Origin of the sequence: Moorena producens 3L (genome assembly GCF_000211815.1) — a bacterium.
In the GTDB taxonomy this organism is placed as follows: domain Bacteria; phylum Cyanobacteriota; class Cyanobacteriia; order Cyanobacteriales; family Coleofasciculaceae; genus Moorena; species Moorena producens.
This window is the reverse complement of record NZ_GL890950.1, coordinates 1-47066: the sequence shown is the minus strand read 5'-3', so window position 1 is coordinate 47066 and position 47066 is coordinate 1. Positions and strand designations below refer to the sequence as shown.

Below are 47066 nucleotides of genomic sequence, written 5' to 3'. Positions count from 1 at the left end.
ATCCCAACCTTAAAAAAATAAGCCGCAGAAATACTATCCACGGCTAGGAATGTTACCTTATGTCATTCAGTTTTATAACCTATCCAGACGTGCTCCTATGTTATTGGACCGGATGGTTTGGCCAGGGGGAAAACCCCCCAGCAATGTCTTGATGCAGTCGCTCATGGGGGAAACCCCCAAGACCGTAATGGTGCGTTTTCCGTAGGCGAATTAAATTCGCCACGGGTCGCACCTCTGCATCGCTTTAACGTTTTAACGGAGCCTGAAGTACTTGGTCATAATTGTTATGAATTCTCCGGGAACATCCGTCCGCTGCAGAGGACTCCACTCGGATATTTGGGCGTAGCCCATTGCATACAGGGCATGCATGGTATTAGTTACTGCCTTGCGGTCGCCCTTTAAAATGTGCTGAACACGGATTTTTTTGTTGGAAGAATCCTCTGGATTGTTGTCTGGATTATTAGTTGGAAATTCTGATGGCATAAGGGTAACCTTTTGCTTTTTGTTTACATATATAATCGTAATGATTATAATTTAATTTGTCAAGGGTTTTTATAATTTTTTTTTTGAGGGAGAATGTAAAGAAATGCGATCGTAAGCGATCAGCGATCAGTTATCAGCTATCAGCTATCAGCTATAGCAAAGGGAACAGGGAACAGGGAACAGGGAACAGGGAACAAGAATTTTTACAATTCCTACACGGATTGCTATATCAGCTATCAGCTATCAGCTAATGAGCGTAGCCCATAGTCTGATAGCTGAATGCTTACGGAAACGTGCCTCAACCCAACCTACGTTTATAATTGGGTACGGATTTTATAAAAATTCAACACGATCAATCATATCTTCAGGAGTATAAACCTCATACATTAACACCAAAGTTTCAATAATTTGACCAAGAGAACGCTTAGTTTGATGACAATAAGCAATGCCTGAATGATTTGGATTTATAACTGCTAGTTTAAGAAAATCATCATCATGAGTTACTAATACTCTCCCTTCTCGACTTGCAAAAGCTAATTGAGACTCATCACTTTTAGTTCTCAACTGTACCTCAACTGTAGTTGTTACATCAATTCCACGATGGCGTAATTCCCGGGCAATTACCGATTTAATATGCTCATCCAAATGATAACGAATCCTTTTACTCACCCTTTAAATTCCTAAGTTTTTCCTGTAATAAAGAAGGGTTATTTTTAGCAAAATCCTGAGCAAATGCTTCACCTTCTGCCCTACGAATTTCCAGTTCTTCTCGATGATCGTAATAATAGGCCATTGCCGCATGAACCGAAGCTAGAGATAAATTATAATCTTTAGCAATATCTTCAAGAGATTCTGACAGGTTTAGATAGCAATTGACAATATCAATAACAGCTATCCTTGTTCCCGTAATGCAAGGTTTACCGAAGCGAATTTCGGGATTAATACTAATATGTTCTGTACTTACTTGTGTCCTACTCATTTTTTGATTAGATATCCTTTTAATTCAATTATAGCAGTTTTCAATTAGGTGTTGTACAAAGTGCGATCGCTTTTGTAGGGTGGGCAAATGGACATAATTCCTAATCAAATTGTCAAACTCTCAGAATTTGCCCACCCTACCACTAATAGGTGGGCAAATGGACATGATTCTTTATCAAATTGTCAAACTCTCAGAATTTGCCCAACCTACCACTAATAGGGTACGCCCTACGCAACAGCAAATTCCGTATCTTTCCTGCGTTCAGGTGACTTAAAACCCAAAACAATTTGCTCTTTTGGGACACCAGCTTCAACGAATTCGTTAGCCACTCCAACTTCTGTGCCATCTCGTTGAATCCAGATTTTTCCATCGATAATATCAACATGGATTAAACAACCATGCTCATAGTGCTTATTCTGACGGCCTAAAATCATCAGCAGGTAGCGATCGGATTCCGGATCAAAGACCGTCTCAAACTTAATATCTCCATGCTTATAGGGCACTTTTGTATGATTTGTGATAATTTCTCGAATTAGTTTGCGGTAATTAGTTAATCTATCCATCGGATAATAACCTCCCGATTGGGGTCAAAGACAATATAGCAATTCTTATTTGGGTGAGGTACAAATTCTTGAGTTTTAGGGAGCAGGGAGCAGGGAGCAGGGAGCAGGGAGCAGGGAGCAGGGAATTTCGGATCAGCTCTTGTAGGGTGGGCAAATGGACATGATTCGTAATCAAATTGTCAAACTATCATTATTTGCCCACCCTACCCCACTGAGTTATGGAAAGCTGACGGCACCTCAAGTAGCGTGAGCTTTTAGCTCACCGCTGACGGCTGAATGCTTATTTAGCAGGAGAACTATATTTTGAAATTAAACCAACAGGAGGATATGAACCATGAACTCTATCAACTATGATACTCTCAGCTTAGAAGAACTAAGACAATATGTCTTGACCCATCGAGAAGATACCACCGCTTTTTATGCTTATATTGACCGTTCAAAAGCAGATGGACGAATGATTACTGTAGATTTAGAAGATAATAATTGGTAAGAAAATATCACCAAACAAATACAAAACGGTAACTGAATTAAAACACTAGTTATCGGAAAAACGGCGACCATTATTGTAGGGTGGGCAAATTAGCCATGATTTCTCATCAAACCGACAACCGCTTGAATTTTGCCCACCCTACCTATTCTTGTCGGGTGGGCAAATAGCTTTTTAAAGTAAGCATATGCGCTACGCGCACGCTGCGCGAACAGCTAAAGGCCGTTGGCCACGCTTTCGGCAAAGCCGACGCTTCGCGAACGCGAACAGCCGTCAGCCGTCAGCTTTTATTCAAAAGCTGATAGCACCTCAAGTAGCGTGGCCTACGGCCAATGGCTGATAGCTGATCGCTGATAACTGTTCGCGTAGCGTGCGCGTAGCGCATTAGCTGACGGCTGATAACTAAATGCTTACACCAAATTTTATTTTGGTTCATATGAATATTTATTACTTTATTTGAGATTGGCTTGTTAATAAAGTTTACATCCGCCCTCCTGATCAATGATATAGAATTTAGTTATGAATACAAACAAGAAAATTATACATCATATTTTTCGTGATGGCGTTAGTCAGCGCGGACGCTTGCTAAGGGAACTCGAACCAGATTATGTTTCCGTAGATGAGCGCGATGTTTCTGATTTACTCACCTTCGTACAAGAGTATGCCACAAAACTAAACTATTACGATGAGTCCAATCGGATAAATGGGGATTGGTCGAGTTTCTTTGGGGGAGATGTTGAGCAAATGCTTGCTTACATTAAGAACCCGGAAAGTTTTGCCGACGATCCATCGACACAAAGGCAATTAGCTCAACCTCATCTAGTTTTGTTGTTCACGTTTTTACAATTATTACGCTATCCTCAGCAACAGTTCAAGGCACTGACCCAAAGATATCTCGATTTTTATTATAAAGAGGTACTGCAGTTAAGGACAAAAGAGGAAGTTCCAGACAAAGTTAATGTAATTTTTGAGCTGGGGCAAGGAGAAGAAGCCCATCTTATTAACAAGGGTACTTTGCTCAGTGCTGGACAAGATAGTCAAGGGGTTAATATTAACTATGCCACCGATGAAGATATAGTTGTTAATCAAGCTCAAGTAGCCAGCATCAAAACGTTATTTATAGAAAAAAATTCTATTGGTTTAGAAGAAATTCATAATCAAGATAATAAGAGCGATCAAAGTTTTGAAAATATGCTGCGCTGGGCAGTTGGCAGACCCAACCAAGGAGACCAACTTCCTGATTTTGGTGAAGAAACTGTTGATATTGATTATCTCAAAGACAATATTTATCAAGCGATTCAAGATAATCAACCAACAGATGATAACATAACCTCTTATATTACAGAACAATTATTTTTCCTCAATACGGAAGATTTTAAGTATTGCTTTGATATCCATGATAGGCAAATAAATAAGGCCCAAGCAGATAAAGAAGAACCTACAGAATTAGAATGGAACGAAGTTTATAAAATACTAGAAAAAGCTTACAGAAAAAAATTACCATGGGGAGGCGTAATGCCTTAAAAGAAAAGCGAGAACAAGAAGAGCGAGAACAATTGGCTTTCAAGAGCATGATGGAATTGGCTCTTGGGTCACCTAATCCTGGCGATCCTTTGCCGAAAATGCCTAATGGTTATACAACTCTCCAAGAGATATTTGCTCATCTTGACCAAGAGCTAGTTATTAGATATGTCAAAAAAGAACTTTATCTGAGTGTGGCAGATTTCCGGAAGATTATGGAAATCCAAGCTACTACAGAAAATCCTGATTGGGAAGAAGTCTATCGCCTCGTTGAGAAAGCCCAAACCAAGAAAAGAAACTTTACTTACCCTCCTATTGGAAAAACCGAAATTAAAAATATCCATGGAAGTTCACTAGTTGACGCCGAAGAGGTACAAGCAACTAAAGCACAACGTTTTAATACTTTTGGCAACATTACTCAAACCTCACAAAATTCCATCGGTTTTGCCGTTACTTCTCCCGTCTTGTTGTTACAAGAAGGAACATGTAATATTACCCTTACCTTCACCGGTGAAGAAAGGACTTTGAATCGGGATAAGTTCCAGGCAATACTAAGTAGTGAAAATGGCCCTTTTGAAATTTACTTGAGTAGTGAAGCGCAATGGATACAACCGGAATCCTTTGAATATGAAATTGGCGTTTTTATTGTAGAAGATCCACTAGTATCTTATAGCAGTACAGAACTATCTCTGAGTTCCACTGCTTCGGACAACGATAACTTTACAAGTGTTTATTTTATTGAAGGCTCTGAACATACCTTTTCTGCTAGCAACGTGAAGCAACTTCTGGTTTGGAATGACGGTAAGATATTCCAGATTACAGGATTAGTTAATAATAATGAAGCTAATATACAGCAAATTGGTATCGGTAATTTCCCTCAAGATGCTGTTAGTACTGACAAGATTAACCTCTATCGTTCTTCTGCTATTTACCTTAACAGTTTACAGTTTCAGTTAAAACTCGATTCTACCCTACCAGCTATCTTGCCACCAAAACCAGATGAGTCAACTTTTTTCATCGCAACTTCCTATCCGATTGTAAAAATTCTGTTGAAAGAAATATCACCATCAGAAAATACCCAGGAAACACTTATCTATTACGATCAATTCAAATCAGTATCCTTAGAAAAAGTCAATATACAAGTTAAAGTAGAAAATATTCAAGATGTCCAACTGCGGAACGATAACTTAGTACTAAATCCCAAAACTCCTTTTAAACCCTTTGGCAATAATCCTAAAGTAGGTTCGGGTTTTTACTTCGCCAATCGAGAAATTAGCACCAAAAAGTTAGATAGTATTGCCATCAAGATGGAATGGATGGGACTTCCTCAAGACTTTGCTACCCATTATCAGGCATACAATAGCACCAAGATAATTCCGGAGGCAATTACTAATAACAGCTTTCAAGCCAGTTTGAAACTTCTCAATAACAGAAGCTGGGTGGATATTGAAGGTCCCAAATCCATCTTTACCCAAGAAGACAATACTTTAAGTAATCCAATTCACCTCAATTATCAAATTCCAGGCTATTCTTTGGATACTTATTCCTATGAAACCGATACAGACGATCCTTTTGAACAAAACAGGTATTTTCAACTGGAATTAGAAAGCCCAGATTTTGCCCATGATTTACATCCAGTAGTATCAACTAAGGTGGCTTTGTCAACGGATACAGACTTTGTTAAAGATAACGAAGGAAATGATACATCAACAAAAATCAAATCCCTGCCAGTTTATCTCCCTTACACCCCGGAAGTGAAAGCCATCTCCCTCGACTATACCGCCTCAGTAGAGATTGACTTGCAAGCCTCCCAAAGCGAGCAGGAACCTAGTAAAATATTCCAACTTAATCCCTTTGGCTATGCCGATATCCAAACTCTCAATCAAGACAACCAATATTATCTCCTACCGAACTATCAAGAAGAAGGCACTTTATACATCGGTATCCGCAATCTGCAACCACCCCAAAACATTTCCATCCTCTTCCAAATGATACCGGGCAGTGGTAATGGGGAACTAACTCCACCACAGATTCACTGGAGTTACTTGAGTGGTAATGCTTGGCGAGAATTTAAAGACACAGAGATGCTTTCCGATAGTACCAACGGGTTAGTCGATTCGGGGATTATCCGCTTGAGTATCCCTGAGGGAGCCACCAGTCAGCATAACTTGTTACCCAGTGGTTTACATTGGCTACGAGCTACCGTCACCGAAAATGCTGCTGCAATTCCTGATACTCTCGACATCAAAACCCAAGCAGTCAGGGCGACCTTTGTGAATCAGGGGAATGCAGCCGACCATTTAAGTAAACCCCTCGCAGCTAATTCTATTCAAGGATTTGTCACACGAGAACCCGCCATCAACACAGTACAACAGCCCTATAGTTCCTTTGGAGGTAAACCAAAAGAAGACAATCGCGCCTTCACCATGCGGGTGAGTGAAAGACTGCGCCATAAACAGAGGGCTATAACCGCCTGGGATTACGAACGCCTGGTACTGGAACATTTCCCCCAAATCTATAAGGTGAAATGTATCACCTCTGCTGCTGGCAACCACAATCCTGGTGATGCCAAGGTGACAGTGGTGGTAATTCCCGACATCTCTAATACTGCGCCTTTCTTTCCCCTGGAACCCAAAGCACCTTCCTACTTACTAAAGGAAATCCAGGCATACCTGCAAAACTATACCTCACCATTTGTGCAAATCGTGGTGAAAAATCCCCGCTACAAACCCATTCAATACAAAGTGGGTATCCGTTTTCTCGCTGGATATGACCAGGGGGACTATCTGAATCAACTCAATGAAGATATTAAATGCTTTTTGTCCCCGTGGGCTTATGAAGAACAAGCAGATATTACCTTTGGTAGTTCAATCCATAATTCCTCAGTGATCCATTTTATTGAGAAAAGACATTATGTAGATGATGTTGGCTATCTCAAATTAATTGAGCAAGTCCCCATCAAAGCTGGTTCTCAAGGTAAGTCAGATACCGATTATCCGGTGAATCCGTATAATCTCGCCCAAGTGCAACACCCGGATTCAATTTTGGTTTCTGCCCCTCAACATATTATCTGCCTGATGGGCACAGAAAATTCTTATGATGAAGAGGATTTTGAGGGGATTGATTATATGAGTATTGTTAATGATTTTGAAGTTAGTTAAAAGGAGTTAAAGAGCATGGCTCAAAAGAAGAGAAGTCAACTAAAAGAATTATTCAAGACAGGTAAAAAGCCTTCTCAACAGGATTTTGCCGACTTTATTGATTCCACCCTCAATATAAAAGATGATGGCATAGAAAACCCGGCTGGGGCAGATACTCCCCTCAAGATTACCGCCCCCATCAAGATTACCGCCCAAGGTACGGATGAGAAACTGTTGGATTTTTATGCGGGTGACACGAACACTTGGAGTATTAATCAAAAATTAGGAAATAAGCCAGCTTTAAATATCTCTAATTCTTCTGGAGATAGTAAGCTTTTTATTGACAGCAGTAACGGGAATGTGGGACTGAGTATCGATGATCCGCCGAAGGCGAAACTCCATATTCGCCAGACGTGTCATGAAGATGCTTTACGGATTGATGATGAGTTAAAGAATACGATTTTTCTGATTAATAAAAATGGCAATGTGGGGATTGGGACGGATAGTCCAGATGCAAAGCTGGAAATTAAAGGAGATGAACCTGTCCTGAAGATTTGGGGTCAAAATAATGCAACCATTCAATTGCGAGAATCGACCGCAGCAAACGGGGGTTTTGACCTTAAGTACATTGGCAGTTCAGAAAAAAAATTATATATAGAAAGCTATAGCGAATGCGTTTCAAAAGAACAACATTTAACCATTGTAAGTGAATCAGGCAATGTGGGGATTGGGACGACCTGTCCAGATGCCAAACTAGAAGTTAACGGAAATTTAAAGCTAGAGTACGGAGTAGCGGTGAATGCATTTTCTTGTGATGGTACTCTCGAAGATAATAGCGATTGTGCAATACCAACGGAGAAAGCAATTAAAACCTATGCCGATACTAAAGCACTTCTCAATGGTTCTCCGAGTGAGGATTTTTCAGCAAACAACCTAACTGTAAATGGAGTAATAAAACCAAGTGCGGGTAATAGAGAAAACAAGGGTATTTTCTTTACTAAAGAACCGGGTTATGGTAGTAAAGATGCTGCCTGGATCAGGTATTACCGTTGTGGAAATTCAGGAGAAAATACGACACTGGAGATTGGAACATCTAATGATTGTGACGATCATATTGCCTTAATGCCTCGAAAGGGCAATGTGGGGATTGGGACGACAAATCCAAGGGCTAAACTCTCTATAAATGGCGGTTTGCACGTTGGTGGTGATTCCGATCCAGGGGATAAAAACCTACGGGTAGATGGCTGTACAACCACAAATGAATTATCTGTCTCAGGAAGTCTTAGCTTTGATACACCCACAAGACAGATAATTAACATGTGTAATAATAATTACGGGATAGGGATACAGGATGGCACTCAATATTTCCGCACTGACAATAATTTTGCTTGGTACAAAGGTGGTACTCATGATAACAATGAACTGAACCCTGGTACTGACGGAATAGCACAGATGGTTATCAAAGATTGCCATGTGGGGATTGGGACGATAGATCCAGGGGCAAAACTAGAAGTGAAGGGCAATCTCAAGCTACAACAGGGAGTAGCGGTGAATGAATTTTCTTGTGATTGTACTCTCGAAGATAATAGCGATTGTGCAATACCAACGGAGAAAGCAATTAAAACCTATGCCGATACTAAAGCGCTTCTCCATGGTTCTGTGAGTCAGAATTTTTCAGCAAAAAACCTAACTGTAAATGGAGCGATCCAACTAAGTTGTGGTGATGCTGCCTGGATCAGATATTACCGTAGAGGAGGTGAACCAGAAGCAAGGACACTGGAGATTGGAACATCTAATCATTGTCACGATCATATTGTTTTAATGCCTGGAAAAGGCAATGTGGGGATTGGGACGAGCAATCCAACTCACAAGTTTCATGTCCTAGGATCAGATGCAGTAGGCTTATTTCAATCTTGCACTAACCTAGCCGTCTTAGAACTTTCCACCAACGAAGGATTGAATAATCGGGTAGAAATTGCCAATAAACCTGGTGGGCGATTGAGCTTTTCTACAGCAGAAGCGTGTGATGTATTCAACCTCACCAAAGATGGTAATGTGGGGATTGGGAGGACAAATCCAGGGGCAAAACTAGAAGTGAACGGCAATCTCAAGCTACTACAGGGAGTAGCGGTGAATGAATTTTCTTGTGATGGTACTCTCGAAGGTAATAGCGATTGTGTAATACCAACGGAGAAAGCAATTAAAACCTATGTAGACACAAAAACACGTTTTTCTGGTTCTCAGAGTCAGGAGCTTTCAGTAAAAAACCTAACTGTAACTGGAGCGATACAACTAAGTTGTGGTGATGCTGCCTGGATCAGATATTACCGTCGAGGATGCGAACCAGAGGCAAGGACACTGGAGATTGGAACATCTAATCATTGTGACGATCATATTGCCTTAATGCCTGGAAAGGGCAATGTGGGGATTGGTACGGATAGTCCAGAGGCAAAGCTGGATGTGTCAGGACAAATTAAAGGTGGCGGGGTTTTGGCTGGAATATGGGCAGCCCAACCAAATACTGATGTTTCTATCACATGCGCGGGGTGGGAAGATGTTTCCGATACATCAGTTCCTTTCAAGCTAGATAGAAAAGCAATAATTTTTTGTACCTATTCCATTAATGTCCAACCAAATGGGAATTGTAAAGGTCGTAATCTCATTGCAACAAGGCTAGTCGTGGACGGTAATGGCTGTCCCCAATCTGGTTCGCACTTTCAAGCCCATAGCCCTAATCATCCTAATGTGAATTTGAATGGCAATCTCGTCTTGCCGCTTGAGACAGGTGAGCATACCGTTAAGCTCCAGTGGAAGAAAGTTGGCGACAATGTGGCAAGGTGGAATAGCAACCCATCATGCCTAGATGGCTTCGGTGGCGGAAGAACACTTGTGGTCATGGCATTTTACTTACCAATAATAGGTGTTTAGGAAATCATTAGTCATTTGACAACCAAACCCGCTCTAATCCCTCTTGTGTCACTCTCCGAGGATTAAAATAAAGACATAAATGCATACAATGTCTAGAAAGTGCGATCGCCGATCTTGTAGGGTGCGTTAGCGGTAGCGTAACGCACCATCTACAAATTCCAAAAGAGCCATCTTTAATTAGTGTATAAAAATGATTACCTTAGCTAAATGGTCAATTGAAGACTATCATCACATGATTGCAGCAGGTATCCTCAGTGAGCGTCATGTGGAATTACTAGAGGGAAAAATTATTGAAATGTCACCAGAGGGACCATTGCATCGGAAAATCAACGATTCTATGGCAGACTATTTACGGGAAAAGCTCCGAGGTTGCGCCAAAATCTACGAAGCACATCCAGTTACCCTTCCTGATTCTGAACCCGAACCAGATATTGCTGTTGTTAAATTGCCAGTTTCCTTGTATGACCATCGTCACCCTTCTGCCGAGGAAATTTACTTATTGATAGAAATATCTGACACTACCTTGGTAAAAGACTTGGAACAGAAGCGAATCGCCTATGCTCATGCTGGCATTTTAGAATATTGGGTTGTAGATTTGAAAGCTCAACAACTGATCGTGTTTCAGCAACCATCAGGGGATAGTTATCAAATCAAACAAACCTATAGCCAAGGAAGTCTCTCCCTTGTTGCCTTTCCCCATGTTGAAGTGTCAGTGGAAAAGTTAATATCAAAAACTATCTGAGATATAGCAATTATCATAGCTATGAGGTATACAATTTATGGATTGTAGGGAACAGAGAACAGGGAACAGCTTGTAGGGTGGGCATTGCCGACAAATAAGGAAATAGGTTGAATATTATCCTATGCAATGCCCACCAACACCTTAAAGTGCGATCGCATTAAACAACTTATCCCTAGAAGTGCGTACGCTCATGCTATAATCAAAACACCTAATAGTAAACGAGGAAGATTGTAATGAAAAATAAAGTCATAGATGTGACAGATCTAAGTCCGAAACAGATTGCTATGCTTGAAGAAATTATTGCTGCTTTTAAGGCGGTTTCTCAACAGAATATTTTTTCACAAGATATAAGTGAAAAAGAAGACAAAGAGAAAGAAGACTTGAAGCAACTTCATCAAGAGTTTGATTGGTTGGTTGCTGACCTTGGTGTAAAAGAACCACTTACTAGAAGTAATGTCTATGGCATCGAATAATAAAATAAAACGGTATTTAGACACTAAAATTCTGGTATATTCAATTGATTTAAGTAAGGATAATAGGCAAAAACATCGGGCAGCTTTAGAAATTTTAAGACCTAGTCAAATAGAAGTTATCTGTCTGTCTTCTCAGGTGATTGCCGAGTTTTATGCTGTTGTTACCAGTTCCAAATCTGTAGCCAATCCTCTGACTACTCAAGAGACAATAATGCGGATTGAAAGATTTCTGCAAATGCCCAATATAGAACTTCTCTCCATGTCAGATAATATCTTTAAGCAATGGTTTGAATTGCTCAAAACACACCCTGTAAAGGGTGCTAGAGTATTTGATTTAATGCACCTGGCAATTATGATATCCCATGGAGTAACCAGTATTTATACGTTTAATGAAGATGATTTTAATTGGCATCCTGAAATTGAGGTGATTGTGCCAAGTTATTAACTAATAATACTCCCCATCCAAGGAGCAATTCAGGTATTAGAATAAGAACTTGCCAAAACAGATAGATAAGACAACACAGAAGCTCCGGCAACATCATTTTTATGTTCCCTGTCACCCGTTGCCAAATAATCTAAAAAAGACCTATGATTCAAGCCCAAGCCGAACCCAAACTATACAGCTTTGATGAATTTATAAGCTGGTATCCCGAAAACTCCCAAGTCCGGTACGAACTCCATGATGGAGTAATTATCGAAATGCCCAAGCCAAAGGGAAAACATTCAAATCTAACCGGTGCCCTGATCGAGCAACTATTAATAATTATCAGGCAGATGGGCAAAGGCGGCATTTGGACTATTCCTAGAGAATCGATTGTCAAACCCAAACGCCAACAATCAGGTTATGAGCCGGACATCATCGTTTTGAACCAAGAAGTTCTTGGGGCAGAACCGCGATGGGAAAGCGAATCGATTATCCAAAATCCTGATTCGGTCAAATTAATCGTCGAGGTTGTTTCAACTAATTGGCGTGACGATTACTACAATAAACTTCAGGTGCGACCCGTGGCGAATTAAATTCGCCAAGGTCAAGCGCACCTAAGAGATTATGAGGAGATGGGTATTGAAGAATATTGGATTGTCGATTACGCAGCATTGGGGGCGAGAAAGTTTATCGGTAACCCTAAGCAACCCACACTGTTTGTTTGTACTTTGGTAGATGGAGAATATCAGATGAATCCATTTACGGAAAAAACGACCATTGTTTCCCCGACCTTTCCCCAGTTCAACTTATCTGCACAGCAGATTTTCGCTCTGGCTTTGTAGTGCAAACGCCGCTCTTGTAGGGTGCGTTAGGGCTTATAATGTAAGCATTCAGCGGTCAGCGGTCAGCGGTCAGCCGTGAGCTTTCCGTAACAGAGATTAAACGAATGTTTACCTGTTGTCTTGATGCAATAGCGAGTGGGGGAAACCACGGCAATAGCGAGTGGGGGAAACCCCCAAGACCGCGCTGCCTCCCCAAGACCGTAATGGTGCGTTTTCCGTAGGCGAATTAAATTCGCCACGGGTCGCACCTCTGCATCGCTTATTCAAAAGCTGTTCCCGTAGCGTGCCCATAGCCCATAAGCTGTTCGCGTAGCGTGCGCGTAGCGCATTAGCTGATAGCTGATAGCTGATAGCTGACCTTATAATATACTAAGTTCAGGTTTTGTATCCCAACCCAAATTGACTCAGAAGCAGAAATATCGGATATCCTACCAGAAATTCGCACTGAAACAAGTCGGTAACACCATCCCTATTAGTAACATTATTTTATTACCATCCACCATGATTCAATTATCACCAAAACTACTAACCTTTGATGAATTTCTTGAATGGCTGCCAGAGACTAGGCGCTACGAATTACATGATGGAAAGATCGTAGAGATGCAACCCACAGGAAAGCATGAAGATATTACAGGATTTCTTACCCAAGAATTGACCCTGGAATACACAAAAATGCAGCTACCCTATCGCATTCCTCAAAAAGCATTGGTCAAACCAAAGGACAAGGAGACTGGCTATAATCCAGACTTGCTACTCATTGATCGTTCCCATCTGGCATCTGAGCCTTTATGGCAGAAAAAATCAACGGTGATTCATGGAGAATCCATCCCTCTAATTATCGAGGTTGTCAGCACCAATTGGCGCGACGATTATGGCTACAAGCTCATTGACTACGAAGCGATGGGCATTCGTGAATATTGGATTGTGGATTATCTAGGTGTGGGTGGAGTGCGCTTTATTGGTCATCCCAAACAACCGACTCTCTCTCTCTATCAGCTTGTGGATGGGGAATACCAAGTACAGCAGTTGAGGGGAAGCGAGGTGATTGAGTCACCTACATTCCCAGAACTCAAGTTAACTGCCGAACAGATTTTTCAGGCTCAAAGGTGAGGATTAACTAGTGCGTACTAAGATCAGGTTTTGTATCCGAACCCAAACCCAAACACGCACCCTAATAAAATCTTGATTTTATTCCCAATTACCGCCGAGTTAAACAACCTTTTCTTACTAATGTAACCCATCATATTCAACAAGAAACATGAAAGAACAACTCGAACAACGCCTAACCCAACTCAAAGCCGAATTTGAATCAGGACAAAAAGTCCTCGCCGATTTAGAAGCCAAACAAGCAAATGTCCGTGAAACCTTACTCCGCATCCAAGTAGAATGAACCCATGAATATTGTCTATCAACGACAAGGCGTTGAATTTGAGTGGGATAGCAATAAAGCCCAGAGTAACCTGGAAAAACATGGTATTAGCTTTGAGGAAGCGACAGAAGCTTTTTTTGATCCCTTTTACCAAGAGGGAGAAGCAACTCCCAATAATATAGCCAATGGTGAGCAACGTGAGTTTATTCTGGGCTATTCTTTAGAACAACGCCTTTTGTTAGTTGTCTATGTGGAAAGAGGAAGGCGAAACCGGATAATTTCCGCTCGTCAAGCTACTCGAAATGAAAGGAAACTCTATGAACAAGCCTGAAGAAGAATTTACCATTAAACTGCACCCCCGTCCTCAAGAAAAAGTATCCCTGGATATTCCAACGGATACCTTAGCATCCCTCAAAAAAGTAGCTGCTAGTCGAGATATGTCTTGTGAGGCATTACTAAAACTGTATATTGGACAAGGGCTAAGAGAGGATTTAGCCAAATCATTTTCTAACCGCGTACTAGAAGCAACAGCACAGGTTTTAGCCAAGCATATTGACTCAGAAGCAGAAATATCGGATATCCTACAAGAAATTCGCACTGAAACAAGCCGTTAAGTAAGAGCGATCGCCGCTCTTGTAGGGTGCGTTAGCGGTAGCGTAACGCACCATCTACAAATTTCAACCGAACCTCCTTACCAAAGCAACGGTGCGATCAACGCTATAATATACTAATCCCAGGTTTTGTATCCCAACCCAAACCCAAACACGCCCCCTAATAAAATCAAGATTTTATTCCCAATTACCGCCGAGTTAAACAACCTATTATTACTATTGTAACCCATCATATTCAACAAGGAACATGAAAGAACAACTCGAACAACGCCTAACCCAACTCAAAGCCGAATTTGAATCAGGACAAAAAGTACTCGCCGATTTAGAAGCCAAACAAGCCAATGTCCGTGAAACCTTACTCCGGATCCAAGGAGCAATTCAGGTATTAGAAGAAGAGTTAACTAAACATAATGGTGCTGCATCTGAACCAGACAATTTGCAAGGATTAGAAACCGAGGCTTTAGCAACACACCTTCAGAACAAGGATTAAATGCTTTAGGATCAGGGATGAAGAGATTTTAGAGATTTCTGTGAGCGAAACCGTCTACATTGAAACCAGTATAATAGGAGTTGCCCACTATTTGTACACCTTATGAATTAATGGGAGAATAAAAATGTGGAGAGATGAAATTCTAGAAGAGATCTACAGAATTCGAGAGGAACACGCTAGAAGTTTCAATTACGATTTGAAAGCCATCTGTGATGACTTACGGAAGCGACAAACGGCAAGCAACAGAAAAATTATTTCCAAACCCCTTAGACGACCGGATTTACCTTTAATGTCCCAAGAAGGCTCACGCTCTATCCGATAGGAAAGCATAGTGCGTACGCCGATATTGTAGATCTTGTAGGGTGCGTTAGCGGTAGCGTAACGCACCATCTACAAATTTAAACGGAACCTCCTTACCAAAGTGCGTACACCGATCTTGTAGGGTGGGTTAGCGGTAGCGTAACGCACCATCTACAAATTTAAACCGAACCTCCTTAGCAAAAATAATGAGGTAATTACCATGACTCTTAAAGAATTAAAAACTCAACTCTTAGCCTTAACCCCTACTGAACAAGCTGAAGCAATGGAAATACTAACCAAAGTTATTAACAATAGTTCTTCGAGAATTACCAAAACCCCTGGGGTATGTGGTGGGGATGCTTGTATTGAACATACTCGTATTCCTGTGTGGCTGTTAGTCAGTTTACGCGATCAGGGTTCAACTGATGCTGAATTACTGGCATTTTATCCTCAACTTCGTGCTGTTGATTTAGTTAATGCTTGGGCTTATGCTAAGGCATATCCAGAAGAAATTGAAACAGCTATTCGAGAGGAAAAAAAAGCAATGGAGTCTACAATATAATCTATGGCACGTCTTTATGCCGACGAACAATTTCCCTTACCAGTTGTGCAAGTTCTCCGAGATTTCGGTCATAATGTGTTAACCGTTCAAGAAGCCGAAAAAGCTGGGGATTCTGATGCAGAAGTTTTAGCTTTTGCCGTAAACAACAACAGAGCAATTTTAACTCAAAATCGTCGTCATTTCATTAGACTTCATCTTGAACAACCAAACCATAATGGCATTATCGTATGTACGGACGATCGAGATATAAAAAGTCTAGCTCAACGTATCAATCAAGCAATTTCTAAAGAAGAATCCTTGACCAATAAATTAATTCGAGTAAACCGTCCACAGCAATAAATTACAAATAACTTAACATGACTGAAAACCTTACCATCTCCAACGCCCCCCCAGAACATCCTGGCATGAATTTCGCCTTATTGCGACAAGAAGGTATCAAGCACATCGAACGCCTAGGGGGGAAACTGTGGACAGACTACAATACCCACGATCCTGGTATTACTATCCTAGAACAACTCTGCTATGCCATCACGGACTTGAGCTACCGCCTTGACTTCGAGATGAAAGACTTGCTTGCACCTGCTCCTGGAGATGTAGAAATAAACAACAAGCAGTTTTTCACCGCCAGAGAAATCCTCACCGTTAATCCCCTCACTATTAATGATTATCGCAAACTTCTAATCGACATTGATGGTGTGAAAAATGCATGGGTTAAACCAATTAAGAATTCAGAACCACCAATTTATTACGATTCGCTTCTTCATACCTTAACTTTTGAAGCTTCTAAACGCACTCAGCAAGTAAACTTAAATGGACTTTATCGGGTACTAATCGAAAAAGACAAAAATGTCTCTGACGAAGCGAGTCTCATAGAAAAAGTAAAATCTAAACTTAATCAGCATCGGAATCTGTGTGAAGATTTTGCTTCAGTCGAAATCTTACCCATTGAAGAAATCACCATCAAAGCCGATATCGAGATTGAAGAAGGATTTGATGTGAATGAATTAATGGCACAGATATATTTGGGCTTAGATAACTTTATTTCTCCTCACCTAGAATTTTTCACTGTCAAAGAACTACTGGATCAAGGCAAAACTCCTGAAGCAATCTTTGATGGTGTTCCCCTGGAACATGGCTTCATTGACAACGAACAACTTGATAGTTTTATCAAGAAAGACCAACTGCACACCTCTGACCTAATTCGGATTATTTTAGATATTCCAGGGATAAAAACTGTTAGAAGCATTACTATTTCAAGCGACAAGTCATCAGAATCAGAAGAATGGGCGTTAGCATTAGAGCCTAATCTAACACCCCAACTCAAAGATATAGATGGCTTGACAAGTAACATTACCTTTTATAAAGGACAAATTTCGTGCAATCTGAACCTGGCTAAAGCTAAAAGTCATCTGGAATCCTTACAACAGCAAAACACCAAAACACCATCAATAAAACAAACAAAAGATATCCCCATCCCAGTGGGACAATACCGGGAATTATCTGACTATGAATCAATCCAAAACGATTTTCCTGCTACTTACGGTATTGGAGAAATAGGTTTACCAGCTTCCGCATCTCCCAAACGCAAGGCTCAAGCCAAACAACTGCAAGCTTATTTAATGTTTTTTGATAAACTTTTAGCTGACTATTTTGCTCAATTAGACCATGCTAAAGATTTATTCTCTTTTCAAACTAAGAACAAGACAACCTACTTTTCCCAGGATCTTTCTAACCTCCCAGGTGCGGCAGAAGTCCTAAATCCAGAGTCCAATTCACCAACAGATAAATGGAATGAAACTGATTTAGCAAGAAGAAACCGTTTTCTGGATCATTTAATGGCACAGTTTTGTGAAAAGTTCACAGATTATTCCTTACTTTTATATGATTCAATCCTGGAAGAAGAACTGATTGATGATAAAATTAGTTTCTTACAAAATTATCCCCAAATTAGCGCTGGGAGGGGTAAAGCCTTTAATTACACTGATTCCAGTCAGGTTTGGGATACAGAAAACGTATCGGGACTAAAACAAAGAATTTGTAGTTTACTAGGAATTCCTTACCATCGAAAAACTTTGGCTCTCTGCAATGAATTGGATGAAACCGAAGGATTCCATATAGTCGAACATATTTTACTTCGTCCTCGCAGCAGTAACGACCCCGACTCAGACGAGAATTTTTTAGAATTTAAATCAAACACAGATTCAAACACAGATTCAAACACAATAGATCCTTACTCTTTCCAAATCAGTTTTGTATTCCCCAATTGGCTACCTCGCTTTCAAGAAGAAAACTTTAAACAGCTAATTTATAACATTATCAGTGCCGAAATACCCGCCCATATAACCCCTTATTGCTACTGGTTAGACAAACCTAATATGATAAATTTTGAAAATGCCTACCAGCTCTGGCTAAATACAAAAATGGATAAAAAATCAACTAATAACCTGATAGAATTTTTGGTAAATGGTAGACTTGAAATACTACCATTTAAGGTTTTAGGATATATGACTATCGGCACAGATTTTGAAGTGATTTGTTAAAGCCTTTGGAAGTGAAGCAACAACGACATATTATAAAAAAACAGATTATAGAACTTAATTTAAGTTCACAACAAGGTGCTTTTGAACTGCAAAATGAGGTAAGTAGAATATATCGCCATAAAGTCCTCCCCCTCATTGATAATTTGTTGAGTCAGTTCAGCGATTTAGATACAATACATCGAATTAATACCCTAGAAATAGACCTAGGAAATATCGATATCAATAATCTAGAACAGGAATTGATTGACAAAATACTAGAACAAATTCAACAGCAATTAGCAGAACAAATTAGCCACTCAAATTATAGTTTGTCAACACAGCCACAACCTAAGACTGAGTTGGATAAGTCTTCACCACTGCTTGGTAGCACAGAGGGAGAGACGGGGGAAAATATAGGACAAAATAAAGTTACCTCTGTAAGTGCAACTCGCTATCAAAGACTATCTGATCAAATTGGCAGATCAGAGATAGCTAGTAAAAGCGCTTTACAACTAGAGATTTTAAGCTACTTTATCCAAACAGGTATGCTACCCTGGTGGACAGAAAACTTAAGCAAACAAGAGCTAGAAGACTATTGCGATCGCCTGATCACCAATTCCCCAAATCAGGTCAAGTCTATTGTTAAGCAAAGCTTCAAAAATCCCAAGCAATTGCAGCGCCTGATTTACCAATTTTCTGATTTAATACTCCTCAAAATAGCCGGATTGTTTACTGGTAATTTAGTCCAGTTTATTGCCGATTATAATACAGATATAAAAGCTGTCTTGGCACAGCTAGAGCAGACCATAAATATTCCGGAAGCCAAATTGAGATTGGAGAGATGGCAAGGAATATTTTTCAGCATCTCCTCAGAGAGTAAGACTAAAGTAGATAAACTCAAATTAGTCCAAGACAATTTATTACATATTGCCACCAGTAATCGGATTAACTATCCTGATTTTTTAACTAGTCTTGTTGCCAAGATAGAGCATCTAGTCAGAGCAGGAAAAGGATTTAAAAGTCAACTTCCAGAAATCTTAGATATAATCCAAATCCCTAACCAAGATGCACAGTTGATTAGAGCTGAAGAAAGAGCTTCACAACTAGACATTTTTAGCGACTTTATCCAAACAGGTATACTCCCCGAAAACTTCAGCAAACAAGAACTAGAACAATATTGCGATCACTTGATCACCAATTCCCCAAATCAGGTCAAGTCTATTGTTAAGCAAAGCTTCAAAAATTCCAAGCATTTGCAGCGCCTGATTTACCAATTTTCGGATTCAACACTCCTCAAAATAGCCGGATTGTTTACTGGGGATTCAGTCCAGTTTATTGCCGACTATAATACAGACATAAAACCGGTCTTGGAACAGCTAGAGCAGACCAGAAATATTCCGGCAGCCAAATTGAGATTGGAGAGATGGCAAGGAATACTTTTCAGTATCTCCTCAGAGAGTAATACTCAAGTAGATAAGCTGAAGTTAGTCCAAGACAATTTATTACATATTGCCAGCAGTAATCGGATTAACTATCCTGAGTTTGTAAGGAATATTGTTGCCAAGATAGAGCATCTAGTCAGACAAGGAAAAGGATTTAAAAGCAGACTTCCAGAAATCTTAGATAGAATCCAAATCCCTAGCCAAGATACACAGTTGATTATAGCTGAAGAAAGAGCTTCACAACTAGAGATTTTTAGGGACTTTATCCAAACAAGTATACTCCCGGAAAAATTAAGCAAACAAGAGCTAGAAGACTATTGCGATCGCCTGATCACCAATTCCCCAAATCAGGTCAAGTCTATTGTTAAGCAAAGCTTAAAAAATTCCAAGCAATTGCAGCGCCTGATTTACCAATTTTCGGATTCGACACTCCTCAAAATAGTCGGATTGTTTACTGAGGATTCAGTCCAATTTATTGCCGACTATAATACAGACATAAAACCGGTCTTGGAACAGCTAGAGCAGACCATAAATATTCCGGAAGCCAAATTGAGATTGGAGAGATGGCAAGGAATATTTTTCAGCATCTCCTCAGAGAGTAAGACTAAAGTAGATAAACTCAAATTAGTCCAAGACAATTTATTACATATTGCCACCAGTAATCGGATTAACTATCCTGATTTTTTAACTAGTCTTGTTGCCAAGATAGAGCATCTAGTCAGAGCAGGAAAAGGATTTAAAAGTCAACTTCCAGAAATCTTAGATATAATCCAAATCCCTAACCAAGATGCACAGTTGATTAGAGCTGAAGAAAGAGCTTCACAACTAGACATTTTTAGCGACTTTATCCAAACAGGTATACTCCCGGAAAACTTCAGCAAACAAGAACTAGAAGACTATTGCGATCGCCTGATCACCAATTCCCCAAATCAGGTCAAGTCTATTGTTAAGCAAAGCTTAAAAAATCCCAAGCAATTGCAGCGCCTGATTTACCAATTTTCGGATTCAACACTCCTAAAAATAGCCAGATTGTTTACTGGGAATTTAGTCCAATTTATTGCCGACTATAATACAGACATAAAACCGGTCTTGGAACAGCTAGAGCAGACCATAAATATTCCGGAAGCCAAATTGAGATTGGAGAGATGGCAAGGAATACTTTTCAGTATCTCCTCAGAGAGTAAGACTCAAGTAGATAAGCTCAAGTTAGTCCAAGACAATTTATTACATATTGGCACCAGTAATAACATTAACTATCCTGAATTTTTAACTAATCTTGTTGCCAAGATAGAGCATCTAGTCAGAGCAGGAAAAGGATTTAAAAGTCAACTTCCAGAAATCTTAGATAGAATCCAAATCCCTAGGCAATATACAGAGTTTATTAAAGAAAGGGAACAACTGGAACACCTATTAAGGGAATTGCAACACCTTGATTTAAATAGCCAGATATTACCCCAACATAAACAGCAAATTAATCAACTTAAGACTGAAATAGAAGTATTACTAAATGAAATCAATAATTCTGCCCAAGTCCAAAGGTCATCAGACCTGATTACACGCTTCAAACAACTACAGAAAAGTTGTCAAACTCTTAAACTCAACATCCAACAAGAACTCAAGTCCGAGCAAACCAGATTTCCAGATGTTGTCAATACTTTTAGTGACTCTGATGAAATCTACATTTACAATGCAGGATTAATTTTGATCTGGCCATTTCTGACTCGCTTCTTTGTCAAAATAGGATTGGTACAAGATAAGATTTTTATTAATACCATATCTGCTGAACGAGCAGCCCTTTTACTCCAGTATTTAGTTGATCACTCAACAGAAATACCAGAACACAGTTTACCTCTTAATAAAATACTATGCGGTATAGATTTATTAGAACCTATAGACACCAATTTAGAAATCACCGCACAAGAACGAGCAGAATGTGAAAACTTGCTATCTGCTGTGATTCAAAATTGGTCTATTTTGAAAAATACATCAATAGAAGGATTTAGAAGAGCTTTTTTGCAGAGAAACGGTATTGTGAGAATTCGTGATGGTAGTTGGCTGCTACAGGTTGAACGTGAAACTTACGATATTTTACTAGATAGAATTCCTTGGAGCATACGAGTTGTTAAGCTGCCGTGGATGGATAATATTTTATACGTAGAGTGGTAAACTGTAGGGAATAGGGAACAGGGAATAGGGAACAGGGAATAGGGAATAGGTATAGCGCTACGCGCAAGGCAAAAGGCAAAAGGCAAAAGGCAAAAGTTTACTAAAATAGCTTTTCAGCTTGTATCAATGTCCTAACCTTAATGCGTAGTGCTATAATAACCAATTTAAATGTGCGACAGCTTAGCCGGGTAGTTAATATCCAATAAATAAGCATTCAGCTGATAGCTGAATGCTTGAAAATGTTACTAATTTTTAATTTTTACCAATCAACTTTCAACCTGTTAACCTTCAACCTGTTAACCTTCAACCTGTTAACCTTCAACCTATTAACCTTCAACCAAATAACCTTAAACCCTCAATCCCCAGTAATGGACAAACCATCAACCCAGATTTTTGGACAGACTCCACCAGAGGTCAACTCAGCCTCTTTTTCCACATAAATAATGGATTTCAGCAGTTCCCGAAAATCTCCGGCTACGGTTGCGGAATCAATACTAGTTAATTCTCCTTTATTCACCATCCAACCATCAAAGGGTAGAGAAAAGGAACCTTCGAGTGCTTTAACTCCTGCATGAAGCGCATTCACTTCATCAATCCAAATCACATTCTCCGCTTGGTCTAAGCTGTACTCTTGTTCAGCAGATTGACCAGGAAAAACATGATAGAAATTAGGGCTAACTGTAACTTTAGCTCCAATATTTGCATGACCTGTTGGTTGAGCATTCAGGCGTTTCGCGGTGCCAGCACTGTGCAGAAAACTGCTTAACACCCCTTCTGTAATTATCGGTACTCGACGAGTAGGGGTTCCTTCTCCATCAAAATAGACCGGTGCCACATTCTCTGGATGTAGCTCATCATCACAGACAGAAAGCAGAGGAGAAGCAATTTGAGTACCTAGAAACTCAGGAGTCGAGAGGCTTTGCTTGTCTAGAATATTCTGAGCATTAAATAAATTAGAAAAAGCATTCAGTAAACTTAGGAAAGCTTCGGGAGAGAACACTACCCGATATTTACCGGACTTAACTTTCTCATAGTTCAAGTGACTGATGGTTTTCTCAGCAGCTTCTTGCAGACAAGTCTGAATATCCAGAGTTTCTAACCCTTTACTAATCTTATAGGCACCAGCACTACGGGGCTTTTTCCCTTCTTCCTCAGTTTTGGTATAAAGATAAATGGAAGCAGAGGAACTAGCTTGCTGGCGCAATGCCCCATCACTATTGAGATAAAAGCGCTCAACATCCCGTTGAGATAGTCCATTGTAAGGAACTCCGGCAATAGCCGAGTGAGCTTCCAGTAACTTTTTCTCTGAATCCAGTAGGGTTTCTACTAATTTAGATACTGGCTGTTGAGGCACTTGATTATTGGGAATCTCTGGAATCGATACCGTTGATTCAGGGCTAAAGTCTGGGGCGTTTTCCTTCACCCCAAAACTACTCGCCTCATAAGCGGTTTTTAAGGCTAGTTCCAACCCAGTTGGGTTTGTATCGGTAGTTGAAGTAATGCCTACTTTCTGGTCTTGATTCCAAACCCGTACAGTTACACCAGAGCGATTAGATGCCTCAACCTGTTTTGGCTCACCCTGGTCTACTTGAACACCAGCTTCATCCACTGCAGAGCCATAAATATCGAATTTTTCAATTCCCAGGCGTTTTGCGATCGCATTCGCCGAATCAGCTATCTCATTAATCTTGGTCATCTTATCTTAGATTGTGAATGTTGGGTTAACAAAAAAAAGAGGCATGATATCAAATCCGGTTAATCACTTCGGATGTAAGCATTCAGCTATCAGCTATCAGCTATCAGCTTATGCGCTACGCGCATTAGCTGAATGGTTACGATAAGTCTTTAACCGGAGATGATCGGATAACACTAGTCCCAAAGCCTGGCTGCTGGGGTAACTTACCGTCCACCAACGGTAATCGAATCTACCTTGATATGAGGCTGACCGACGGTGACATAAACACTGCCGCTAATGGAACCACAGAAACCAGCGGCTAATCCTAAGTCTTTGGAACACATGGAAATTTTATTCATAATTTCCTTAGCTTCCCCAATCAGAATTGCCCCTTTCAGCGGTTTAGTGACTTTGCCATTTTCAATCAAATAGGCTTCATCGACACCAAAGTTAAATTCCCCAGTAGCACCAACACTACCACCGCCCATCCGCTTGCAGTAAATGCCTTTATCGATAGAACCAAATAAATCCTCTACCTCGTAATCACCAGGGGCGATGTAGGTATTGCGCATCCGTGAAGCAGCAGCATAGGCATAATTCTGACGGCGTCCACTACCTGTTCTGGGGTGTCCAGTCAGCTGAGACCCTGCCCGGTCGGCGATAAAATTCTTCAGTATGCCATTTTCAATCAACAGAGTTCTTTGGGCTGGCATGCCCTCATCATCCATATCAATAGTTCCAAAGGCATTGTCAGATAACCCTTCATCCCAAGCGGTAAGGCTTTCGTTAGCAATCTTCTCGCCTTTTTTGTCAGCAAACGGAGTAGTTTTCCGCTCAATCTGGGTCGTTTCCAACAGGTGTCCACAGGCTTCATGGAAAATTACCCCACCAAAGGAATTGGCCATGATAATGGGGTAAGTACCAGACTCTACGTAATCCGCATAGAGCATCTTACCAGCGGATTCAGCAACTTCCTCGGCAGTACCATTATAATCCCAGGCTCTTAGAAACTCTGGGTTACCGGTACTACCAGCACGCTTGCCAATCGAAGAGCGATGGTCGCCATCAGCACATAGTAGGTTATATCCCACAGACTGAGTTAAACGAATATCTCTGGCAAAGGTACCATCACTAGCTGCCACCAGAACTTCCTGCCAATCCCGGAAATAAACAGCCCGTCGGGATTGGACATGGCTAGCCTTGCGCTGGAGTGCCCCATTGGCATCCAGGAGTACTTCTCCCATTTCTGCCATCGAACTGCAACCGGATAGCCAAGTGTCTTTGCCCTTAGCAGTAGCGTAATCCCGCAACAGTTCCAGGTTAGTTTCTGGGATAAAGGCATTAGGGGTAGGTAATTCCAGCCCTTGAATAGACAGGGCTTTCTCCAAAGCCGCTTTTAGCCCCGAAAAGGATAAATCATTAGTGCTAACATAGCAATCTGACTTACCCCGAAATACTCGGATACCAGCACCAGAGGTAAGGCGGGGAGAAATGCTAGTAATGGCATCATCTTCCGCAAGACAGCTGATGTAGTTGACCCTTTCTAGGAAAAACTCAATAAAATCAGCACCAGCTGCTCGTCCTAATCCCAGGAGGGTGGAAAGGGGAGCTCTCCAGCTTTCATCAAAGCGTTCTGATGTGGATTGGTATTCCAGAGTAGGTAGTTCTTTGGATAGAAGTAGGGTTGGGGGCATAGATAATTTCCTTATCCTTTGGATATATATCCTTTTGATGATGGGTTTTATATCTGCCAGTCTAGCAAAATCCTAAAAACTTGGTTGAATCTGGTTCCATACTATGGAAGATGATCTTTGTTGATTGAAACTTATTTATCTATTACTTAATTTCAGATTAGTTTTATGAAAACCAAAGGATTTCACCATGTAGCGATTATTTGCTCAGATTATGAAAAATCGAAACAGTTTTATGTGGAAATTTTAGGGTTTTCAATTATTGAAGAAACCTTCAGAGCTGCTAGAAATTCTTATAAATTGGATTTACAAGTGGGTGATGGGGATAGGATTGAGTTATTTTCGTTTCCTAATCCCCCTGAACGAGTTAGTCGTCCCGAAGCTTGCGGATTGAGACATTTAGCTTTTCAAGTCGATGATATTGAAGCGTCGGTGAATTATCTCAAATCCCAGGGCGTGGATGTAGAAAAGATTAGAATTGATGAGCATACTGGCAAGCTATTTACGTTTTTTCAAGACCCGGATGGATTACCGTTAGAAATGTATGAAATTTAAATAGAATCGGGAATCGGGAATCGGGAATCGGGAATCGGGAATCGGGAATCGGGAATCGGGAATCGGGAATCGGGAATCTGGGATCTGGGAATATAAATTAGTCAGCTGATACAGATTTCAATGACAGGATTTAAGCGATTGCTTTTTTGTTGACAGTCAACAGTAAAGTAATGAACTACTGTCGTTAAACTAAACCGTTTAGTTGATTGGCTTTGAGCATACTAAGTTGATTAAAAATGCTATAATGGTTTACTATAATAATAATTAAAATTTGAAAGAAAACTAAATAAAATGTCTTGGGATAGCTACATTGATAATCTAATTGCACAATCTAAAGATGCTAATGGCACTGTTCATGTTGATAAAGCTAGTATCATAGGTATTGATGGTGGTGCTAAGTGGACTACAGATGCTCATCCTAATGCCTTAAAGCTAAATCCTGATGAAAGCGCAAATATAGCTAATGCTTTTAAGTCAAAGGATTTCACGGGATTCATGGCAGGAGGTATATCGATTAAGGGGGAAAAGTATCAATTTTTGCGAGAGGAGGATGGCAAAGTTGTTTATGGAAAAAAGAAAGACATAGGAGCTGTTACTCTCCAGGCCAGCAAAACTGCTGTCGTTATTGCTCACTGTCCAGAAGGTTGCCAACAAGGAAATGCCAATAAGGCAGTTGCAGTAATTGCAGAGTATTTAGAAAGTATAGGCATGTAACGGTGAATCATGATCGGGTGCATTTCATATTTTTTACAAATATGAGATGCACCCCCTGCTGCCTGTTCCCTGTTCCCTAAAACCAAAAAATTACTTACTAGCTTGAAAACCGCTATCGAGTACAGCAATGACTCAAACAAGTGATCTATATTATCTGTATGATGTTGATAATGAAAAATGGTTATTAGAAACTCTAAAACTATTAAAAGAAAAACAATTAGAAAATCTCGACATAGAGCATTTAATTGAGGAATTAGAAGGATTGGGACGTCGATATAAATTAACAGTTGAAAGTTTTTTAGAGCAAATTATCCGACATTTACTACTGCTGAACTATTGGCAAGAGCAATATGACTATAATGCCAATCATTGGCAAGCGGAAATTATGAGCTTTAGAAGCCAAATGGACGAGTATTTAACTCAAAACCTCCGCAATCATTTACAAGATAATCAAGGCAAAGTTTATCAAAAAGCTTTAAAATATGTCATAAAAAAAACCGGTATGATGATTCAATTTCCTGAAGACTGTCCCTATACTCTCGAACAATTATTAAATCAAGAGTGGCTGCCTTTAAAAGCTGATATTGTATAGCTATTTTCCATTAACTGAGGTACAAATTTTCAGTTTCCGACTCCTGACTCCCTCCCCAAATGTAAAAAACCGACTCCTGTGAGCAAGACCGCGCTGCATCGCTACCGAAAATTGTTATGGAAAACGCGATGTTCCTTAGGAACATCGCGTTTTGTCCAGGTGCTTTGGGCGAAGGCCATCCAGGGATAACCTTCACTCAATCTTCTATAGCCCAGCACCTCGATGCGATGTTCCTTAGGAACCGCTTGGCCTACGGCCTCAGCTTCCGCGCTTATGCGATGGCTCGAAGAGCCTGCCAAAGGCGATTAGCCCAAAGGGCTACGCTACGCGATGAAGCGTTCGCAAAGCGTGGCCAAAGGCCTCAGCTTCCGCGCTTATGCGATCGCAAACAACTGTCAACCTTCAACCTACCCTACGGCAAGGCCAAGGACGAACAACGGTCAACCTTCAACCTTGGCCAAAAGGCCACGCGTGCGCGTTCAACCGTCAACTTTCAACATTCAACCTTTAACCTTCAACCAATCCCAACAGCAGCTTAATTGACCACCGATGGCTTCAACTCATCTTCGTTGTCAGCACTGCTTGCCTTAAGGCCATTATCCGGCAAAGGATTACGAGCCTCAATTAGTTTGATCGCACGACTTACACTTTCTGGCAGAATCACCACTAAACCACCATCAGCGACTTTATCCAAACCCCTCTCAATTGCCTCTGTCTCCCTGAGGATAATCTCATAGTTGGACTCGCTTTTTTCCTGTCCTATGCCCTTACAAATTAACTCAGCTGCATCACCACTGGGACGTCCCCGTAAGTCATCATCTTCTTTGATAATAATCCTGTCAAAGATTTTTGCTGAGAGTCGTCCTAGTTCAATAAAGTCTTCATTCCGGCGATCCCCAGGACCACCCACAATCCCAAAGCACTCTCCGGGCCAGTTGCGCACAAAACTACCCAATGCCTCGTAACTAGCTGCATTGTGGGCATAATCCACTAGAGCATGGTAACTGCCAAGATTGAACAAATTCATTCGCCCTGGTGTCTGGTCTACAGAAGCCCTAAATGTGGTCAATGCTTCTCTAATGGCCTCAATCGAGACCCCTTGAGCAAAGGCAGCGAGACTGGCAGCTAGAGCATTCGCAATCATAAAAGGTGCCCGTCCCCCAATTGTCACTGGCACATTTACTGCCTCGTCAATCCGCAGGGTCCAATCCCCTTTGATGATGGACAAATAACCATTTTCATAAACCGCAGCCAGACCACCACCACTGGTGTGATTTTTGATTAACTCATTTTCTGAGTTCATCGAGAAATAAGCCACTTGACCCTTTACCTTTTCCGCCATTGCTCTGACTAGGGGGTCATCAGCATTGAGGATAGCATAGCCCTTCGGACTCACCACTTCCGCCACAATACTCTTGACCTTGGCCATCTGTTCAATGGTGTTGATGTCTCCAAGTCCCAAGTGGTCAGCGGAGACATTTAAAACCACCCCAATATCACATTTGTCAAAGGCCAAGCCAGAACGCAGGATCCCACCCCGAGCAGTTTCCAGCACTGCCACCTCAACAGTAGGGTCTTTGAGAATTACCTGAGCACTTTGGGGTCCAGTGGTATCACCTTTTTCCACAACATATTCATCAATGTAGATTCCATCTGTAGTGGTATAGCCCACAACCTTTCCAGTTTGGCGATAGATATGGGCAATTAAGCGGGTTGTCGTGGTTTTTCCGTTGGTACCTGTAATCGCGATGATGGGAATACGGTTAGGTTGCCCATTTGGGAAGAGCATATCTAGGACTGGTGCTGCCACATTCCTAGGCTTACCTTGACTAGGACAAACATGCATCCTAAAGCCAGGGGCAGCATTCACTTCTACCACCACCCCATCAGCTTCCCGTAAAGGCTTAGTGATATCGGAAGTGACAATATCAATTCCAGCAATATCCAGACCAATAATTTTGGCAACCCGCTCTGCCAGCCAGATAGTTTCTGGATGGATGTTATCGGTGTGGTCTACAGCAATACCCCCAGTGCTGAGATTGGCAGTTTCCCGCAAGTAACATACTTCTCCTTTTCTGGGTATACTTTCCAATCTATAGCCTTGCTTCTTCAAGACACTCTCACTGGTAGCGTCTACCACAATTTTCGTCAAGACATTGTCGTGTCCGTCACCCCGATGGGGATCAAGGTTAGTTTGGTCAATCAATTCCTCAATGGTAGACCTACCATTACCCACCACATGGGCAGGGATGCGCTCTGCTACTGCTACTACCTTGCCATTGACCACAAGAATCCGGTGGTCAAAACCTTTATAATAGCGCTCCACAATTACAGAGCGGGAGACTTCTTTGGCGGTCTTATGGGCAGTCTGTGCCTCTTCCCAGCTATTAATATCGAGGGTAATGCCTCGTCCATGATTCCCATTCAGGGGTTTAATCACAATCGGGTAGCCACCTACATCCTCAATTGCCCCTTCCAAATCATCTAGGAATCGAATTGTTGTCCCCCGGGGCACCGGTACACCAGCATCCCTCAGGATTTGTTTGGTACCTTCTTTATCACAAGCCAACTCAACGCCTAAAATCCCTGAATAATTACTCAATGTGGCTTGAATCCGCTTTTGGTGGACACCGTAGCCCAGTTGAATCATCGCTCTCGCGCTCAGCTGCATCCAGGGAATATCTCTGGCTTCGGCTTCCTTAACCAGGGATTGAGTGCTTGGTCCTAAAGCTGAATGATTAGCCAGTTCTTGTAAATCTTTCAGGTCTTGTTCTAATTCACTTTGGGGATAGGTTTGCTTATCAATGATGCTACGGCACAGCCGCACAGCTGCCCTAGCTGAATAACGACCCACCTGCTCATCAATGTATTCAAATATGACCTGGTAGACTCCTGGTGTCGTTGTTTCTCTAGTGCGACCAAATCCAACTCTCATGCCCGCCAGATCTTGTAGTTCTAGGGCAACGTGTTCAATGATGTGCCCGATCATGGTGCCTCTGGCAACCCGAGAAAGGAATCCCCCCCGGACACCAGGGGAACAGAAATGCTCTTCCAGACTGGGTAGGACAGTCTTTAGTCCCTTATAGAAGCCAGGAATCTCGTTGGAGGGGGTATTTGCCAATTCCTCTAAATCGAGACGCATGACAATCAGTTTGTGATGTCCAATACTCCAATAATTAGGACCACGTAAAGTCTGGATTCTCAGAATTCTCATATCAACTGAAACTTCGGTGGTGATGCTCGCTGAATGTGCAAGGAAGCGTAAAGACGCAATTTATCAAATAAAATCCGCCTTTATCGCCTACTTTGGCACTACTTTGGCACATTATTAGCCGATTGGCACGCTTGAAAACTCTAGCTCCAATCCGGGAATCAGGCGATCCGGTAGGCTGCTGATTAGATTTGGGATAATCTTATTATTATCAACCTTGGAGAGAAAAAAAACTGTTCTGTGTGAACATTTTTTTCAAAATTATCCATAACTATCGCAGCCAGCAGGTACTCAGATGAGTTCCCCCAACTACAGTCATGAGGAAACCCCCTGATTAAGGCGCTGCATCCCTTGGCAAAGGGCAGGTAAAGCCATACTCAAAAGCGTGGGCTGGTGATTGCAGTTGTTGTCCAGGATTGCTGGCTTTCCAGAAGGAAGGTTTAGCTTTCTCCTGCAAATAAGGAACGCTTGTGAAAGTGGTAGCGATCGCCATGAGATAGAATATGCACTCGCAGATTGTGGATACTGATCGGGTCGTTAGCACCAATCTTAGGCTGGTTCGTGTAAGACATTTCCTTGGGATCAATAATTGTGACAGTCCCTTTACCCATCACTTCTAACCAACCATTTTTTTCAAACAAAGCGCAGGTATCTTCATCAATTCCGATTGCCAATCGATCCGGATGTTCCGAAATAGCACTAATCAGGCGTGCCATACGATTGCGATGGTAGAAATGTTGATCTACAATGACCTCTGGAATGATTCCTAAGCCCATGGTTATATCCACCAAAGCACGATTAGGAGACTCACCACTACCACCACCAGCAATCATGTGATGACCCATAACTGCAGCCCCAGCACTTGTCCCAGCTAGGGTAATCTCGCTCTGATGAACCCGCTGCCGAACTTTTTCCATTAAGGGGGTATCGGCTAGTAGCCCGCACAAGCGTAGTTGGTCACCTCCAGTCATGAATACCCCGGTACAGATTTCCAAGTACTCTAGTAAGTCTTGGTTTTCTGCTTCAGAGCGATCGCGTATATCTAGCAACCGAATTTCTTCGGCTCCCATGTCTTCAAAGATGCGTTGATAGCGACTGCCAATCACGGTTGGTTCTCTGGAGGCTGAAGGGATAATGGCAAGGCGAGCATTAGTTCCTCCAGCACGCCCAAAAAAAGTTTGCAGGATCTCTCTTCCATGAACTTTATCTTCAGCGCCGCCGATTACCAAAATAGCTGGTTGAGTGGACTTAGGCATCCTAATTCTTTGCAATTGAGATTCTAACTGCTGCATTATATTAGTAATGGGCATGAGGTGAGTTCAATACTTTTGAGTAGTGCTTTTTAGTTAAAATGCCACATTATAGCAATTTTTCAGTTTACTTCGTGATTATTTAATGATATTCACGCATTATAGCCTTACCATTTATGCATAATCACTGATTATGTATCTTAGCCTCTTCCCACAGGATTTTTAGCTCCAGACCCCTACCCTCCCTTAACTGTTTGTGCGATTTGACATTATCACTCTATTTCCGGATTTCTTCAGCTCTCCCCTGACTTCAGGGCTACTTGGTAAGGCGCTCCTCAAACAAATTGCCGAAGTGCATCTGATCAACCCCCGAGACTTTGCTACTGACAAACATCGGCGAGTTGATGATGAGCCTTATGGTGGTGGGGTGGGGATGTTGATGAAACCAGAGCCGATTTTTGCGGCTGTAGAGTCTTTACCCATTTTACCCCAGCGTGATGTCATCTTAATGACCCCTCAGGGGGAACCCATGAAACAGCAATTGTTCAAAGAATTAGCCACAGGTTATGATCAGCTGGTGATAATTTGTGGACACTACGAAGGTGTGGATGAGCGGGTATTACACTTAGTCACCCGAGAGGTATCATTGGGGGATTTTGTCTTAACCTGTGGAGAAATCCCAGCCCTAGCCATGATTAATGGTGTCACCCGGTTGCTACCAGGAACAGTAGGCAAAGCCGAATCCCTTAAATTAGAAAGCTTTGAAGCCGGGTTACTGGACTATCCTCAGTACACAAGACCTGCTGAGTTTCGGGGATGGAAGGTTCCAGAAGTTCTGTTATCAGGAAATCATGGGGAAATTGACCGCTGGCGTAAAGAGCAGCAAATTCAGAGGACTAAAGAACGCCGTCCTGATTTGTATGATCAATAATCGGGAATCGGGAATCGGGAATCGGGAATCGGGAATGTAGAATGTAGAATGTAGAATTGAGAATCGGGAATCGAGAATTGGGAATCGGGAATCGGGAATCGGGAATCGGGAATCGGGAATCGGGAGTAGGCAAATGGATATTTGGCATAGAGTCCCATCACTAAGGTTGCCAAAGCAGCTGAAATCCTGGTGGCAATCACTAGTTCCCCAAACAGAGGATGTAACAAGCGAGAGTTAGCCACCCAATTGATTGGGTGGGCGGGGTTAGAAGTTACCACAAGAATAAGGCAGCCTTTATGGTTGGTCGGTTATGGGAAAAAGGTTAAAACTTTGAGGCGCGACCCATGGCGAATTTAATTCGCCTATGGAAAGCGCGCCTCCATGATTAAGGCTGCCTTATTAATCAGGTTTCGTCTCCGGAGCGTACCGGGATTTATCCCGGCTCTCGTTATTTTCCTCTTTGATTTTGGATGTACTTCTTGACTGTTTCTGTATTTGCGTTTCCAGTAGTCGAGCAGAAATAACTGGGAGACCATAAGGTGGGTAATTTCAGCAATTCAGGGAACTCCTTCCTGAGATAATGAGAAGCCCTCCCTTTCACTCGTTTGATGATCGTGGAAGGAGCAAAGGTAGGATCGACCTCCAAAAACATATCAACATGATCGGGCATGATTTCTAGGGCTATAACCCTCCAGTTATGTTCTGAGCACAAGTCAAAAATTATTTCTTGCAATCTCATCTTTATTTTTCCGGTCAATACTGCTTTTCTTCGTTTAGGGCACCAGACGAAGTGGTAATTGATTAGTGTTACCGAGTGCGGATTTGTCCTGAATATTTCTTGATTATTTCTGACCATAGTTGTTGACAGAGGTAGTATATTCAAGTTATCCTATAGACTAAGGAGGTGACGAGGAATGTATGGATGCCAACAGCACCTGATAACCACAGACCCTGATAATAGGGCGGTTTTAGAATTTATTTGCGGAGAAGCCAATAAGTTAACTAATTGCGCTATTTATTATTGCCGTCAAGTATTGTTTAAGGCTGGTAAGTATGTCAAGAAGTTTGAGTTAGACAAGATCCTTAAAACTAATATCCATTTCAGGGCAATGAGATCTGCTTGTGCTCAACAAATTCTCCACAGTGTAATTGAATCATTTAAATCCTATCAGGCATTGGCAAAACTTTATAAATCTGGAAAACTAAGGGATAAGCCAAGGGTTCCAAAGTACAGAAAGAAAGGCGGAATGGCTGTCGTAAGTTATCCAGCTAGGTGGGTGAAGCTAAAAGATGGACAGCTCAAGTTTTCTTTAGGGAACCAGGTTAAAGCGTGGTTTGGAATTGATCATTTCCTTCTTCCAATGCCATCTAATCTGGATTTCAAGTCGATCAATGAATTCCGTTTTGTTCCTCGCAATGGCTGCTTTTACCTGGAATTTGTCTACAAGCAATCTGACATCGAGCCAGTTCAGACTAGTGGTAACGCCCTAGGAATAGATCCAGGACTCAACAACTGGTTGACTTGCGTTTCTACCACCGGCAAATCATTTATTATTGACGGTCGCAAGATTAAATCCCAAAACCAGTGGTACAACAAACAGGTAGCCAAAATTAAAAAGGGCAAGCCTCAAGACTACTGGGATGAGCGTTTGGCAAATATTACTGAAAAGCGGAATCGCCAGATGCGGGACAATATCAACAAAGCAGCCAAGTTTTTTATTAATTGGTGCTTGAGGAATCAAATTAGCACCGTGGTATTTGGATGGAATCAACGCAATAAAGATGGCATTAAGATTGGGAAAAAGAACAATCAAGAGTTTGTCCAAATTCCCACTGCAAGACTCAAGAATCGAGTCCAGCAATTATGCGAGCAATACGGTATTAAGTTCATTGAAACCGAAGAAAGCTATACGAGTAAGGCTAGTTTTCTAGATCAGGATTTTCTACCTACACTTGGTGCGAAACCCATTCGCGAAGCGTGCCCTTCGGGCTTGGGGTGGAAGCCTTCTGGAAAGCGAATTAGACGTGGTCTCTATCGGTCAGCTAATAACGAGTTAATTAACGCAGATTTAAGGCACGCATGTAATATTTTGCGCAAAGTAGCGACACAGCTAGGGGTTGACCTAGCCGAGGTCGGTAGGGCAGCTTTGAACCTGCCACAACGGTACAGATTGGATTCTCTATCTAGTCAGTATTGTAAGCATCACGCAGCGCGGTTTCAACCCGCGTAGTGAGATCAGCTAACAATCCCCGTCTTTTTAAAGCGGGGAGAGTTCAAAAATCCTTGGGTTGTTGGAGAAAAATGGCATTGGACAAAATATCAGGATTAACCACCAGAATGTATGCCATGGTGACAAAGGTGGTTATTCCCGCCAGAATCTCCGTACTAAGTTTGGCTTGGTGTTGATCAAATTGGAAAAATTTAGCGTTCGCATTGGTATCTTCCACGACTTTACGGGGTTCCGTCAACGGGTCAGATTCTGGAGCCATGGCAAGGCTTGGGTAATCAATCTGCTGCTAGCATAGTATTTTTTTGCTACATGCGATGTTCCAAAGGAACCGCTTCGCGAACGCAATCTCTAAATCCCTAATCTCTGCTGGCTCCAATCCATCCTTTGAGAATAAATTAGGGGTTGCCTGAAATAACAACACGACCAACTGCTACCAGAAAACCGCCAACTGCTGTGACCAAAATGCCGATCAATGTCCAAATTTGTGCCTTGGTTGAACCTTTTAATTCTTTTACATCCGTTGCGACCGCGTCTAGCTGTGTCTCTACTTTTATTAGTCTTTCGTTTATCTTGTTGACATCTTTTTGAAGGCTGTCTAGCTTCCCGTTTATGTCTTTTAATACTTCCTCTAAAGAGTAAGTAATTGTTATGGGTGTCTCGCTCATGAGTTAAACTCCTAATTTATTATTGGTCATTTCATACACTATTGACTTTTGTTGCAAAATATTTTTTTAAAAAATACCAACTAATTGTATAATAGCTTAGAGCGGGAATACTGCATCCAAATAATTTGGATCAGGTACTTATATGGATGAATTTGGTAAAAACTATATCGCTGAAAAACCCCTAAAAGTTGCATCATGGGCCGAGCTCCGGGAGTGTCCGACAACTGGAAGCAAATCCCTACACACCACCGTCGAGTTTATGCCCGGACAGGTAATCTCTAAATTTGGCGTAAAAAAGAGCCTAGAGCAGCCCAATTATTTAAGCCTTCAAATTGGGGAACGCCAACATATTATGCTCCACCCAGAGTTTTTGCATTATCTCAATCATAGCTGCGCTCCCAATGTATTTTTCGCTGTGAGCGATCGCGTTCTGAGAGCCATGACTAAAATTGAAATTGGGGAGGAACTGACTTTCTTCTATCCATCTACGGAATGGTCGATGGATAGAGGATTTGATTGTATTTGTCAAAGCAAAGATTGCTTGGGTACTATTCGAGGTGCCGCCTACTTACCCTTAGATATTTTAACAAAATACAAACTCGCGCAGCATATACAGCAGCGCTTGGCTAAACGACATTGATGTCCTAAAATTGGCTTGATAAACAGTTTAAATCAACAGTCTCAAATAAAATTAGGAGAGCTACCACTATGAATAAATACGATAACATTGCCGAGTATTATGACGCCACTATGAAAAGTGGGTATTACGACTATCCGAAAGAAGCTCAGTCCCTGGACTCTATCCTCAAAGGTCGGAAAAAACTTCTCGAAATAGGGGTGGGAACGGGATTGCTTGCAGAAAAACTGCTCGAATTAGATCCCAGCTATGAGATAACTGGCATAGATTTTACTCCTGCTATGTTAGAACGGAGTAAAGCTCGTTTGGGAAATCGGGCAAAGGTAGTAGAAGGTAATGTGTTATCAATGGATTTGCAAGAATCTTTTGATGGCATATATTCCCATGGGGGTCCAGCCGGTGTTAGTCGGGTTGGTAACGATTACCACTTATACAGTTTTCTGCCCAATTTTGAGGACACCGTTAAAATGTTAGACAATATTGCCCGCCATTTACTTGACGGAGGCTTGTTTGTACTTAACATTCAAGCAGAAGAAATTGATGCAGATGGCGAGCAAGAGATTGGCAACGGCATTGTTTACGCTCAGCAAAAGCATCTCGATTTCCTAGAGAATAAAGAAATGTACTTTTGGGAAACAGACTATCGTTTCAAAAAAGAAGGTGAGATAGTTGCTAGCGATCGCCATAAATTCTTAATGGTGTACGGCCAACTTCTAGAAGATACCATGAAGGCGGCAGGGTTTAAGTTAAAAGAGGCGACTCCCGACGATTTATATATGGTTTACCAAAAAGTGATGTAAAAAAAGGTTCGAGTTAGACGCAACAAGAAAAACTTATTCAAAACAATTAAGATTTGGCAGTAGCATGATCTCAAAAGACAATAACAACTCAGAAATAAAAGATGGATGGCGAGATGATGTAACTGAATTTAGAAATTGGATGACAATTATTCCAACTATTCCTGAGACATTGTTCAAGATTGCCAGTGATATTCCCACCCCGGCACTTGTGTACGACCTAGATGCCATCACTGACACTGTAACGGCTTTACGAAACGACCTCAGACAAATTCAGAATAGTGAGCTTTGTTTGGCTGTTAAAGCAAACCGCTGCCAATCTGTGTTGCGTCATATGGCTAAACTTGGCCTAGGAGCAGACATTACCACCATACAAGAGCTAGATGCTGCCATGGCAGCAGGGCTGTGGCCAATCTACTCTACAGCACCAGGCTTCTCAGTTGCCGACCTTAAGCGTTTGGCAACTGAGGGTGTTATTCCAGATTTGTGCAGTCTGTCTCAGTTGCGTGTCTGGTGTGAAAGCGTTAACCGAGACAAAAGAGTTGGACTTCGACTTCGCTTTCCTTTTCACGAAGATGCTAAGGCTAAGAATGCAGTAACCCGATGGAGTAGATTTGGAGTTGATCCCACAGATTCCGGTCTACACAGCCTAATACAAACCCATGAGCTTGAGGTCGTCCATCTTCATGTTCATGAAGGTGAAACTTTTTCAGAAGCAGATCTACATCAGACACTTGATTTGCTAGTATCTTGCTTGGAAATCTTTCCTAAAGTTGAAGTGCTCAATCTCGGCGGTGGTTGGGCTTACCTGTTCCATCTGCAAAAACCTGAAGCACAACGGGTTTGGGATTTAGTAAATAAAACCATTACTCGTATCAACAACCAGCGCCAGCAACCAGTGCGGCTTGTGATTGAGCCAGGAATGCTATTAACTATGATGGCGGGCTACCTGGTTGCGGAGGTCAAAGCAGCAGACGATCATCCCTCTGGGAATCGCATTGTTGTTTTGGATACCTCTGCTTGGAACTTGATGTTCTGGGCACCACGTCCAGCAGTTGCTCAGATCCCTTTCCGAGAAGGACCTATGTTCGTCCATGACCTCGCAGGTTGTACTTGTTATGAGACAGATTATTTTTGTCTTAACGAAAAGATGGCAAGAATAGAGGTTGGTGACCGCGTGATCTTGAATGCATCGGGTGCCTACACCAGCAGTGTGGCGCGGAGTCTGCATGGACTACCAATACCGAAAGAGTTTGTCATTCGGGACAACCGTCTATGCCTGGTTGAGTGATCAAATTGGGTGAACAAAAAAAAAGTGTCTCGAATTAGTAGACCTGTGATGAAAATAGAAGCTCAAACCTCGAAGCAGGGAATAAAAAAGCTTATCAAACGCTTTTGCTCCCCGCTCCCTCACCAGACCGGGTTTTCAAGGAAAGACCCAAGGAATCACACTGGTGCGATCGCAAACTTTGTGATTAGCTCCAAAAGCTGATTACACTCCTTCTTATTATTAAGAAAGAAGTGGTCACCAGGAAACATGTGTATCGTGAAAGTGCTACTGGTTTGGTCACGCCAGGCAGCAAGCTCATCACTGTTGGCGTCGGTATCCTGCAAACCTCCGAAAACAGATATCGGACAATTAAGTGGGGGTTCGCTAGTGTAGGTATAGGTTTCGTTCATCCCGAAATCCGCTCGCAGGATCGGTAGAAACAGCTTCATTAGCTCCTGGTTTGCTAGCACAGCCTCTGGTGTGCCATTATATTGACGCAATTCTTCGATCAACTCAGACTTGGGCAAGTTATGAAGGGGAAGTTTTCGGGCAGGTACTTGAGGAGCGCGGCGACCGGAAATGAACAAGTGTCGAGGACTCTGGGCTTCCTCGCGCCGGAGTTGACGGGCTAATTCAAAACTGATTATTGTTCCGAGACTGTGACCAAAAAAGGCAAAGGGGATATCGAGATAGGGCAGTAAACCTGGTGTTAGGGTTTCAATCAGGGGCAATACGCCAGTAACCAGGGGTTCCCGCAGTCGCTTGCCCCGTCCAGGCAGTTCCACTGGGCAGACTTCGATATGGGGTGCCAATTGCTCCGGCCAAGTGCGAAAGCTCGAAGCAGCACCACCAGCATAAGGAAAGCAAAATAGGCGCAGGCGGGCTTTAGGATTTGGTTTTGGGCGAGTGATCCAAGAGTTGGTAGTAGTCATTGGTTATTTTGAAGGGAACAGGGAGTAGGGAGTAGGGAGTAGGGAACGAAATTATCACAATTCCTACACGGATCCCTATCTTTGGAAAGTAATCAATAGACTTCGCCGCAGAAGTTGGGAAATCGATCACTTTTGTAATACAAGATAATAGGCTTAGTTGTTATTTCACCAAGCCCATAAATAGTTTACAATAAAATCCGAGTTATATTAATATCATGTTCGGATAATTAGTGATAAAAAACCTTCTCCCTTGAAACCTTACTCCTTTCTTCTGCCCTCTGCCTTCTGTTCAGAAAACCCTATTTAATACCAGTAAAACTTACTATCACCCGATTCAAATCGGATAGTGAAGGCAGATTACTATCAGTTATTGATGGCATTGGCGACCTATTGATGTCAACAATCTCACCTGTATAGTAGTAAGGTTTAATATTCTCTTTTTCTTTGCCTTTCTTGCGAGCAAAGTATAGTTTCACTTTTTCTCCTTGGTTTGCCTGAGAAGTAATATAGCCAACTAGGGCGTGTTCATGGGAGTGAAATCCATTTTTCCAGTGGTATTGTTTAGGTAATTGCTTTTCTAAAGTCGGCCAAGTCAGTAAGTTCCATACTCCATGATTAGTATGATCTACCATATTTTTCAACCACCAATTAACAGTTGATTTTAAATATTTGTCAACGTAGGATGAGTCTTCCAAGCTAAGTGTTCCTGCCATTTGATCTAATTCAGCATAGACCCACCATTTTTTGTCAAGGTCACGAACACCCTTATCATTCTCATCAAAACTAATACCTCTACCCCAAAGCCCTGATTCTACATCATAAGCTTCCTCTAGCATACGAGATGCACCTATTTGGGCAAAGTCAATAAATCTTTGATTATTGAAAAGTTTACCAGTTAAGTAAATCATCCAAAAGGCTTTCATGGAATGACCATAATCTGTCGGCAGTTTTCCCTCTCCTATATTGTTAATCTCCATCCAGAATGTATTATATTCAGGGCTATAAAATTCGTTGATTATACTACTTGATAAATTTAACAAATCTTGTTTCCATTCTGATTGATAAGGTTCTGGTAAGATTGGCGCGAGAATAAGCATGTAGGTATAGATCTGATCCAATTGGGACAGCAAATGTTTTTTCTGTTTAAGCCAATTGTTAGTAACATTTTCATTCTTAACTTGCTTGGGAACCCACATCATCATCTCTAGTTTTGGATCATAATAGGTCTCAAAGATAAAGTTCTTTAGTTGAATAATTTCTGGTAATAGTTCTTGATCTTGAGTTAGATAGTAATAAAAAGCCATTCCCTGTAAAGCATAGGCTAGTTCCTGACTAGTACGCTTTAAAACAGAAGGACCAGATTGGCGACTTTCTCTTTTCAAGTAACTAAATGCACCACCATTTTCTCGATCAAGTCCATAGTTACGAATCCAATCTATTCCAGCTTTTGCTAAACTAAGAAACTTTGGGTTTCCACTTAAATGATAGGCTACGCAGTATGTGTAAACTTGACGAGACTGAGAGACAATATAGTTTTTATCTAAGTTGTTGGTAATATAACCATAATTGTCTCCTAATTTAGTAAAAGCTGAACAGGGTTTAGATGGATTGACTAGATCACCATTGTCGCAGCGAAAACTAGGAAAATTACCCACAGGTTTACCGTAAGCAGTTTCCATCAACCACCAAGGATTGAGGTCTTCTTCTAAATGCTGTAACCATTGTTGACCCATCGTTATTTCTGTATTTTGTTGTGCTAATATTGGTTGAAATACGGTATAAAAGCAACAAAGTATCAAGATAATTATGCTAGTGATTAGACTAAATGCAAATTTGTTTTTACGAAACTTTTTAAGCATTTTATTTATAGTTAATCTCCGTAAAAGTAACTTCGATTTTATTCATTTCAGGTATGGATTGTAGCGGTTTTTTATTGATTTTTTCAATCTTTCCTGTATTATAGTAAGGTCTAATTCCTTTTTTTTCTTTTCCTTCCTTACGGGCAAAGTATAGTTTCACTTTTTCTCCTTGAGTTGCTTGAGTAGTAATATAGCCCACTAAAGCATGTTCGTAACTGTGAAAACCATTTTTCCATTTCCATTGTTTAAAACCTTTCTTTTCTAAAGTTGGCCAAATTACTTTATGCCAGATTCCATGATTAGTATGATCTACCATATTCTTAAACCACCAATTAACTGTTGATTTTAAATATTTGTCAACGTAGGATGAGTTTTCTAAACTCAGAGTTCCTGCTACTTGATCCAATTCAGCATAGATCCACCAACTTTTATTAAGGTCTTTAATTAATTTTTTATTTTTATCAGCATACAATCGTGAATACCATGTTCCTGATTCAGAATCATAGGCTTCTTTGAATAACTTATCAGCACTAGTTCTCGCAAAAGTAATAAATCTTTCATTGTTAACTAATTTACCAGTTAGGTAGATCATCCACAAAGTTTTTATTGAATGTCCATAATCAGTTTTGCCAGTTAATATTTTTTTATCTTCTGCATTGTCAATATAATACCAAAAATTATTATATTCAGGACTGTAAAACTGGTTCATTAAGATCCGCGAGATGTGAACCAAATCTTTTTTCCACTGCGACTGGTAAGGTTCAGGTAATATCGGTGCGAGAAGCATTAGATAGGTGTTCATTTGATCTAATTCATACACTATTCCTTTCCTTTGTTTTTTGGATTCCTGGTTTTGAGGGTTTTTAGGTAATTGAAGTATTATGTCTTGTTCTGAATCATAGTAATTTTCAAAGATAAAGTCTTTTAACTTAATAATATCTGGCAATACTTCTTCATCTTGAGTTAGATAGTAATAAAAAGCCATCCCCTGTAAAGCATAGGCTAGTTCTTGACTATTACGCTCTGAAACAGAAGAAAGAGGAGTAAGATTATCTTCAGAAAATACAGTAAATACACCACCATTTTCTCGATCAAATCCATATTTGCGAATCCAATCTAATCCAGATTTTGCTAAACTTAAAAATTTAGGATTTCCAGTCAATTGATAAGCAACTCCGTAGGTGTAAATTTGACGAGAATGAGCAACTATGTGCTTTTTATTAAAGTAATTTTTAATCCAATTGTCTTCATCTTCTAAATCCTTAAAAATTGGGCATGGTTGAGACAAATCAAGTAGCTCCCCATTGTCACATCGCAAGCTAGGAAAATTACCTACAGGTTTACCAAAAGCAGTTTCCATTAACCACCAAGGATTGAGGTCTTCTTCTACATGCTGTAACCATCTTTCACCGGTTAGGGTTTGTATTTTTTGTTCGAGTAATATAGGTTGGCTAATGGTTGGTGACAAGCCAACTATCAAGGTAATTACTAAAGTAGTAATAAGTACATATAAATAAAATCGATATTTTTTCATCATCTGTAAATAAAGGGTTTTAGCAATTTTAGTAACCCAGAACTTCAATTAATTTTTTTTTTTTATTCCCGTCATTGTCCATAAATCTTAATCAGCTATCTTATCGGATTCACTTTCAAAAATTAGCAGAGCATTTATTTTAAAGTTTTGGACTCAATCTACTATCAGGTTTGCACTCAAAATAATCGGCCTGTTTATCGCTTATTTCTACCTCTGTTAATCTCGTTTTTATTCTTCAATATCTGCCAATTTAAAGTTGACTAACTTCTGACAAAAAAAATGAGCTATCTCTGGTGAAAGTTATCCTTGGAGATAGTCTCTTAGGGTCGTTTCTATATTCTCCGGCTCACGTCTATTTTGGGATCACCTCGTTTCACAGCCGCTATTGCTTTTCTGCGTAGGTCATAACTTAAGGAAGCAGGCATCGGTGTTCCTCGCTACTCGTCATCTATAAGTCCTAACATAGATTCGTAGCACTATATTCTTTATTTTGTCAAGTTCTATGACTTTACAACCGCTTTAGACTCTAAACCCAAGGGCCCTGAATTGCAAATGTGATACCAGGCTCTTGAATGTTCACGAACATGATCCGACCATTGGGTGAGAAGCAAGCACCAGCAAACTCACTGCTGTTGAGGGCATTCCGTGCCAACTGGTAAAGCTCACCTTTAGGATTGACCCCAACCAGGAATTGGTCACCACCACCATCTTCACAGAGGATGAGATCCCCAGAAGGACTCATGGTCACATTATCTGGGTGTTCTAGTAAGCTGCGGTCATGGGACTCAACAAACAGTTCAATGGTGCCACCCTCTTGGGGATTGCTACCAGGAACATAGCGCCAGACTTGACCAGCTCCATTCGCCCATCCAGTGTTTGGATTTAACGAACCACCACTAGTACAGGTAAAGTAAACCTCATTATTACCGTACCATGCCCCTTCTCCCCGGGTAAATTGGGTTGCTCCCTTACCAAAACCTTCAACCCGCACAGTATCTTCTTCCGGGTCTACATCCTCAATCCGAACCCATTCTACTGCCATGGGCTGACCGACAGGGAAGTTTTCAACCGTGATTTTTTGAAATGTTCCCTGGATCTTCAATGCCTCCAGTAGACCCCCTGCTTTTAAGTTGCCTGGTTGCTTGGGAATAAAGCGATAAAACAGACCATCCATCCTGTCTTCAGTCTGATAAACAATCCCAGTATTGGGATCTACTGCAACGGCTTCATGGTTAAAACGACCCATGGCCACTAGAGGCTCAGCTTGAACCACTTCACCGGTAATGGGCACTTCAAAGTTATAGCCGTGCTTCATCGAAACACTTCTGGGGTCATCTGCCGGATAAGTGGTGGGAGTAACGGTGCTTTCTTCACAACTAATCCATGAACCCCAAGGGGTTGGTCCGCCACTACAGTTTCGTTCAGTACCAGCGAGGGAAGTGTACTGTTTGACCAGTTGACCATTGGCTGCCACTACTAGTGTTGTCGTGCCTCCCAAACACATGGGGTCATACTTGATATACTCTACTGCTACCAATCCATGTTTATCCAATTGATGGGGGCTAAGTTCATGATTGCGCACCAGGACAGTATTGCCTCCCGGTGCAGGAAAAGCCGCCATGCCATCGGGTCTACCAGGCACCAAATTGCTATCACTCATGGTGTCACCTGTGCGGGATAAAATTTTATAGCTAAATCCGGCTGCCAGGTCTAATAATTGATTAGGGTCTGGCTGAAGGGACCCAAAGCCTTTACCTCGAAATGATTTACCAAGAGCCTTCTTGGCAAAAACCTCTTTCAAGGGGGATGCTAGAATTGCACCAGCGGTGCTAGCACTGGCTAAGGCAAAGAAGTGACGTCGTGATAAAGTCATTGGTGGATAACGGATAGGTGTTTGATCACTCAGAGCCATCAGCTCTATGCCCATCAGGATAAATCGTCGAACTATCCAAGTAGGCATCACAAAGATCGACGTTCTCGGCTCGAAATAAGTTGCAACCCCTCAACTGAGCCTTAGTAAGGATAGCTCTTTTCAGGTTAGCATTACTCAAATTGGCATGGCTGAGATTGGCATGGCTCAGGTCAGTGTCCCTCAAATCTGCTGCTTGGAGATTAGCACCAGCTAGATTTGCGCCCTGTAAATTGGCACGACGTAGATTTGCTCTGAACAGATTGGCATTCTGAAGATCCGCCCCAGAGAGATTGGTCTGGTAGAGCTGGGCATCACTTAACTGAACTGCTTGAAGTTGAGCTTGCTGCAACTTGGCTTGACTTAGATTAGAGTAGGGCAGGTAAGTCTTTTTAAGATTGCTGCTAGTCAGGTCAATTGCTTGTATATCTGCTTCAAACAGGTCAGCTTCACTGATATCTACTCCACTAAAGTCTCGTCTACCCCTAGCGTATTGTTCAAGTAACTCGGCTCCACCAATCTTTTTCATTGCGCTATAAATAGGTCAGCTTTTGCCGCCCAATACCAATTTATAAAATAATGTCAATGCGTATTTATGCTTATTTATTTTATAAAGGTATAACTTTGTAGCGCATTACACACTTAATTATAATTCTTTTTTAATATTTGTGAAAATTTGCTACGTAAAAATAAAAATACTTGACAAAATAATTTTATTAAAATAAAATTATTTAATAAAATTTTTTCGAAATTTTTCTTAGGTAGGGAGCAGGGACTTCGGACTTCGGAGCAGGGAACAGGGAATAGGGAACAGGGCAAAAATCCTGTGTACGTGATTAGGCTAAAAACCGCTATATCAATAAGGGAGCAGGGAACAGCGGATCACCGGAACAGGGAACAGGACAAAAATCCTGTCAAGATATAAAGCAAAGCTTCATGTTCTGTTGCAACTAAGATGTCAAAACTGCCAGTATCCATCGCTCAGCACTACCACGAGCGCACCAAATATGCTCCAGAAACCATATCAGCCAAAAATAAGGGCTTAGACTGGGAGAAGCAGCCGATACCGTTTAAAGACTACAAAGTTGGGACTAACTTTGACCTAAAACCATACTTCTCACAAGACCGGGAGCAGTTTACCTCTGAACCGAGTAAAAGTTGGTGGCGGCTATCCCAGTTACTACTGTGTAGTTATGGTTTGACAGCTAGGGTGGAGACCATGGGACCACCACTTTATCTGAGGGCAGCTCCCTCTGCTGGTGGCTTATACCCAGCTGAAGTTTATTTGATTTCCCGTGGTACTCCCCTATTACCACCAGGACTATACAACTATCAGTGTCTGACCCATTCTCTGGTTCATTTTTGGGAGAGTGATGTTTGGAATGCACTGCAAGAGGCTTGCTTCTGGCACCCAGTTTTGGAGAGTACGGAACTGGCTATTGTAACTACAGCGGTATTTTATCGCTCTGCCTGGCGCTATGAAGACCGGGCATACCGTAGAATTTTTCTAGACACTGGTCATCTGCTAGGCAACATTGAGTTAGCTGGGGCTTTGAGTGATTACCGACCTCACCTAATTGGTGGCTTTGCTGATCAAAAAGTTAATGAACTGCTTTATCTAGACCTGGAACAAGAAGGAGCGATCGCAGTAATCCCCCTGGCCGATCAGCTCAAAGTTGAACAAAACTTGCCCATCGCCCCAACTGTGTTGCCATCTCCTACTGAAGTTAATTACCCAAAGATTCCAGATGGAGAATTATTGGGTTATTTGCACCGCGCTACGGAAATTAAAGAGGGTGGTGATTGGAAAGCTAAGGGTAATACTTTAAAGATTACAGACATTGACCAGCAGTTAGAAGACAAGTACAATTTTCCGTTTTGTGATAAAGTTTCAACGGCTACAAACCCCATAGATTGGGGGGAGTTAACCAGCTCAGGTAATGCTCCGAAAGCATTTTTAGATACTATTCTAAAACGACGCTCTACCCGAGCTTATAGTGCAGCTAATTTGACCTTGGAGGAGCTAAAAGCTCTTCTGGATTTTACATACCAACCTCAGCATTACATTGAGCAGGGGTTAGATGGAACACCAGATTATTTTGATTTAAGTTTAATCGAAACATTTATAGCAGTATCTGGGGTAAATGATCTAGAAGAAGGCTGCTATTATTACGCGCCTAAGGCTCAAGAATTGCGGCAAATTCGGTTTAAAAACTTCCGACAGGAATTGCATTTTCTGTGTTTAGGGCAAGATCTGGGTCGAGATGCCAGAGCAGTGGTGTTCCACACGGCTGACTTACAAAAAGCAGTGGCTAGATTAGGCGATCGCGCTTACCGTTACTTGCACATGGATGCTGGTCATCTAGGACAGCGGCTCAATCTAGCAGCTATTTACCTTGGTTTAGGAGTAAGTGGTATTGGTGGCTTCTTTGATGACCAGGTAAATGACGTTTTAGGTATTCCTGTTGATGAAGCGGTTGTTTATATTACAACTTTTGGGGCGTCCTAGAACACGGTTTTGAGGTTTCTTTCGGGAGTAGGGAATCGGGAGTCGGGAGTCGGGAGTGGGGAT

46 protein-coding genes and 3 pseudogenes are annotated in these 47066 nt (G+C 41.4%); 29 read left to right on the top strand and 20 right to left on the bottom strand.

What is annotated here, in order from left to right; genetic code table 11:
* Positions 1–100: 100 nt before the first annotated feature.
* From LYNGBM3L_RS48915 to LYNGBM3L_RS23465, 5 genes are all read right to left on the bottom strand, one after another.
* Positions 101–223: a hypothetical protein gene (locus LYNGBM3L_RS48915; protein WP_267872082.1), complete on the bottom strand. Its 123-nt coding sequence runs from the start codon at positions 221–223 to the stop codon at positions 101–103.
* A gap of 29 nt (positions 224–252) precedes the next feature.
* A complete protein-coding gene (locus LYNGBM3L_RS23480; RefSeq protein ID WP_009149621.1) occupies positions 253–483 on the bottom strand; it encodes a hypothetical protein in 231 nt (76 codons plus the stop codon).
* 333 nt (positions 484–816) lie between these two features.
* Positions 817–1152: a DUF5615 family PIN-like protein gene (locus LYNGBM3L_RS23475; RefSeq protein ID WP_009149619.1), complete on the bottom strand. Its 336-nt coding sequence runs from the start codon at positions 1150–1152 to the stop codon at positions 817–819.
* Positions 1145–1462, bottom strand: a complete 318-nt coding sequence (locus LYNGBM3L_RS23470; RefSeq protein WP_009149617.1) for a DUF433 domain-containing protein — start codon at positions 1460–1462, stop codon at positions 1145–1147. The genes LYNGBM3L_RS23475 and LYNGBM3L_RS23470 overlap by 8 nt, the downstream gene beginning before the upstream one ends.
* Positions 1463–1689: 227 nt before the next feature.
* A complete protein-coding gene (locus tag LYNGBM3L_RS23465) occupies positions 1690–2025 on the bottom strand; it encodes a XisI protein (RefSeq protein WP_009149615.1) in 336 nt (111 codons plus the stop codon).
* Between the two features lie 334 nt (positions 2026–2359).
* On the opposite strand from LYNGBM3L_RS23465, the gene LYNGBM3L_RS46055 reads away from it, so the two are divergent.
* The 9 genes and pseudogenes from LYNGBM3L_RS46055 (at position 2360) to LYNGBM3L_RS23430 (ending at position 12582) form a co-directional block, all read left to right on the top strand.
* Positions 2360–2515 carry a DUF6887 family protein gene (locus tag LYNGBM3L_RS46055; protein WP_165691870.1) on the top strand — a complete coding sequence of 52 codons (156 nt, stop codon included), beginning with the start codon at positions 2360–2362 and terminating at the stop codon, positions 2513–2515.
* A gap of 184 nt (positions 2516–2699) precedes the next feature.
* Positions 2700–2852 carry a hypothetical protein gene (locus LYNGBM3L_RS44155; protein ID WP_154659890.1) on the top strand — a complete coding sequence of 51 codons (153 nt, stop codon included), beginning with the start codon at positions 2700–2702 and terminating at the stop codon, positions 2850–2852.
* 179 nt (positions 2853–3031) lie between these two features.
* Positions 3032–4036, top strand: coding sequence for a baseplate J/gp47 family protein (locus tag LYNGBM3L_RS23460; RefSeq protein ID WP_009149612.1), 1005 nt, complete (start codon positions 3032–3034; stop codon positions 4034–4036).
* Positions 4015–7194 carry a baseplate J/gp47 family protein gene (locus LYNGBM3L_RS23455; protein ID WP_009149609.1) on the top strand — a complete coding sequence of 1060 codons (3180 nt, stop codon included), beginning with the start codon at positions 4015–4017 and terminating at the stop codon, positions 7192–7194. Before LYNGBM3L_RS23460 ends, LYNGBM3L_RS23455 begins: the two co-directional genes overlap by 22 nt.
* A gap of 15 nt (positions 7195–7209) precedes the next feature.
* Positions 7210–10101: a hypothetical protein gene (locus LYNGBM3L_RS46050; protein ID WP_009149607.1), complete on the top strand. Its 2892-nt coding sequence runs from the start codon at positions 7210–7212 to the stop codon at positions 10099–10101.
* Between the two features lie 190 nt (positions 10102–10291).
* Complete coding sequence (locus tag LYNGBM3L_RS23445) at positions 10292–10843, top strand: Uma2 family endonuclease (protein WP_009149605.1); 552 nt, start codon at positions 10292–10294, stop codon at positions 10841–10843.
* A 233-nt stretch (positions 10844–11076) separates the two neighbouring features.
* The gene (locus LYNGBM3L_RS23440) at positions 11077–11316 is read left to right on the top strand and encodes a hypothetical protein (RefSeq protein WP_009149603.1); all 240 of its coding nucleotides are present in this window, start codon (positions 11077–11079) and stop codon (positions 11314–11316) included.
* A complete protein-coding gene (locus LYNGBM3L_RS35490) occupies positions 11303–11761 on the top strand; it encodes a type II toxin-antitoxin system VapC family toxin (RefSeq protein WP_009149601.1) in 459 nt (152 codons plus the stop codon). The genes LYNGBM3L_RS23440 and LYNGBM3L_RS35490 overlap by 14 nt, the downstream gene beginning before the upstream one ends.
* Positions 11762–11904: 143 nt before the next feature.
* A pseudogene (locus LYNGBM3L_RS23430) lies at positions 11905–12582 on the top strand (Uma2 family endonuclease).
* Between the two features lie 62 nt (positions 12583–12644).
* Here LYNGBM3L_RS23430 and LYNGBM3L_RS44150 read toward each other — a convergent pair.
* Positions 12645–12821 (bottom strand): hypothetical protein, encoded by a 177-nt coding sequence (locus LYNGBM3L_RS44150; RefSeq protein WP_154659889.1) that lies wholly within the window; start codon positions 12819–12821, stop codon positions 12645–12647.
* Positions 12822–13083: 262 nt separating this feature from the next.
* On the opposite strand from LYNGBM3L_RS44150, the gene LYNGBM3L_RS23425 reads away from it, so the two are divergent.
* From LYNGBM3L_RS23425 to LYNGBM3L_RS23385, 10 genes are all read left to right on the top strand, one after another.
* Positions 13084–13692 carry a Uma2 family endonuclease gene (locus LYNGBM3L_RS23425; protein ID WP_009149596.1) on the top strand — a complete coding sequence of 203 codons (609 nt, stop codon included), beginning with the start codon at positions 13084–13086 and terminating at the stop codon, positions 13690–13692.
* A 148-nt stretch (positions 13693–13840) separates the two neighbouring features.
* Complete coding sequence (locus tag LYNGBM3L_RS48910; RefSeq protein WP_009149594.1) at positions 13841–13972, top strand: hypothetical protein; 132 nt, start codon at positions 13841–13843, stop codon at positions 13970–13972.
* Between the two features lie 4 nt (positions 13973–13976).
* Entirely contained in the window at positions 13977–14282 is a 306-nt protein-coding gene (locus LYNGBM3L_RS23420; RefSeq protein ID WP_009149592.1) for a BrnT family toxin, read from the top strand.
* Positions 14269–14565 carry a hypothetical protein gene (locus LYNGBM3L_RS23415; protein WP_009149590.1) on the top strand — a complete coding sequence of 99 codons (297 nt, stop codon included), beginning with the start codon at positions 14269–14271 and terminating at the stop codon, positions 14563–14565. The genes LYNGBM3L_RS23420 and LYNGBM3L_RS23415 overlap by 14 nt, the downstream gene beginning before the upstream one ends.
* A gap of 244 nt (positions 14566–14809) precedes the next feature.
* A complete protein-coding gene (locus tag LYNGBM3L_RS46045; RefSeq protein WP_009149589.1) occupies positions 14810–15052 on the top strand; it encodes a hypothetical protein in 243 nt (80 codons plus the stop codon).
* A 124-nt stretch (positions 15053–15176) separates the two neighbouring features.
* Positions 15177–15374, top strand: coding sequence for a hypothetical protein (locus LYNGBM3L_RS23405; protein WP_044494489.1), 198 nt, complete (start codon positions 15177–15179; stop codon positions 15372–15374).
* 198 nt (positions 15375–15572) lie between these two features.
* Positions 15573–15914: a DUF433 domain-containing protein gene (locus LYNGBM3L_RS23400; protein WP_009149587.1), complete on the top strand. Its 342-nt coding sequence runs from the start codon at positions 15573–15575 to the stop codon at positions 15912–15914.
* 3 nt (positions 15915–15917) lie between these two features.
* Positions 15918–16253, top strand: coding sequence for a DUF5615 family PIN-like protein (locus LYNGBM3L_RS23395; protein WP_009149585.1), 336 nt, complete (start codon positions 15918–15920; stop codon positions 16251–16253).
* Between the two features lie 17 nt (positions 16254–16270).
* The gene (locus LYNGBM3L_RS23390; RefSeq protein ID WP_009149583.1) at positions 16271–18454 is read left to right on the top strand and encodes a baseplate wedge protein; all 2184 of its coding nucleotides are present in this window, start codon (positions 16271–16273) and stop codon (positions 18452–18454) included.
* Entirely contained in the window at positions 18448–22041 is a 3594-nt protein-coding gene (locus LYNGBM3L_RS23385) for a contractile injection system tape measure protein (protein WP_009149579.1), read from the top strand. The genes LYNGBM3L_RS23390 and LYNGBM3L_RS23385 overlap by 7 nt, the downstream gene beginning before the upstream one ends.
* A gap of 355 nt (positions 22042–22396) precedes the next feature.
* Here LYNGBM3L_RS23385 and LYNGBM3L_RS23380 read toward each other — a convergent pair whose 3' ends face one another.
* Together LYNGBM3L_RS23380 and LYNGBM3L_RS23375 are read right to left on the bottom strand one after the other, a co-directional pair.
* Positions 22397–23737 (bottom strand): TldD/PmbA family protein, encoded by a 1341-nt coding sequence (locus tag LYNGBM3L_RS23380; RefSeq protein ID WP_009149577.1) that lies wholly within the window; start codon positions 23735–23737, stop codon positions 22397–22399.
* Between the two features lie 203 nt (positions 23738–23940).
* The gene (locus LYNGBM3L_RS23375; RefSeq protein ID WP_009149573.1) at positions 23941–25410 is read right to left on the bottom strand and encodes a TldD/PmbA family protein; all 1470 of its coding nucleotides are present in this window, start codon (positions 25408–25410) and stop codon (positions 23941–23943) included.
* 165 nt (positions 25411–25575) lie between these two features.
* Here LYNGBM3L_RS23375 and gloA2 point away from each other — a divergent pair, with 165 nt between their 5' ends.
* The 4 genes from gloA2 to LYNGBM3L_RS23355 all read left to right on the top strand — a co-directional run bounded on the left by gloA2 (position 25576) and on the right by LYNGBM3L_RS23355 (position 27807).
* Positions 25576–25962 (top strand): SMU1112c/YaeR family gloxylase I-like metalloprotein, encoded by a 387-nt coding sequence (gene gloA2, locus LYNGBM3L_RS23370; RefSeq protein ID WP_009149570.1) that lies wholly within the window; start codon positions 25576–25578, stop codon positions 25960–25962.
* A gap of 291 nt (positions 25963–26253) precedes the next feature.
* Positions 26254–26676, top strand: coding sequence for a profilin (locus LYNGBM3L_RS23365; protein ID WP_009149568.1), 423 nt, complete (start codon positions 26254–26256; stop codon positions 26674–26676).
* A gap of 127 nt (positions 26677–26803) precedes the next feature.
* Positions 26804–27268, top strand: a complete 465-nt coding sequence (locus LYNGBM3L_RS23360; RefSeq protein WP_009149566.1) for a DUF29 domain-containing protein — start codon at positions 26804–26806, stop codon at positions 27266–27268.
* Between the two features lie 116 nt (positions 27269–27384).
* Positions 27385–27807: a hypothetical protein gene (locus tag LYNGBM3L_RS23355; protein WP_009149564.1), complete on the top strand. Its 423-nt coding sequence runs from the start codon at positions 27385–27387 to the stop codon at positions 27805–27807.
* Here the strand turns inward: LYNGBM3L_RS23355 and cphA are convergent.
* Positions 27804–30482, bottom strand: coding sequence for a cyanophycin synthetase (gene cphA / locus LYNGBM3L_RS23350; protein WP_009149562.1), 2679 nt, complete (start codon positions 30480–30482; stop codon positions 27804–27806). The two genes, LYNGBM3L_RS23355 and cphA, sit on opposite strands and share 4 nt — an antisense overlap.
* Positions 30483–30919: 437 nt before the next feature.
* Positions 30920–31771, bottom strand: a complete 852-nt coding sequence (locus LYNGBM3L_RS23345; RefSeq protein ID WP_044494486.1) for a cyanophycinase — start codon at positions 31769–31771, stop codon at positions 30920–30922.
* A gap of 214 nt (positions 31772–31985) precedes the next feature.
* On the opposite strand from LYNGBM3L_RS23345, the gene trmD reads away from it, so the two are divergent.
* Positions 31986–32660: a tRNA (guanosine(37)-N1)-methyltransferase TrmD gene (trmD, locus tag LYNGBM3L_RS23340; RefSeq protein WP_009149558.1), complete on the top strand. Its 675-nt coding sequence runs from the start codon at positions 31986–31988 to the stop codon at positions 32658–32660.
* On the opposite strand, the gene LYNGBM3L_RS46040 is transcribed toward trmD, so the two are convergent.
* On the bottom strand, positions 32654–32902 hold the full coding sequence (locus tag LYNGBM3L_RS46040) for a hypothetical protein (RefSeq protein WP_044494484.1): 249 nt from the start codon (positions 32900–32902) through the stop codon (positions 32654–32656). The genes trmD and LYNGBM3L_RS46040 overlap by 7 nt on opposite strands.
* Before the next feature lie 206 nt (positions 32903–33108).
* Positions 33109–33516, bottom strand: a complete 408-nt coding sequence (gene tnpA / locus LYNGBM3L_RS23330; RefSeq protein WP_009149556.1) for an IS200/IS605 family transposase — start codon at positions 33514–33516, stop codon at positions 33109–33111.
* 58 nt (positions 33517–33574) lie between these two features.
* Between tnpA and LYNGBM3L_RS23325 the strand changes: the two genes are divergently transcribed.
* On the top strand, positions 33575–34891 hold the full coding sequence (locus tag LYNGBM3L_RS23325) for an RNA-guided endonuclease InsQ/TnpB family protein (RefSeq protein ID WP_009149554.1): 1317 nt from the start codon (positions 33575–33577) through the stop codon (positions 34889–34891).
* Between the two features lie 49 nt (positions 34892–34940).
* On the opposite strand, the pseudogene LYNGBM3L_RS23320 reads toward LYNGBM3L_RS23325, so the two are convergent.
* A pseudogene (locus LYNGBM3L_RS23320) lies at positions 34941–35150 on the bottom strand (hypothetical protein); the annotation flags it as partial.
* A 136-nt stretch (positions 35151–35286) separates the two neighbouring features.
* Positions 35287–35556, bottom strand: coding sequence for a hemolysin XhlA family protein (locus LYNGBM3L_RS23315; protein WP_009149550.1), 270 nt, complete (start codon positions 35554–35556; stop codon positions 35287–35289).
* 142 nt (positions 35557–35698) lie between these two features.
* Here LYNGBM3L_RS23315 and LYNGBM3L_RS23310 point away from each other — a divergent pair, with 142 nt between their 5' ends.
* From LYNGBM3L_RS23310 to LYNGBM3L_RS23300, 3 genes are all read left to right on the top strand, one after another.
* On the top strand, positions 35699–36196 hold the full coding sequence (locus LYNGBM3L_RS23310) for an SET domain-containing protein-lysine N-methyltransferase (protein ID WP_009149548.1): 498 nt from the start codon (positions 35699–35701) through the stop codon (positions 36194–36196).
* 68 nt (positions 36197–36264) lie between these two features.
* Positions 36265–36993 (top strand): class I SAM-dependent DNA methyltransferase, encoded by a 729-nt coding sequence (locus LYNGBM3L_RS23305; RefSeq protein ID WP_009149547.1) that lies wholly within the window; start codon positions 36265–36267, stop codon positions 36991–36993.
* Positions 36994–37057: 64 nt separating this feature from the next.
* Positions 37058–38281, top strand: a complete 1224-nt coding sequence (locus tag LYNGBM3L_RS23300) for a diaminopimelate decarboxylase family protein (RefSeq protein ID WP_009149545.1) — start codon at positions 37058–37060, stop codon at positions 38279–38281.
* 155 nt (positions 38282–38436) lie between these two features.
* On the opposite strand, the gene LYNGBM3L_RS23295 is transcribed toward LYNGBM3L_RS23300, so the two are convergent.
* From LYNGBM3L_RS23295 to LYNGBM3L_RS23275, 6 genes and pseudogenes are all read right to left on the bottom strand, one after another.
* A complete protein-coding gene (locus LYNGBM3L_RS23295; protein WP_009149543.1) occupies positions 38437–39192 on the bottom strand; it encodes a thioesterase II family protein in 756 nt (251 codons plus the stop codon).
* A 299-nt stretch (positions 39193–39491) separates the two neighbouring features.
* Positions 39492–41051, bottom strand: a complete 1560-nt coding sequence (locus LYNGBM3L_RS23290) for an AGE family epimerase/isomerase (RefSeq protein ID WP_009149541.1) — start codon at positions 41049–41051, stop codon at positions 39492–39494.
* A 1-nt stretch (position 41052) separates the two neighbouring features.
* Positions 41053–42633, bottom strand: a complete 1581-nt coding sequence (locus LYNGBM3L_RS23285) for an AGE family epimerase/isomerase (RefSeq protein ID WP_009149539.1) — start codon at positions 42631–42633, stop codon at positions 41053–41055.
* 42 nt (positions 42634–42675) lie between these two features.
* Positions 42676–42942 (bottom strand): annotated as a pseudogene (locus LYNGBM3L_RS47765) (ISKra4 family transposase); the annotation flags it as partial.
* A gap of 169 nt (positions 42943–43111) precedes the next feature.
* Positions 43112–44458, bottom strand: a complete 1347-nt coding sequence (locus LYNGBM3L_RS23280) for an alkaline phosphatase PhoX (RefSeq protein WP_044494492.1) — start codon at positions 44456–44458, stop codon at positions 43112–43114.
* A 25-nt stretch (positions 44459–44483) separates the two neighbouring features.
* The gene (locus LYNGBM3L_RS23275; RefSeq protein ID WP_009149535.1) at positions 44484–45023 is read right to left on the bottom strand and encodes a pentapeptide repeat-containing protein; all 540 of its coding nucleotides are present in this window, start codon (positions 45021–45023) and stop codon (positions 44484–44486) included.
* Between the two features lie 426 nt (positions 45024–45449).
* Between LYNGBM3L_RS23275 and LYNGBM3L_RS23270 the strand changes: the two genes are divergently transcribed.
* Positions 45450–47003 (top strand): SagB/ThcOx family dehydrogenase, encoded by a 1554-nt coding sequence (locus tag LYNGBM3L_RS23270; protein WP_009149533.1) that lies wholly within the window; start codon positions 45450–45452, stop codon positions 47001–47003.
* Positions 47004–47066: the final 63 nt, after the last annotated feature.

Excerpts from the sequence above, each read along its gene's own strand:
- LYNGBM3L_RS23480 (WP_009149621.1), bottom strand. The coding sequence starts at position 483 with ATGCCATCAGAATTTCCAACTAATAATCCAGACAACAATCCAGAGGAT.
- LYNGBM3L_RS23470 (WP_009149617.1), bottom strand. The coding sequence starts at position 1,462 with ATGAGTAGGACACAAGTAAGTACAGAACATATTAGTATTAATCCCGAA.
- LYNGBM3L_RS23465 (WP_009149615.1), bottom strand. The coding sequence starts at position 2,025 with ATGGATAGATTAACTAATTACCGCAAACTAATTCGAGAAATTATCACA.
- LYNGBM3L_RS46055 (WP_165691870.1), top strand. The coding sequence starts at position 2,360 with ATGAACTCTATCAACTATGATACTCTCAGCTTAGAAGAACTAAGACAA.
- LYNGBM3L_RS44155 (WP_154659890.1), top strand. The coding sequence starts at position 2,700 with ATGCGCTACGCGCACGCTGCGCGAACAGCTAAAGGCCGTTGGCCACGC.
- LYNGBM3L_RS23460 (WP_009149612.1), top strand. The coding sequence starts at position 3,032 with ATGAATACAAACAAGAAAATTATACATCATATTTTTCGTGATGGCGTT.
- LYNGBM3L_RS23455 (WP_009149609.1), top strand. The coding sequence starts at position 4,015 with ATGGGGAGGCGTAATGCCTTAAAAGAAAAGCGAGAACAAGAAGAGCGA.
- LYNGBM3L_RS46050 (WP_009149607.1), top strand. The coding sequence starts at position 7,210 with ATGGCTCAAAAGAAGAGAAGTCAACTAAAAGAATTATTCAAGACAGGT.
- LYNGBM3L_RS23445 (WP_009149605.1), top strand. The coding sequence starts at position 10,292 with ATGATTACCTTAGCTAAATGGTCAATTGAAGACTATCATCACATGATT.
- LYNGBM3L_RS23440 (WP_009149603.1), top strand. The coding sequence starts at position 11,077 with ATGAAAAATAAAGTCATAGATGTGACAGATCTAAGTCCGAAACAGATT.
- LYNGBM3L_RS35490 (WP_009149601.1), top strand. The coding sequence starts at position 11,303 with ATGGCATCGAATAATAAAATAAAACGGTATTTAGACACTAAAATTCTG.
- LYNGBM3L_RS23425 (WP_009149596.1), top strand. The coding sequence starts at position 13,084 with ATGATTCAATTATCACCAAAACTACTAACCTTTGATGAATTTCTTGAA.
- LYNGBM3L_RS48910 (WP_009149594.1), top strand. The coding sequence starts at position 13,841 with ATGAAAGAACAACTCGAACAACGCCTAACCCAACTCAAAGCCGAATTT.
- LYNGBM3L_RS23420 (WP_009149592.1), top strand. The coding sequence starts at position 13,977 with ATGAATATTGTCTATCAACGACAAGGCGTTGAATTTGAGTGGGATAGC.
- LYNGBM3L_RS23415 (WP_009149590.1), top strand. The coding sequence starts at position 14,269 with ATGAACAAGCCTGAAGAAGAATTTACCATTAAACTGCACCCCCGTCCT.
- LYNGBM3L_RS46045 (WP_009149589.1), top strand. The coding sequence starts at position 14,810 with ATGAAAGAACAACTCGAACAACGCCTAACCCAACTCAAAGCCGAATTT.
- LYNGBM3L_RS23405 (WP_044494489.1), top strand. The coding sequence starts at position 15,177 with ATGTGGAGAGATGAAATTCTAGAAGAGATCTACAGAATTCGAGAGGAA.
- LYNGBM3L_RS23400 (WP_009149587.1), top strand. The coding sequence starts at position 15,573 with ATGACTCTTAAAGAATTAAAAACTCAACTCTTAGCCTTAACCCCTACT.
- LYNGBM3L_RS23395 (WP_009149585.1), top strand. The coding sequence starts at position 15,918 with ATGGCACGTCTTTATGCCGACGAACAATTTCCCTTACCAGTTGTGCAA.
- LYNGBM3L_RS23390 (WP_009149583.1), top strand. The coding sequence starts at position 16,271 with ATGACTGAAAACCTTACCATCTCCAACGCCCCCCCAGAACATCCTGGC.
- LYNGBM3L_RS23380 (WP_009149577.1), bottom strand. The coding sequence starts at position 23,737 with ATGACCAAGATTAATGAGATAGCTGATTCGGCGAATGCGATCGCAAAA.
- LYNGBM3L_RS23375 (WP_009149573.1), bottom strand. The coding sequence starts at position 25,410 with ATGCCCCCAACCCTACTTCTATCCAAAGAACTACCTACTCTGGAATAC.
- gloA2 (WP_009149570.1), top strand. The coding sequence starts at position 25,576 with ATGAAAACCAAAGGATTTCACCATGTAGCGATTATTTGCTCAGATTAT.
- LYNGBM3L_RS23365 (WP_009149568.1), top strand. The coding sequence starts at position 26,254 with ATGTCTTGGGATAGCTACATTGATAATCTAATTGCACAATCTAAAGAT.
- LYNGBM3L_RS23360 (WP_009149566.1), top strand. The coding sequence starts at position 26,804 with ATGACTCAAACAAGTGATCTATATTATCTGTATGATGTTGATAATGAA.
- LYNGBM3L_RS23355 (WP_009149564.1), top strand. The coding sequence starts at position 27,385 with ATGGAAAACGCGATGTTCCTTAGGAACATCGCGTTTTGTCCAGGTGCT.
- cphA (WP_009149562.1), bottom strand. The coding sequence starts at position 30,482 with ATGAGAATTCTGAGAATCCAGACTTTACGTGGTCCTAATTATTGGAGT.
- LYNGBM3L_RS23345 (WP_044494486.1), bottom strand. The coding sequence starts at position 31,771 with ATGCAGCAGTTAGAATCTCAATTGCAAAGAATTAGGATGCCTAAGTCC.
- tnpA (WP_009149556.1), bottom strand. The coding sequence starts at position 33,516 with ATGGTCAGAAATAATCAAGAAATATTCAGGACAAATCCGCACTCGGTA.
- LYNGBM3L_RS23325 (WP_009149554.1), top strand. The coding sequence starts at position 33,575 with ATGTATGGATGCCAACAGCACCTGATAACCACAGACCCTGATAATAGG.
- LYNGBM3L_RS23315 (WP_009149550.1), bottom strand. The coding sequence starts at position 35,556 with ATGAGCGAGACACCCATAACAATTACTTACTCTTTAGAGGAAGTATTA.
- LYNGBM3L_RS23310 (WP_009149548.1), top strand. The coding sequence starts at position 35,699 with ATGGATGAATTTGGTAAAAACTATATCGCTGAAAAACCCCTAAAAGTT.
- LYNGBM3L_RS23305 (WP_009149547.1), top strand. The coding sequence starts at position 36,265 with ATGAATAAATACGATAACATTGCCGAGTATTATGACGCCACTATGAAA.
- LYNGBM3L_RS23300 (WP_009149545.1), top strand. The coding sequence starts at position 37,058 with ATGATCTCAAAAGACAATAACAACTCAGAAATAAAAGATGGATGGCGA.
- LYNGBM3L_RS23295 (WP_009149543.1), bottom strand. The coding sequence starts at position 39,192 with ATGACTACTACCAACTCTTGGATCACTCGCCCAAAACCAAATCCTAAA.
- LYNGBM3L_RS23290 (WP_009149541.1), bottom strand. The coding sequence starts at position 41,051 with ATGCTTAAAAAGTTTCGTAAAAACAAATTTGCATTTAGTCTAATCACT.
- LYNGBM3L_RS23280 (WP_044494492.1), bottom strand. The coding sequence starts at position 44,458 with ATGACTTTATCACGACGTCACTTCTTTGCCTTAGCCAGTGCTAGCACC.
- LYNGBM3L_RS23275 (WP_009149535.1), bottom strand. The coding sequence starts at position 45,023 with ATGAAAAAGATTGGTGGAGCCGAGTTACTTGAACAATACGCTAGGGGT.
- LYNGBM3L_RS23270 (WP_009149533.1), top strand. The coding sequence starts at position 45,450 with ATGTCAAAACTGCCAGTATCCATCGCTCAGCACTACCACGAGCGCACC.